Raw genomic sequence first — 57,671 nt, forward strand, 5'->3', positions numbered from 1 at the left:
AGATCGGTGAGCGAAGCAACCTGGTCAATCACCAAACGCAGCCGCGCGTCCTTATCGCTGCTCGCCCACAATTCCGCCAGATGCGGCTCCAACTCATCCGGATTCTCCAAGAGCGCCTCGACGAGGTCGAAAATAATGGCGCGCTGCTCCACGTAATGCGGTTCGTGTTCGCGCGGAGCCATAACATAGGCCACCGCGATCCCTTTGAGAACCGTAATTTCGGCAAAAGTTTCTGGTGGTACGACGACGTTACCGTTGTAGCGCACCAATTTGCCATGCCCGGACTGCGCCCAGGTTGCCTGGCATACGGCGGAAACAAAACGGCCGATGAGGTCGGAAGTGAGGTCCTTCATGCGGGCAAAATCACGGTAATTGCCACCGAAGTGCACCGGCCAGGCTTCTTCGCGCAGCAGGCGGTCGAGGGCATCGGAAAGCTCCCCCGCGCTCGGTTCGCCATACCAGGCCAGGGTATCCTCCACGACTTTCTGGCGCTCCCCCGGGTCGGTCAGGCAGGACGGGTCGAAGAAACCGCGGGCGATCGCATCCTCAACATCGTGGACGCTATAGGCAATATCATCGGCCAAATCCATGATTTGGGCTTCAACACAGCGGTCGTGCCCGTGCTCGCCGTGAATCCACTCGAAAACATCGGCATCATCGCGATAGTAATTGAATTTCGGGGTGCCGCCCGGGCCTTCGTTATTGCCCCACGGGTATTTGATGACGGCATCCAGGGTGGCGCGGGTGAGGTTGAGGCCGGCCGGACGCCCGGTGTGGGTGGTGCGTTTCGGTTCCAGGCGGGTGAGGATCCGCAAGGTCTGGGCATTGCCTTCGAAGCCACCGATCTCCTCCCCCACTTCCGCGAGGGCCCGCTCCCCGTTGTGCCCGAAGGGCGGGTGCCCGAGGTCATGACACAAGCACGCGGTTTCTACGATATCCGGGTCGCAACCGAAGTTTTTTGCCAGCGAGCGCCCGATTTGGGCCACTTCGAGCGAGTGGGTGAGGCGGGTGCGCACAAAATCATCCGATTCGGGCCCGAGCACCTGGGTTTTCGCGCCCAGGCGGCGCAGCGCCGAAGAATGCAGCACCCGCGCGCGGTCGCGTTCAAAATCGGTACGCGAACGAGATTTGGGTGGTTCATGCACCCAGCGCTCGCGGTCATCCGGCCCGTAAACTTCGGCCGCCCCAAATAAATCCGTCACAGCTAGAGGGTACCAAGCCCGCGGGCGGTGCGGTGGCGGCGAGCGGAGCGGTCGTGACGGGCAGGGCACCGGGCCTGAGGCAAGCGCCGCGTCGGGGCTGGGGCAGCCAGCACACCGTGGCCGGCGCGGTCTCCGCGCCGTTGCCCGTTTAGCCGCCGGAAATATCGAGTTCGGCTTCGTGGATCCGGGCGGCCTGCTCCGGGGTAAGCTCGCGCGAATCGAGCCAGCCCTCGGGGAGATGCGGGCGCTTTTCCCCGCCGGCGCGCCCGCGTTTACCTTCCGCGGCCGCCGGATAGGGCTGATCCAAGTCCAGGGCCTGGAGGCGTTCGTGGAGTTCCTCCAGGGTGGAGACCAGCCCTAAGGAGTGGCGGGTTTCCCCGCCCACCGCGAAGCCCTTGAGATACCAGGTGATGTGCTTGCGCAGCTCGCGCATGGCCTTATTTTCGCTTCCGAAATGCTCCACCGAGAGGCGGGCGTGGCGCTCGATCATCGCGGCGACTTCGCGCAGCGTGGGGCGGCGCTGGGCGCTGGCCCCGTGCATGAGGGCAGCCAGATCATAGAAAATCCAGGGCCGGCCCTGGCAGCCGCGCCCGACAGCTACCCCGGCGCAGCCGGTATGGGCGCGCAGCGCGGCGGCATCTGCGGCGTCGAAAACATCACCGTTACCAAAGACGGGCAGGTCCGTGGAGTCTACGAGCTCCGCAATAAAATCCCAGTTCGCGTGGCCGGCGTAATGCTGCGCGGTGGTGCGCGCGTGCAAGGTGAGCCCGGCAACCCCGTAATCTTCGGAGATGCGGGCGACGTCCCGGAAAGTTTCGTGGGCGGCGTCGATGCCGATGCGGAATTTCACGGTGATGGGTACGGCGTGATCGCGCCCGCGGTTCGCGGCACCCGCTGCTGCGGTGGCCTGGCGCACCAGGTCCTCGTACAAATCCAGTTTCCACGGCAGGGCCGAACCGCCGCCTTTGCGGGTAACTTTGGGGGCCGGGCAGCCGAAGTTGATATCGATATGGTCCGCGCGGTTTTCATCGATGAGGAGCCGCACCGCCGCGGCCACCACCTTGGGTTCTACCCCGTAGAGCTGGATGGATCGCACCGGATCGCTCGGATCGGGCTGGATCATGGTCATGGTTTCCGGGGTGCGTTCCAGCAGCGCCCGGGAGGTAATCATTTCGCAGACCCACAGCCCGGCCGGGGCGTAAGATCCGGGCGCGTGGGGTTGCGGGGAGGGCGTATCCGGTGCATTGCTGGCGGTCGCACCCGGAGCATCTTTCGCGGCCGTCGCGTTTTTTGTGCCCGTCGCGTCTTTCGCGCCCATCGCGCGCCGAATTCCCGCTTCGGCTTCTTCACGGCAGAGTTGGCGGAAAGGCGGGTTGGTCACCCCGGCCATCGGCGCGAGCATGACCGGCGTGGCCAGAGTCAGATCGCCTAGCTGAATCGCCGGCCATGCGGCATTCTCCGCCATACGCTTCCCTTCTTCCCGTCCTGCGTCATGGATGAGGGTACCGCACAGCCAGGAGCGAGAGTTATTCCGTGAGCTAAACACCCAGCTATATGACCTGCATCACGGTAGGCTACAAGTGAACTCGCCAGAGTTCCCAGGCAGATTGCGTTCTTCCCGCACCGCCCACGCCGCGTGGGGCCTAGGCTCTTCCGCCGTGGCTGGGAAGAGGTGTCACCACCACACGTGAGCAGTTAGCTTCGGCTACCTGGCCTCGGTTCTACATTTTCTATCAGGAAGGCACACCACATATGGCCGAGAACAAGAATGTTCAGGATCTCCTGAACGCCACCGCATTTGATTCCCATAACGATAAGCTCGGCGGAGTTAAGGAGGTATTCCTTGACGCCGAAACGGGCCAACCCTTCTTCGTGGAAGTGGGCCACGGACTCTTCGGTATGTCCTCCAGCCTCGTTCCGCTGCGCGGTTCGCACCTTGAGGGTGAAGAACTCCACCTGGCTTTCGTCAAGGATGCGATCAAGGATGCCCCTGATTTCGATGTGGAACAGGGCATCACCCCCGAAGAGCAGGACCGCCTGCTCGCCCACTACCATCTCACGGATGCTCACGAAGGCGACCGCTACGCCACCGAGGTTCCGCCGGTAGGTACCGGTGAGCCTCGCACTGCGGCCGAGCATCCCGCCCCGGTAACTGACGCGGATGATAATTCCGTGGTTCGTTCTGAAGAGCGCCTCAATGTTTCTAAGGACAATGTGGCGACCGGTACCGTGCGGCTGCACAAGTACGTTGTGCATGACACCGAAACGGTGGAGGTACCCGTGACCCGCGAAGAAGTACGGGTGGAACGCACCCCTATCAAGGAAGGTGAAGAGTACGTTGGTGAAATTTCTGAAGGGGGCGCCGCTGTCACCCTTCATGAAGAACGCGTCAATGTAGAGAAGGAAACCGTACCCGTTGAGCGGGTATCTCTCCATAAGGATGTCGTGCAGGATACCGAAACGGTCTCCGAAGATGTAGCCAAGGAACAGATCGAAATCGAAGACGAAACGGGCCGCTCTACCAAGTAGTAGGCTCGTGAGAAACCTGACCTGCTAGGCAGAGCCAGGCAGGAACGTGAGCCGCACAGGAACGTGAGCCGCGCGGGCACGTCAGCCGCGCAGCGAAGCTAGGGAAAGAGGAAGAATGGCTGAGGTAACCGTCCGCGACATTATGGATGCCACCGCTTATGACCGCTCCGAGGCGGAGATTGGGCCGGTGCGCGAGGTATTCCTCGATGATGCCAGCGGGCAACCCACCTTCGCTCTCATCGGGCGGGGATTATTCAATCTTCGCTCCGCCCTGGTTCCGCTGCGCGGTTCGCGCCTGGTGGAGGGCAGGCTCATCCTCTCGGTTTCCGCAGAAGCGGTGGCCAGTGCTCCGGCCTGGTCGGTGGAGGACGGCCTGACCGAGGACCAACAGCAGCGTATTTACGAACATTTCGCCCTCACCGATATCGCCGACGGCAAAGAGCACGCCACTAACGCTTAGGCACCGGATCTCCACGGGGAACCTGACCTCCGAGGGGAAGCTGCTCTCCACGGCGAACCCGATCTCCACGGGAACCCGGTCACCAAGGTATCGCCTGTTGTTTAGCCGCCCCGGGGAGCCACAAGCTAGGCGCTCACCCGATCCCGCCCCGGTGCCACAGGGGCGAGGAGCGCGGCTACCGCCGTCGTCAAAGGAATTGCTAATACCAAACCAACGGAAGCAGCCAGGGTGCGGGTGATCTCCTCCGCGATCTGCTCCACCTGCATGAGGTCAAGGAACGACCGCTGGTACATCGAGGCAAGAATGAGAAGGGGCAACGAGGCCCCCACGTAGGCAAAAGCCAGCGTGTAAACGGTTGAGGCAATGTGGTCGCGCCCGATGGCCATCCCGCGGCTGATGAGGCGGCGGCGCGGCGTGCTCGGCGATTCGGCATGCAGCTCCCAAATGGTGGAAACCTGAGTAATAGTGACGTCATTGAGGGCCCCGAGCCCGGCCAGAATAATCCCCGCCAGCAGCAGCGTGCGCATATTGATACCGCCCAGGCTCCAGGACAGCATCGCGGTTTGTTCCCCGCCCGTACCGCTAAGATTTTGGGCGCCCACCGCCCACACCGCCACCGCCGTGGTGATAAGAAGCCCGAGGAAAGTGCCGATAATCGCGGTGGTGGTGCGGATAGAAATACCGTGGGCCAAATAAATCGAGGCGAACATCATCGCCGAGGCCCCGGTGAGCACCACCGCGAAAGCATTTCCGCCGCCGGCCAACGCCGGGATAATAAAGAATCCGACCACCAGGAAGGACACCCCCAGGCCCGCGAGCGCCGCCAGCCCTTTCCAGCGTGCCACCGCCACAATGACCAGCACGTACAGTCCGGCGAGCAGCGCCAGGGGCATCCCACGCTCAAAATCAACGAAAATATGGGCAGTGCCCGAGGTGGCCATGGCCGGGTTGAAACGGGCTTCGATCACGTCGCCCACTTCCAACCCGGAGGCCACCACCTCCGCGGGGACGTGCACGGGAACCGGCACGCCCTCGACCTCCATCTCCACCGGGGTCTGGCCCTGGGGATCCGTCTGCCCCACCGAGGTAATCGGCCCGCTCACCATCTGCACGCCCGGGGAATTCAGCGGAATGGAGCCCACCGGGGACTCCCCGCGCGGCCACAGCACCGCCAGCGCAATCGCGGTAAGCAGCGCTAGGGGAACAACAATAGCGGCAAGCAGGCGCCCGACCTTGCGGCGCACCCGCGCCGGGACCTCAATATCTGAATGATGATGCACGCCTTCAGGCTACCGGCCCGCCGCCGCGCGTGGGAACAGGTGTTTCCTCCCGCGGCACCGCGTGGGAGGTGTTTCCTCCCGCCGCCGCGATACTCACTCGCTAGACTGTATACATGCATTTCACCACCTTGACCGCCGAGGAATACGCTTCCGCAACCCGCCACAGCCCGCGTCTTTTCCTCGCCCAGCTTCCCGAATACGGCCAGTGGCGCACCGAGCAGGGTGACGCCGTTGATTATGTGGGGGTGCGTGATGGCGCACAGCTGCGCGGCGTCGCCCTTATTACCTACCAGCCGTGGAAAAAGCTTTTTACCCGCGCCATTATTACCAATGGCCCCACCCTGGATTGGGAGGACGGCGAGCTGGTGGAGTTCTTTTTCACGCAGCTCGCCGCGTATCTTGCCACCAAGAAACGGGTGATTGCGCTGCGCATCACCCCTAATGTGCCCGCCGCTTTCTATGAGGACACCACGAAAATTGCGGATTCACCCCTGGGGGCGCGGGTGACCGAGCAGCTGCGCGCAGCCAGGTTCCAGCATATTCCCGTCGATCCCAATGACCCGGCCGATATTCATTTTATTTATACGAAAGATATTGCCGGGAAGAATTTCGAGGAGATCGCTGATTCCCTCACGAAAACGATGCGCCGCCAGGTCAAACACGTAGGGCGCTACGGCGTGGAGGTGCATACCGGCGGGGTCGAACTGTGGGGTACCTTCCACCAGCTTTATGAATCCTCGCGCGAGCGCACCGAGATGGCTGAGATCTCGGATTATTCCGCGCAGCTGTATACCGGAATGATGGAGAAGCTGGGCCCTGAGCGGGCTTTCCTCGCGATTGCCTACGCGCATCCGGCCACCTACCTGGAGGAAATCACCGCGAATATCGCTCGCCTCGATGAGCAGATCGCGCAGAATTCCACCGAGCCGCGCACCCGCAAAAAGGAGGGCGCCCTCAAGGAGCTCGGCAGCCAGCGCGCTTCCCTCCTCAAGCAGGAAACCGAGGCCCGCGATTTAGCGCAGCGTTACGGCAATAATGTGCCTTTTGCCGGGGTTCTGGCTTTCCGCTGGGGTGATGAGCTGGTGCAGTTGCTCCGCGGTTTCAATAAGGATTTCACCACCTATAACCGTGATTACCCGGTGGAATCGACCCTGCTGCGCTGGGCGGCCGCCCACGATATTTCCACCTACAACACCCTCGGGATTTCCGGTATTTTCGACGCCACCGGCCCCGATTACCCGGTGCTCGAGTACAAGCGCAAGCTCAACGGGAACGTGGAGGAATTCATCGGCACCTTCGCGCTGGCGCTGCGCCCGGAAGCCAAGCTCACAGGAGCGTTATTCTAGCGGTTCTGGCACGCCACCCCGCCGCACCGGGTACGACGACGGGGCTGCGCCGCCGGCGCAGCCCGGCTAGCTGCCACCAAGCCGATTAGCGGCGGCGTAGGCGGGCCAGGATCCTACCCACGGGGCGGAAGAGCACATCGATTTCTTCCATTTTTGCCAGCTTCATGCCACCCACGTACACGAGCACCATGACGCTTCCTCCCACGATGAGGGCCAGGAGCGCCTGGACGGGGCTCATGGGGCTGAAGACGGGGCCCACCAGGCGGGCCGCCCCGTAGCCGGCAGCGGCTGCCAGCCCGGAAATCCCCAAGAGTTTGAGATGGAAGGAAGCCAGAACTGCGCCGTCGACCCCACCCATCCGCGGTGAGAGGTGCCACAGCATCACGATGACCGCAAAAATATTGGCGAGCGAGCCCACGATACCCACCGCCCACACCACGTGCTGGGGCGGGAGTAGCGCGCAAAAAACCGTGAGCACGCAGGAAGCACCCTGGAACGGCAAGCTGATGAGGAAAGCGCCGCGGGTGTCCTCGAAGGCGTAGTAGACGCGGTCGAGTACGCTCACCGCGCCGATGCCGAAAAGCCCGAGGGCCATGGAGGCCACCACTTTCCCGAGGGTGACGGCCTGCTCCGCGCTCGAAGTAATGGCGAAGAGGCGGGAGACGGGAACCGCGAAAACCATGAGGCCGATGGCGGCCAGGAACATGATGGTGGAGACGATGCGCAGGGTGCGGGAAACGTCGCGGCGCATCCGATCCCGGTCGCCGTCCGCCGCGGCGCGCGAGATGCGGGTGAAGACCGCGGTGGCGATAGAAACCACGAAGAGCGAGGTGGGCAGGGAGTAGATCGTGTAGGCAGTGTCGTAGGCGAAATTGCCCGCCACGTACTCGGAGTTCATCCCCATGCGAATGGCCCGGTCAGAGGCCCCGGCGGCGGCATTGGAGATGAGCGCCGTCGGAATAATGGAGGTGACCATCATGAGGAGCATCCACCACGAAGCCCGGCCAGCCGCTCCCAGCCCGGAATTGCGCCACCGGAAATCGAAACGGAAATGGATGCCCAGGCGGCGCAGCGGCCAGATGAGAATAAGCGCTTGGGCGACGATCCCCAGGGTGGAAATACCGCCGAGCCAGCCCACCCGCGAGGCCGTCCAGCGCCCCGCTTCCAGGGCGTCTTCCGGGGTGGCCGAACCGAACAGAGCGAGGATGGCGAGCATCCCGAGGACCGCCACCACGTTATTGAGAGCCGGCGCCCACATATAGGGCCCGAAGTTTTCGCGGGCGTTGAGGATCTGCCCGATCACGGTGTACATGCCGTAGAAGAAAATTTGGGGCAGGCACCAGTAGGCCCAGGCCACCGTGAGGCGATACCAGTCCTCGGACATGGTGGCGGCCATGACTTTGACCACGGCGGGAGCGGCCAGGGTGATGAGCACGGTCACCGCGCCCAGGCCCACAATCGCCACGGTGAGGAGCTTGTTAATAAAGGCGGCGCCTTCTTTTTCCCCCCGTTTGGTGGCCCGCACAATGGCCGGCACCAGCACCGCGTTGACCAGGCCCCCCACAATAATCATGTAAATAAGATTGGGGAGCTTATTGGCGATCCCGAAAGCGTTGCCGGCCGGCGAGGTCAGGCCCACCACCGCGCCGAGCAGGATCGGGGAGCGCACCAGGCCGAGGATACGCGAAACGAGCGTGCCGAAGAACATAATGATGGAGGCCCGCGCGGCGCTCGCGCTTTTTTCGCTCGCGGTATTCTCGCTCGAGCTGGCGGAGGTAGCGGGCCCCGCGGAGCCGCCGGAGGTAGCGGACTCGAGGCCGGCAGCAGCCGAGGTTTCGGGAGTAGCGGCCGCGGATTCCGCTAGATCCGGGCGGGTATCCGCACGGTCAGCGGCCACAAAATGCCGTCCGCTAGGGCGGCGCGGGGGAAAGAAACGCATGCTTCGAGCTTAGCCTTAGAATCCAGATTCGGTGGGATGCGGGTAGAAGCGCCGCATTTTCTGTACCGCGCGAATATCGGAGAGCATCCGGAAGAGGGTGCGCTTGGGGTGGCGGTCCTTGCTGTAGGCGATCGGGTTGACCACCGGGCCGCGCCTCCGCACCCGCCGCACCTGCTCGGCCAGCTGCGGATCGCGCAGGTAGTGGCGCCCCGCCAGCCAGGCGGGAATAATCGCGAAAATCCCGGCGCGATTGACCCGCTGAAGCGGCGCGGTTTCCCCGGCCATATCCGCCACCAGGGCGCGCGCCAGATTCACCCCGCCCACTTTGAGGTAGTAGTGCCCGCGCCCGGCCCGTGGATTGAGATCTAGCCAATAGGCCCGACCGGTACGCGGATCAATTTTCACGTCCATGGAGAAGAAGCCGCGCAGGCCCACCTCGCGCACAATCCGCTCGGCGCGGTCGGTAAGGAACCCCTCCGGATCGGTGAGGATAATCCCGGCATTGCCGATGAGCGAAGGCTCATGCAGCCCGAGGAGCACCCTCCCCGAGCCAATAGCGCTCAGGTGCCCGCGCGAATCGATATACCCATTGACAACCCACTGGGTGGTGTCATCCCCCGGGATGAGTTCCTGGGCGATGAGGTCAATATCGACCTGGCGGCCGGCAAGCGTGGCAAATTTCGCGCGGGCCGGCGCGGCGTCGTCGAATACCTCCACCTTTTTCAGGCCCGTCGCGTACAGCGAGGTGGGGTTATCCGCACGCGCGGGTTTGACGACGATGGGGAAGGGCAGCGTAGCGAGCGCCGCGTCCCAGGTATCGGGTTGGGAGAGATGTACGACGGCGCGCCGCGGGGCCGCCTCCCCCACCTTTTCGTACACCTGCGCCATCGCCTCTTTCGAATTCGCCAGGTCCACCACATCCGGCGCGGCGAAAGGGAAGAACCAGTTGGAGGCGAGGCGGTGCCGGTTGCGCACAATAACGTCCACGCCCTCATCAACATTGACGAGACAGATGAGGCGGCGATCCGCGAACTCCGCGGCCAGGGAATTGAGCAGCGCCACGAATTTTTCTTCGTCCTCCATAATATGGCGTTCGCAGTAGCGCACCGAGAGGATGGAGGAATTATTAATATGCCCCCGCGGGTATTCGGCGACGACGAGCGAATTCACCCCGTAGGTCTCGTGGAACAGCCGCGCGAAACTATAGGCTTCCACCTCATTACCGAAGATCACCGGCAGTGCATCCATACGTGTTCTCCCTCCGCGCCCGGCCGCGGGCATGGTCATTATGCTAGCAGCGCCGCACTAAAGTAGAAGGCAGCACTCCGCCCGCGTGAAAGGACCATCGTGACCGAAGCCGATATCCCCAGCATTGAGGTTCGTTTGCCGATTAAGCTCGGCCAGTTCGTGAAATTAGCATCGCTGGCCGCCTCGGGCGCCGAAGCCCGCGAACTTATTGAAGCGGGCGATATTAGCGTGAACGGCCAGGTGGAAACCCGGCGCGGCAGCGCGCTGAGCGACGGCGATGTGGTTGCCCTCGCCCAGCCGCGCGGTGCCTTGCGCGTGCGGGTAGCTAGCCTCTAGTAGCTAGTCTCTAGCAGCCCGGCGGCCGGCGGCCGCACACAGCGAAACGCCAGCCGCGGGCCGCACCCACAGCCCTAGCAGCCCACCAGTTTCTGGGCCAGGAAGCCCTCCACCTTCTCCAGCGGGATCCGGACCTGCTCCATGGTGTCACGGTCGCGGACCGTCACCGCCTGGTCTTCGAGGGTGTCGAAGTCCACGGTCACGCAGTACGGGGTGCCAATTTCATCCTGGCGGCGGTAGCGGCGCCCGACCGCTCCTGCGTCGTCGAAATCAACATTCCACGAGGCCCGCAAGCGCGCAGCAAGATCCGCCGCCAGGGGCGTGAGCTTCTCATTACGCGAGAGCGGGAGCACCGCGGCCTTGACGGGCGCCAGGCGCGGATCCAGGCGCAGCACGGTGCGCTTATCCACCCCGCCCTTGGTATTGGGGGCTTCGTCCTCCACGTAGGCGTCCACGAGGAAGGCCATAAGCGAGCGAGTCAGCCCGGCCGAAGGCTCAATCACGTAGGGAACGTAGCGCTCCCCGCTGGCCTGGTCGAAGTAGGACAGGTCCTTGCCCGAATGCTTGATATGGGTGGTGAGGTCGAAATCGGTACGGTTGGCAATGCCTTCCAGCTCGCCCCAATCCGAACCTTGGAAACCGAATTTGTACTCGATATCCACGGTGCGCTTGGAGTAGTGGGAGAGCTTTTCCTTGGGGTGTTCGTACAGGCGCAGGTGCTCCGGGTTGATGCCCAGGTCCTTGTACCAGTCCAGGCGCTGATCAATCCAGTACTGGTGCCATTCTTCGTCCTCCCCCGGCTTGACGAAGAATTCCAGTTCCATCTGCTCGAATTCGCGGGTGCGGAAAATGAAGTTTCCGGGGGTGATTTCGTTGCGGAACGACTTGCCGATCTGACCGATGCCGAAAGGCGGCTTCTTACGCGAGGTGGTTTGCACATTCGCGAAATTCACGAAAATACCCTGCGCGGTTTCCGGACGCAGGTAGTGCAGGCCGGATTCGTCTTCCACCGGGCCGAGGGTGGTTTTCAGCATCATATTAAAATCGCGCGGCTCGGTCCACTGGCCCTTCACCCCGCAATGCGGGCAGCCCAGCTCCGCGGTGGGAATGGAATCCGGGTCGTCAATATGTTTCTTGGCGGCCAGCGCTTCCTGGAGCTGGTCCATGCGCAGGCGCTTGTGGCAGTTGAGGCATTCGATAAGCGGGTCGTTGAACACGCCGACGTGCCCGGAGGCAACCCACACTTCCCGCGGCAAAATAATGGAGGAGTCGATACCCACAACGTTATCGCGACTTTGCACCATGTAACGCCACCACTGGCGCTTAATATTTTCTTTCAGCTCGGTTCCCAGCGGGCCGTAATCCCAGGCCGAGCGGGTACCGCCGTATATTTCCCCGGCGGGGAAGACGAAACCGCGGCGCTTGGCCAAAGAAATAACGTTATCGAGACGGGAGGGAGCAGGCTTAGCCAACGTTGTTCCTTTCTATTGCGCGCATCCGGATGATGCGTGGCCCGTCTAGTCTACCGCCGCGCCCGTTTCCGCGCGGTCCCGGCCGGTGCGGAAAACGAAAAGGAAATATGCGACGACGACGCCCAGTACCACCACTGCGGCAATTCCCCACGGGTTGCCGAAAATAGCGGCCCAGACCGCTCGCAGGGCGAGCATGCCAACCGTGGAGTAGATCGCCGCCCAGCCCAGCCAGCCGGGCAGCGCGGCCAGGGTGAAACGCCAGCCGCTCATGCGGGTGAGCCCGGCACCGATGAGGATGACGGTTTGCACCCCGATGGTGAAGAAGCAGAGAGTAACGAGGGGCCAGCCGCGCCGCGCCACCCGCTGCGAGGCCGCGATCACGCGCTCGTCATGCGCCCAGGCCCAGGCCCGGTGGGCAAGGCGGTTGCGCGGTTCGCGCTGCCGGGCTACCAGGTAGGCGGCATAGCGGCCCAGCCAGAAAGTAGCGCTGGAACGCAAGGACACCACGAGGAAAAAGAAAAGGTAAACAAAGGCGAAGGAACGCCCGGCCAGGAAGGAGAAGGAATCCATGCTTAGCGGCCCGCGCTTTCTCCGGTACGGCCCGGGTTGTCGCCGCGCTGCCCGGCGCGACCAGTGTGCTGCGCAGTGCGGGCGGTTTGCTGCCCGGCGCAATCGGCGCAGACCCCGATGAGCTCGAGGGTGTGGTCCACATCCGAGAAGCCGTTGGCGGTGGCGATGGAACGCACCCAATCTTCAGCCCCTTCAAGCGCGATTTCCACGGTTTTCCCGCAGCGCCGGCACATGAGGTGATGGTGGTGCTCTTCGGTTTCGCAATAACGGTAGAGGGTCTCGGTGCCCTCCTGCATGGTGTCAAGAATCCCTTCGTCCGCCATCGCCTGCAAGGTGCGGTACACGGTGGCCAGGCCGATGCGCTGGCCTTCCCGAGAAAGCTTTTCGTGGAGCTCCTGGGCGGAAACGAATTCCGGGATCGTCTCCACCATCTTCGAAATGGCGATCCGCTGGGCAGTTACCCGCGGTTTAGACGCGTTCATGAACCCTCCTGTGGTTGCGCCGTACCAGTGTGGACATGATTGCCACAACTGCGTACCCGGCAATGAGAATCACCGCGATCATAGCCCCGGGAGAGGCAGAAACATAGCGGGTAATGACCAATCCGACAAGTGCGGCCCCGCATCCGAGCCCCATGGCCAGGCGCTGGGTGTGCGCCAGGGAGGAGCACACCAGCTGGGCGGTGGCCACCGGAACGATCATCATGGCCGAGACCAGCAGAATTCCCACCACCCGCATGGAGACCGCCACCGTGAGGGCTGCCGTAACCGCGATGAGAATATTAAAAGCCCGTACCGGCAGGCCCGAGGCCCGCGCGAAGTCTTCATCATTGGTTACGGAGAAGAGCGGGCCGCGCAGCCCGATACCCACCGCGAGGATGACCACGGTGAGGGCCACGGTGTACCACACGTCCTGCCCCGTGACCGTGGTAACCGAGCCAAAGAGGTAGTAGTTGAGGTTCGCCGTCGTACCACCCGCGAGGGAAATAAGTAGTACCCCGCACGCAATACCGCCGTAAAACAGAATCGCGAGCGCAGTATCGCCCGAGGTGATTCCCGAGGAGCGCACCCATTCGATAATGAGCGCGCCGAGCACCGCGATGATGAGGGCGCCGGGTACTGCGAACCGTTCGGGTTGCCCGTGCAACCAGGTGCCGGTCAGCCAGCCGAGGGCCACCCCGGTGAGGGCTACGTGGCCGATGCCGTCGCCCATGAGGGCCATGCCGCGCTGGACGAGGTAGCTGCCCACGATTGGTGCGGCCAGCCCCACGAGCACCGCCACCAGCAGCGAGCGCATCATAAGCGGCGAGGAAAGAATATCTGCGATCATTGCGCCACTCCCCCGTGCACGTAGCCATCGGATACCTGAATATCGCGGCCCACCAGGTGGGCGAGTTCCCCGCGTTCGTGGAGCACCATGACGAGGGTGAGGCCCGAGCCGTGCAGGCGGGTGAGGATCTCGGCAAGATCGGCGCGGGCGCGGGCATCGATGCCGGCCAGCGGTTCGTCGAGCACCAGCAGATCGGGGCGGCGCACCAGCGCGCGGGCAATCATGACGCGGTGCTGCTGCCCGCCGGAAAAGACCCGCACCGGTTCCTGGGCGCGGCTTTCCAAACCCACCGCCGCGAGGGCCTCATAGGCGGCGGCGCGGGCCGCTTTCCCTTTATCCGCGAAGAGATGGCGCCCGGAAAGCAAACCGGAACGCACCACTTCCAGTGCGGTGGCGGGCAGGTTGCCGGCATGCACCATCGACTGGGGCACGTAGCCCACCCGATGCCAGGGTACCTGGCGGGGCCGGGCCGTATCCGCCCCGAATATCTGCGCGGTTCCGGTATGGGGTACGACGCCGAGAAGCCCTTTGACAAGGGTGGATTTTCCCGAGCCATTGGGCCCGAAAATCCCCACCGATTCCCCGGCTGCGATCTCCAGGTGAGCCGAATGCACGATTTCGCGCCCGCCCAAGGTAATGCACAGATCGCGGGCGAGGAGGGCCGGGGCCGGGCTTACTGGCACTGCAATCCCTCACGCAGGTGGGCGAGGTTGCTGTCCATAATGGCCAGGTAGCCCGCGCCCTCCGGATCGGCTTCCGCGGTGCTCAGCGTGGAGAGTTGCGCGCCGGTTTCCGCGGCGATGGCCTCCGCGGTTTTCGCCGGGCTATTGGCTTCCGCGAAGATGGTGCGGGTCCCGGTTTCCGCCATAATGCGTTTTACTTCGGAAATATCGAGCGGGGAGGGATCTTGATCCGGGTCAATGCCGGCGATCCCCACCTGGACGAGGTTGTAGCGGTCGGTCAGGTAGCCGAAGGCCGCGTGGGAGGAGACCACCGTGGTGGTGGCGCACTGGGCCAGGCCGGTGGTGTAGCGCGAATTCAGATCGGTGAGCTCTTGCTTGAGTCGCGCGAAATTCGCCTCGAAATCAGCGCGGTGCTCCGGATCCATGGAGGAGAGCGACGCCGTGATCGCTTCGGCTACATCTTGCATGCGCACCGGGTCGAGCCAGAAATGCGGGTCGAGAACGCGCCCGGCTTCGGTAGCTTCATCCCCGTGATTATCGGCCAGGCCGCGGTGGTGGACCAGCTTCGCGGCATCGGCCAGGTTCACAGCGTTACCGGCCCCAATAGTGGAAATAGCCGCATCGAGGGAGGGCTGGAATCCGGAAACGTAGAAGATAACATCCGTGCTTTCCAGCTCCGCGACCTGCTTAGGGGAAAACTCGTAATCGTGGGGTTCCACATTGGTGGGGGTGGCGGAGGTGACCGTCACGTAGTCCCCGCCGATCTGTTCGGCAAGCCACCGGATCGGGGTGAAGGATGCCGTCACGCCAATGCGCGCGGCATCCGCGCTTGATGCGGCTGCGGAGCTTGAAGCACTATCCGCGGGTGAGGTTGAGGAGGGCTGGCACCCGGCCAGCAGGGCGGTGGATCCTAGCAGCGCCGTGCAGCTCAGCAGCGCCACCATACGAGTCAAAGTTTTCTTCACCCGCCCAGTCTACCCAACGCGCCCGGCCGCGCGGCGCGGCGGCCCGCGCCAGTAGCGCGTAGCCGCGCCGTCACCACCCCGTAGCTACCGTGCCCACCGGCCGCGCCGGTGGCGCGTAGTCGCTGCGCCCCGCCTCGCAACGCCGTCGCGCCGCTACGACACCACGCAGTTACGCCCGAGGAGCACCTTGAGATCGGAGAAGAAACGCGCTTCGGGTTTGACGTAAAACTCCTGACCCACCTGCACCACCGAGGTGCGCCCGGGGCGCTGGATATGGAGGCGTACCGGGGCGCTACCCGGGTAGGTGCGCAGCAAGTCACTCAGCTGCCCGAGCAGATCGCGGGTGCAGATACGTTCAGCCAGCTGCACATCCACGGGCGAATCCGGAAGCAGGTCACCGCTCGGGATTTTCATATCCTGGGCGGAAAGCTGGATATTGCCATCCCGATCCGAGACGCGCGCGGTAATAATCGCCACCTGGTCCGGGGCGAGCAGCCCGGCCACGGTCTGATAGGTAGCCGGGAAGAAGTTAATTTCGGTACTGCCCGTCATATCTTCCAGGACGATGGTCGCCCACATCTTCCCGTTTTTCTTGGAGATGCGCGGTTGGACAGCTGTCACGAGTCCGGCCAATGTCACAGTCCGCCCGTCCGTTGCGGCGTCGTCGTCCAAAAGACGCACCACCGTGGTATCCGCCGCACGGTCCAAAATATGTTCCATACCCGAAAGCGGATGGTCGGATACATACAGGCCGAGCATATCGCGCTCGAGGTTGAGCTTTTCGCGTTTATCCCATTCGGGAAGCTCGGGGATATCGACTTCCACCCCGCCGGCGATTTCCGAACCGCCGAACAAATCGAATTGCCCCACCGCTTCATTTTTCTTTAGGGCGACGACGGCATCTACCGCCTCGGCGACTTTGGAGAGCAAGGCGCGGCGGGTATAACCCATGGAGTCGAAAGCCCCGGCACGCACGAGGCATTCCACGCTGCGCTTATTGAGGACCTCGAGGGGGACCTTGTCGAGGAAGTCCTGGAAGGAGGTGAAAGCGCCCTTCTCTTCGCGGGCGCTAATAATGCCGTCCACAACTTTCGTGCCGACGTTACGCACCGCGGAGAGGCCGAAGCGGATCTCCTCCCCCACGGCGGAGAAATTCGCCAGGGATTCGTTGACGTCGGGCACGAGTACTTTGATGCCCATGCGGCGGGCTTCCCCGAGGTAGACCGCCATTTTGTCTTTATTGTCTTTGCGGGAGGTGAGGAGGGCCGCCATGTATTCCACCGGGTAGTGGGCTTTCAGGTAGGCCGTCCAGTAGGAAATCACGCCGTAGCAGGCCGAATGGGATTTATTGAACGCGTAGGACGCGAAGGGCTCCATGGTGCCCCACAGGGTTTTCACCGCGTCCTTGCTAAAGCCCTGGGCCACCATCCCGGCTTCGAAATCGACGTACATCTTGTCCATGACGTCTTTTTTCTTCTTGCCCATGGCTTTACGCAGCGAATCTGCCTGGCCCATCGTGAACCCGGCCACCGTCCGGGCGATCTGCATGATCTGTTCTTGATAGACGATCAGGCCGTAGGTGGGGGCCAGAATCGGTTCGAGGATCTCCTCCAGCTCGGGGTGGATCGCCTCGATTTTCTGCAGCCCGTTCTTCCGCAGCGCGTAATTGGTGTGGGAATTCATCCCCATGGGGCCGGGGCGATAGAGCGCGGAAACCGCGGAAATGTCCTCAAATTCCGTGGGTTTCATCTGCTTGAGCAGGGTGCGCATTCCCGAACCATCCAGCTGGAAAATACCGAGGGTATCGGCATGCTGGAGCAACTCGAAGGTGCGCTCATCATCGAGGGGAACATTATCAATATCGAGCGGCTCTTTATTATTCGCCACGATATTTTCCAGGGCGTCCTCAATGGTGGTGAGGTTGGAGAGCCCCAGGAAGTCCATTTTGAGGATGCCGAGGTCCTCGCATTCGGGGTATTCGAATTGGGTGATGACCGCGCCGTCGGCCGGGCGTTTCATCACCGGGATCACGTCCGTGAGCGGCACGGAGGACATGAGGATGGCGCAGGCGTGTACGCCCCACTGGCGGGTGAGGCCTTCAATGCCCTGGGCCAGGTCGAAAACGCGTTTGGCATCCACGTCGGTGGAGACCATATCGCGGAATTCCCCGGCTTCCATATAGCGGGAATTCTTTTCATCGAAAACGCCGGAAAGCGGGATGTCTTTGCCCATAACCGAGGGTGGGAGGGCCTTGGTGAGGCGTTCGCCCATTTCGAAGGGGTAGCCGAGCACTCGGGAGGCGTCCTTGAGGGCCTGCTTCGTTTTAATGGTGCCGAATGTGACCACCTGGGAGACTTTGTCATGCCCGTATTTATCTTCCACGTAGGCGATGACTTCCCCGCGGCGGCGTTCATCGAAGTCCACGTCAATATCGGGCATGGACACGCGTTCCGGGTTGAGGAAACGTTCGAAGAGGAGGCCGTGCTCGATGGGGTCAAGTTCGGTGATATGTAGCGCGTAGGCCACCATGGAGCCGGCTCCGGAGCCACGCCCCGGCCCCACCCGGATGCCGTTACGTTTGGCCCACAGGATGTAATCGGAGACCACGAGGAAGTATCCGGGGAAGCCCATCTGCACAATGACTTCCACTTCGTAATTGGCGCGCTGGCGCACGTGATCGGGAATATGCTCCCCGTAGCGCGAATGCAGACCGCGTTCTACTTCCTTAATGAACCAGGAGGTGATGTCCTCCCCGTCGGGCACCGGGAACACCGGCATGTAATTGGCGCCTTCGGCGGCGGTAGTGAAGGAAATATTGCAGCGTTCGGCCACCATCAGGGTGTTTTCCATCGCCCCGGGCAGATCCCCGAAGAGCTTGTACATTTCCTCGGTGGAACGCAGGTGGTAGCCGTGCCCGTCGAATTTGAAACGGTTGGGATCCTGGAGGGTGGAGCCGGAGTTAATGCAGAGCATGGCGTCCTGGACGGAGTGATCCTCCGCGCGCACGTAATGCGAATCATTGGTGGCCAGCAGCGGCGCATTGATTTTCTTCGCGAGTTCGAGCAGGTCGTTGCGGGTGCGCCGCTCGATCTCATTATCGTGGTCCATGATTTCCACGAAGTAGTTCTCTTTACCGAAGATCTCCTGCATGCGCCCGGCGGCCTCGAGAGCTTCGGCGTGCTGGCCCAGCCGCAACCTGGTTTGTACTTCCCCGGAGGGACAGCCGGCGGTGCCGATAAGGCCTTCGTGCAGTTCCTCAAGGAGCTCGATATCCATGCGGGGCCATTTGCCCATTTGGCCTTCCAGCGAGGCGCGCGAATCGAGCCGGAAGAGGTTATGCATCCCGGTGTTATTGGTGGCGAGCAAGGTCATATGGGTATAGGCCCCGCGCGCGGACACATCATCGCTGCGCTGTGATTCATCCCCCCACAGCACCCGGTTGCTCGAGTACCGCGAGGTCCCCGGGGTCATATAGGCTTCCACCCCGATAATCGGTTTGATACCGGCATCCTTGCAGGCCCGGTAAAACTCGTAGGCACCAAAACAGTAACCGTGGTCGGTGATGGCCAGGGCGCTTTGGTTTTGGGCGACAGCCTGCGCCACCAGCGGCTTGATTTTCGCCGCCCCGTCCAGCAGGGAGTATTCGGTATGGGTGTGGAGGTGAACGAAATCTGAGGGAGCGGCCATGGGGCCTAGTCTATCCAGCGCTCACTACCCGCGCCATTTCCCGGTGCCAGATGCGCGCGTCCAGGAAGGGTGCGCGAGCGGTGAGTTCGTAGCCGAGGGCCCGGTAGAAGCCGATTTTCTCCTCCTGGGCGTCGAGGACGATCCGCACCTGCCCGGCGTGTCCAAATTCGCGCAGCGCTACCTGGGCCGCGGCCTCACACAGGAAGCGCCCGACGCCTAGCCCGCGGGCGGCGCTGGTCACGCACACCCGCCCCAGATGTACGACGCCTTCGGTGGTTGCGTAGACTCGCGCGGCACCTAATGCTTCACCAGCATTATTTTCGACGACGACGTGGTGGGCGCGTTCGTCGATATCGTCAAGTTCTTCTTCTAGCAGTACGCCCTGTTCCCCGCAGAAAACCTCGATACGAAGGGCGCGGGCCCGCTCCAGGTCTCCCTCCAGCCAGCGCAGCTGGGTGGCGCCGCGCTGCGGCACAGTGGTATCTGGCGCGGCAGGCGGCGGGACGGCGGGGCGCGGCGCGCCGTGCAGCGGTGCGCCGTCGTGCGCCGTCGTCATGAAAAAACTCCCGCACGCATGCGCTCAAGAGCGGTGGCGAGGTCCTCCGGGTAGGGTGCCTCGAATTCGCGCCAGCTGCCATCGGGGTGCTCAAAGCCGAGGCGGGTGGCGTGCAGCCACTGGCGGGTGAGCCCCAGGGTTTCGCTCAGGCCCGGGTCGGCTCCGTAGGTGGCGTCCCCCACGCAGGGGTGGCCGAGGGCGGACATATGCACCCGGATCTGGTGGGTGCGCCCGGTTTCCAAGTGAACCTGGAGAAGACTGCCGCCGGCCATGGCTTCGAGGGTGTCGTAGTGGGTGATGGAATGGCGCCCATCCGCCCGCACCCCCATTTTCCACTGGTGGCGCGGATCGCGCCCGATGGGGGCGTCCACGGTGCCGGAGAGCGGGTCGGGATGCCCCTGCACGAGGGCGTGATAGATCTTTTCGGGAACGCGGTTGCGGAACTCATCCTTGAGTAGCACGTAGGCGCGTTCTGATTTTGCCACCACCATGCACCCTGAGGTTCCCACGTCTAGCCGGTGCACAATACCCTTGCGTTCGGCCGGTCCGTAGGCGGAGAGCTGCACCCCGGCGTTCATGAGGGCGCCCAGCACATCCGGGCCGGTGAAATTGAGGGAGGGGTGGGCCGCCAGGCCGGCCGGTTTATCCACCACCACCAGATCGGCATCTTCGTAGAGGATGGGGATGGTGACATCTCCCCCGCGCGGGGCAACGGTGCGCGGGGTAGGAATATTGATTTCCAGGATGCTCGGCGCGCGCAGCCGGAGGGATTTCGCTACCGGGTTGCCGTCCAGGAGGACATCCCCGGCATCGATGAGGCGTTGCACTTCCGCGCGCGAGAGGCCGGTCAGGCGTGCGATGGCCGCATCGATACGAGCTTCGTTAAATTCTTCCGTGACCGGGTAGGTCCGCCACATGCTACTCGCCTCGCTCCGGCTTTCCGGGTGTGGGCATGGAGGCTGATGCGGATACGGAGCCGGAGTCCGCGCTGGCTCGAGCTGCGCCGTCGTTCATAAAGAACGCGACAGCGATCATGATCACGGCCCCGGCCACCAGCGCAATATCGGCCACGTTTCCCACGAACCAGTCGAAGTAGGCGATGAAATCGACCACGTGCCCGGCGAAACCGCCCGGCTCGAAGAAGATCCGGTCGATGAGGTTGCCGGCCGCGCCGCCCCACATGAGGGCCAGGCCCACGCCGATCCAGCGGTGCCGTACCCGTGCTGCGAGGACGGGGAAAACCGCGAGCACCACGACAAGCGCGATGGCGGTAATGACGCGGGTGGAATTTGCCCCCAGTGAGAATGCTGCACCCGGGTTGAAGACCAGGTGCAGCCCGAGGGCATCCCCCACAATGGCGATGCGCTCCGTTTGGCTGAGGTTAGCGATGGCCCACTGCTTCGTGAGTTGGTCGATGGCCACCACGGCCAGCGCCCCCACGAGGATGAGGAACCACGAGGTGCTTCGCCTCACCATACGCACTAGTTACGAGCTTCGGGTTCCTGCGCGCCAGAATCGACGTTGGCGAGCAGCGTCTCCAGGTAGCTGTGCAGGCGCGTGCGATAGTCACGCTCGAAGTCACGCAGCTCGGAGATCTTGCGCTCCACCAGGCCGCGTTCCTGCTCCAGCTGGGCCAGGGTGCGGTTCGACTGGGCTTCGGCATCCTCGATGATCTTGGCGCTGCGGGTTTCCGCATCCTGGATCTTCTGGGCCTTCTCGGTTTCACCGCGGGCCACGAGTTCTTCGTAGGTCTGCTGCGCCATCTGAAGCACGGCGGCGGCCTGTTCCCCAACGGTGCCGGTGGGCTGAGCGAAGGACGCGGTGGTTGTGGCCTGGTCCGGCGCTGCGGGTTCTTCACCCGAACCGTTCTGGAGTTCGGTCACGCGCGCTTCGGCGACGGTGGCGCGATTCTCCGCTTCCTGGAGCTGCTTCGACAAATCGACGATGGTTTCGTAGATCGCGTCAAGGAATTCGTCGACCTGTACCTCGTCGTAACCGGTCTCCGCGGTTTCCGGGCGCTTAAAGCGGACATCCATGACATCCTGTGCCGTGAGCATTGCCATTTCTCACCTCAAGTAGTGTAACGAAACTGTGTTAAGAGCACGTGGCTGTGTTATGAGCACACGGCTCTCGGATAAAGCCTACCTCATCTGGGCGAACTACGAGACAAAGATACGTAAAATTATCCCATTGAGGATTTGAAGCACGATAAAAACAACGATGAAACCGATGTCAATCGCGATGCCTCCCAGCCGCAGGGGCGGGATGATTTTGCGCACCAGATTGAGAATCGGGTCCGTGAGTGCGTAGACGATATTAACGATAACGAGAAGGGCGCCACTGGGGCGCCAATCACGCGCCGCAATGGTCACCAGATCAATAATCACCCGCGCGAGCAGCACCAGAAGATAGATGCTGATGAGGGTGGAAAGAATGATTCCAAGTACTGCCATTAGAACGAATCACGCGACTCCGGGCGCTGGTTTTCCATGCGGACGGTGCGCGGGGTCATGAGCAGGACGTCCGCGGAAATCTTATTGAGATCCCCGTGTAGCCCGAAGCAGATCCCGGTGGCGAAATCGACAATGCGATTGCGTGCAACGTCGTCGGCTTCCGCCAGGTTGATAATGACGGGCAGGCCGTCGCGGAATTGTTCGGCGAAGCCCCGCACCTCGGTGAAAGAACGCGGCTTGGCGGTGATGATGCGGGCGATGTCCACGGGCTGCTCCACAGCGTGAATTTCGCTGACGGGGCTTTCCACTTCGGCCTCGTAATCATCTTCGTAGTAATCGGCGTCGTCCTGGTAATCCAGGTACTCGTCGTCGTTAAGCGTTGCCTTGGAGACAAAACGCTGGAACATTCCCATAGCAGCCAACCCTTCTCGCTGTTCTCGTTTTACGTTAGGCGACGCGCCCGGCCTTGTCAGCACGGCGCGCCGCGGGGGCGTTGCCGGCGGTTTCGATGCACGGCGCTTCGGTACCCACCGGTGCCGTGCCCGTTAGTGCCGTTCCCACTAGCTCAGTGCCCACCGGCGCCGTGCCCGCAGGTCGCGGAGTGACGTCCACCGCGATGACGCCGGCGAAGCGGCCGGTGCGCGATGCACGTCGGTAAGAATAAAAATCTGGATCTTCGCGGGTGCACTGAGGACTGACGTGGATCTCACGCACACCGACGGCGCGCAGCTGGGCGGTGAGCCCGGCCGCGATATCGAGGGAGGGCGTGCCCCAGGCGGTGCGCCCGGCAGCTTCGGGGATGCGCGCCGCGACGCTGGCACGGAGCTCCTCGGGCACTTCGTAGCAGCGCCCGCAGATGGACGGGCCAAGGTAGGCGATGAGGTGCTCCGGCCCGAGGGCGCGCGCCGCGGCCGGCCCGATACCGGCCTCCAGCCCGCGCCGGCCCACGTGGACGGCGGCCCCGGCGGGGCGATCCTGCGCCACGAGGAGCAACGGGAGGCAATCGGCCACCATGACCACCGCGGCAGCACCCCTCGGTACCGGTGCGGCGCCCGAGCTAAGCGGGATGTCAATGAGGAGGCCGTCGGTGCCGGGGGCCACGAAGGTGCCGGCGGAAGTCAGAACGCCGGCATCTTCAAGGTGGTCCCCGTGCACCTGGTCCATATAGACGGGGCGCTGCCCGATGTGCTCTGCGAGGAGAGCTCGGTTGTGCTCCACGGTGGCGGGGTCATCTCCGACGTGGTGGGCCACATTGAGGCCCGCAAAAGGAGCGCGGGATACCCCACCGGCGCGGGATGTGAATCCCGCCCGGATGCGGCCACCGGGCACGGAGATATCCGCCACCCACTCCACCAGCGCGCTACGAGTCATTGATGCCTGAGTTTCCTATGCCCTGTGTTTCCCTTAGTTTTCGAGCTTTTCCGGGGTTTCCCGCAGTTTTCCTAGTTTTCCTCGAAGAGGAAGGAGGGGATATCCAGATCGGAGCGCTGGGGTTCCTCCACCCGCGGCGGGATGGCGCGGTGAGTTCCCGGGCGCTGCGCAGCCGGCTGCGCTTCGGGCTGGGCAGCCGGATAAGCCGGGCTGGCCACCGGGTGGGCCGGGCTCGCCACGGCTTCGACTTCCGGTTCGGATTCGACCGGGGCGAGGTCCTCGATAGGTTCCACGGTATCGTGCCCGGCGGGCACGCCATCCATCTGCAAAAGGTGGTCACGTGCCTCATCGAAGCCCGCGGCAATCACCGTCACGCGCACCTCGTCGCCAAGGGATTCATCGATAATCTGGCCAACGATAATATTCGCGTTCGGATCCACCGCTTCCTTGACCATCTTGGAGGCGGAGGCGAGCTCCTTCATACCGAAGTCCGCACCGGCCAGGAAGGAAATAAGCACGCCGTGTGCACCGTCGATGGAGGCTTCCAGCAACGGGGAGGAGATGGCGCTCTCGGTAGCGCGCACCGCCCGATCTTCCCCGGAGGCCGAGCCGATACCCATGAGGGCGGTGCCCGCGTCCTTCATAATGGCCTTGACGTCCGCGAAGTCGAGATTGACCAGACCCGGAATGGTAATAAGATCCGAAATTCCCTTGACGCCCGAGCGCAGCACCTCATCGGCGAGGTGGTAGGCCTCAATAATGGTGAGGTCTTCTTCGGCGATCTCCAGCAGGCGATCATTGGGGATAACAATGAGGGTATCCACCGCTTGGCGCAGTTCCGCGATACCCATGGAGGCGTTATTGGCGCGCTGGGCGCCTTCAAATTCAAAGGGGCGGGTCACGACACCGACAGTCAGCGCTCCCAGATCCCGAGCCACCTTGGCAACCACGGGGGCGGCACCGGTGCCGGTCCCCCCGCCTTCACCAGCAGTGACGAACACCATATCCGCGCCTTCGAGGGCGCTTTGGATAACTTCCACGTTTTCTTCCGCGGCGCGCTTACCCACCGAGGGATCCGCGCCCGCTCCCAGGCCCTTGGAAACCTCGCGGCCAATATCGAGTTTGGTTTCCGCTTCGGATTTCACCAGGGACTGCCCGTCGGTGTTAACGGCAATAAATTCCACACCGGCAAGTCCGTCTTGAATCATACGGTCAACAGCGTTGACACCGCCCCCGCCGACCCCGATGACTTTGATATTGGCGGCGTTATTGACTACGGCCATGAGTTTTCCTCCCGAACCTCAAGTAAAACTTGAGGTTTTTCGTTCCTGACTTCGCGGAAAAGATAGTAGGTGAATGACAACGGTGCAATTCCCCGCGCTGGTGTGTTGCGAAGTAGTTTGCTCTGCTGGATCGAAATCGAGTGGAACGATGCTGCAGCGGGGCGTAACGGTGCGGGAATTGCGTGGAACGGTGCGCGAATCGTATGGAACGGTGCGATGGCGCCGTGGAACGGTGCGGTAGCCGAGTGGTTCAGGATCAATGAACGACGACGGCAGTGGGCTCTGACACGTCGTACACCTGGCCAGGAACGCTAATCACGGTGGCCAGTGCTGCCGCTTTCAGATCGGAGCGCTGAGCATCCCCCCAGATCACCTTCTGCCCGGAGTTGAGATCGAGTCCGACCCGCCCGCTATCGCTCACCGATACCCCGGCTACCTGAGCCCGCACATCGTCCTTGAGGCTGGCCAGCACATCAAGGGCGATGCGAATACCCGGGCCGTCGCTACCGTCCTCGGAGCGAGTGGCCGGCCCGGGGCTCAGGCTCACGCGCGGGAGGCTGGCTTCCACCTCGGGGAGGACCGGGAAGCTCACGCCGTCCCGATCCATGGCGGAGCATGCTCCTTTGCCCACCAGGCAGGCCACCGGTTCACGCACGGTGAGGGTGACCTCGAGTCCGTGGAGGTAGCTGCGGCGCAGCTGCGCTTCTTTAATGGGTGGGAATTGGGTGCTCAGGTCAGTGGCGAGAGCTTCGGTATCCAGGCGTGGGAGCGGGATTCCCGAGCGTTCGGCGAGGGCGGCGGTGACGTCTTCCGCCGTCACCGCCGCGTTCGCGGGGATACCCGAGACGGTAATATCGCTGGCCCGCAAAGCCAGCAGCGGGCTAAAGAAAATCACCCAGGCCAGTGCGGCAAGCGCGGCGAGTACCGCACCAACCACCCCGAGGCGCCGCCAGCGTACCCGGCGTTTCTCGGAAGCTTTTTCTTCGAGGCGCTCGTCCAGGGATACCGTGGTGGTGCTCCCTAGGTCGGCTAGCGGGGCGTCGCCGTCGTCGTACACCACCGGGGCGGTGGCTGCGGTGGGAACGTAGGTGATCTCCGCGTGCGGATTGATATCGCGCGCGGAGCGGCGCCGGGATGGTTCTTTCACCGCGCCGTCCCCTCCCCCAGTGCCGCCAGGATCTCGGGCCCCAGCGCGGTCACATCACCAGCCCCCATGGTGAGAAGCAGATCTCCCGGCTTCGCGCTTTTTGCGAGCACCCGCGCGGCCTCGTGTTTATCGGCAATAAAATGCCCGGCGTTTCCCATGCGGGAGGTGATCATATCGCCTTCGATACCGTCGAAGGGCGTTTCGCGGGCCCCGTATACGGCGGTAACAATGGCGGTATCGGCCAGTTCGAGAGCGGTGGCGAAACGATCCGCGAAATTGCGGGTGCGCGAATACAGGTGCGGTTGGAAGAGAACTCGCACGCTGCCCTGCCCGGCCTCGGCGCGGGCGGCGCGCAAGGTGGCTTCCACTTCGGTGGGATGGTGGGCGTAATCATCGAAGAGTCGCACTCCCCCAGCCTCGCCGCGCAGCTCAAAACGCCGCCCCGTTCCGGTAAAAGCCGCCAGGCCGCGCGCCATATCCGCCAGGCTCACGCCCAGTTCCAGACCGGCGGCGGCCGCCCCGGCCGCATTGAGTTCGTTATGGGATCCGGGAACCTGAAGGGAAAGCGGGGCGCGGCTTTCCCCGCACCGTAGCGCCCCGTCCTCGAGGGCCACGTGGAATTCCACGCCAGGGAGCGGGGCGCCACGCCCGTAGCTGACCACCCGGATACCTTCGCTCACCGCTTGAGCGCCCAGGCGGGCCGCACCTGCGTCGTCGCCGCACACGATGAGGAGCCCGCCGGGCACGATGCAGCGCGCGAATTCCGCGAAGGCTTCTTCGAAAGCTTCCCGGCTGCCGTAATGGTCGAGGTGATCGGGTTCGACGTTGGTGACCAGGGCGATACGGGGCCGGTAGTTGAGGAAGGAAGCATCGGATTCATCGGCTTCGGCAACGAGAACCTTCCCGGTGCCCAGGTGGCCTCCGGAGCCGTGCCCGCGCACGCTCCCGCCAATCGCCCAGGACGGTGCCTGACCGGCTTCCTCCAGTGCCACCGCCAGCATTGCCGACGTGGTGGTTTTCCCGTGCGCTCCGGCGACCGCCACGAAATCGCGATCCCCGCTCGCGAGGGCGAGGGCTTGGGAACGGTGGATGACGCGGGCACCGAGCTGGCGGGCCCGCGCGAGCTCGGGGTTATCTTCCCGGATGGCGGAAGAGACCGCCACGAGGGTGTCGGCGCTGAGGCGTTCCGGTTCCGTTCCGATCCACAGGGTGATGCCGGAATCTGCCAGGCGCTCCGTGGTGGCCGAGGCGCGGGCGTCGGATCCGGTCACGGTCCAGCCTTCGGCGTGGAGCAGATCGGCGATTACGCTCATGCCTGCCCCGCCGATGCCGATGAGATGGATATGTGTCACCTGAGAACCTCCTCGATAAGATCGGCGAGCCGGGCCGCGCCGTCGGCCGGGCAGATGGCACGCGAAGCCTGGGCCATGCGGGTGCGGGTGGACGCATCGGTGACGATGCCCAGTACGGTGCTCACCGAATCGGCAGTGAACTGGGAATTGGGGATGAGCAGCGCCCCGCCGGCAGCCACGACGTCCGCGGCGTTGCGCGCCTGTTCGCCGTTGCCGATAGGAAGCGGAACGAAGACCGCGGGGATACCCAAGGCCGAAACTTCCGCGACGGTGCCGGCCCCGGCGCGGCACACCACGGTGTCGGCCACCGCGTAAGCGAGTTCCATTTCTTCCAGGTAGTCGAGCACGTGGTACCTGGGGATAGTGGCGGCGGTGCGCTGGGCCGCGGCGGCTTTACCCCGCCCGGTCAGATGGAGTACCTGCACGCCGGCGGCGGCGCAGCGGGGGGCGGCTGCGGTCATCACGTCATTGAGGTGGGCAGCCCCCAGGGAGCCCCCGGTGACCACAAGGGTAGGTAACCCCGGATCCAGGCCGAGGCGCGCCGCGGCGGCGGTGCGTGCTGCTGCCCTATCGGCGCTGGCTAGAGCCGCGATGGCGGGGCGTAGCGGCAGCCCGACGGTGCGGGTGATGCCGCGCGCGGCACGCAGCGGTGTGGAGGGGAAGGTGAGGGCGACGGCGGCCGCGCCCCGTGCCCCGAGTTTATTGGCCAGACCCGGTAGCGCGTTTTGTTCGTGCACCACTACCGGGATGTCGGCCCGGCGTGCCGCGGCGTAGACGGGGGTGGAGGCGAAACCTCCGAAACCGACAGCCAGCTCGGCTCCGGCCGCGGTGAGGATACGGCGGGCTTGGCGCACTGCCCTCGGGAAAGCCACGGGGAAACGTAGCGCGTCCCTATCGGGACGGCGCGGGAACGGTGCGCGTTCCACGGTGGCGAAATCGAAGCCGCTGGCGGGAACGAGGTCTTTTTCCATACCGGTGGCGGTGCCGACCACGAGGATACGGTGCCCGCGCCCGGCGAGTTCGTGGGCGGTGGCCAGTAGTGGATTGACGTGCCCGGCGGTTCCCCCGCCGGCGAGCACTAGTGTCACGAAGTCCTCCTGATAACTGCGCGCACCCGGCCCGCGAGTGAGCTGGAGCGCCGGAACGATTCTTTCACGCCCGGGACCGCCAGGGCTGCCGCCACGCAAACTCCCACCGCCATGAGGCAGGAGATGACAGAGGAGCCGCCCTGACTCATAAAGGGCAGCGGCACTCCGAAAACGGGCAGCAGGCCGGTGACGACGAACATATTTGCCACGGCCTGTCCGCATAGCCACAGGGTGGCTCCCCCGGCAACGAAACGGCCGAAACGGTGCGGGTGGTACATGCAAATGGTAAGAAGGGCGTAGCCGATGGTGCCGAGCAGCACGATGACGACGGCGCATCCGAAGAAGCCGAGTTCTTCTCCCACCACCGCGAAGATGAAGTCGGTATGTGCTTCGGCGAGGTTCCCGGGCCATTTTTCAATTCCGGTGCCCAGGCCGGAGCCGCCCGGCCCCCCGGAGCCGAAAGCCCAGAGCGCGTAATCAGCCTGGGAGGGTGTTTGCCCGGTGGGAAGCGTGAAGAGATTTTGGAAGAAGTCTTGGATGCGGGTGATGCGCGACCGGCTGGAGAAAATAAGCACGACGACGAGGAAGAAACCCAGCGCCCCGCTGATAAGGAAATAGCGGCCCGGGAAACCGGCCATCCAGAACATTCCCACGCCGATGAGGAGGAAGATGAGGGCGGTTCCCATATCGCCGCCCACGAGCACCGCGCCGATGGACGCGCCGGTGATGGCAATGGGGCCGCTCCAATCGGAGAGTTGGAAGTGGGCGCCTTGCACCATGCGCCCGAGCACCGCGGCCAGGGCCACCACCATGGCGAGTTTGAGGAATTCGGAGGGCTGGAGCCGGATGGGGCCGAAGGCAATCCAGTTGCGGTTACCGGCAACGGAGGCACCCATCGGGCTGAGCACGAGGAGCTGCAAAAGGATCCCGAAGCCGAGGGCCAGGCCCCACAGGCGCTGGAAAACAGCGAGGGGAATACGCGCGCAGATCACCGCCAAAACGGTGCCGATAGCGGCGTAGGCCATCTGGAGGTAGGCGGAGCGGAACAGGTTGGGGCCGTCTTCGTATTCGGCCCGTACCGCCCCGGGGGTGATGGCGGAAAACACCATGAGGAGCCCGAGGAGGGTGAGAATCGCGGTGGCCACCACGAGAAGGAGGATGGAACGGTGCATGACGTTGCGCACGCGTTCCTCCGGGATACTCGGTGCCTGCGGCTTCTCGGTCCGCTCACGCATGACGTGCCTCCGTGGCGCTATCCGGTGCACCGTTATCCTGCACCGTCGCCTCCGTCGGGGCACCGGCGCCCGCCGAAGTGCTGCCCGCTTCCGGGGCAGCGTCCCCCGTTACAGCACTACCTTCCGACGGGGCGGGCAGGGCGCGCACCGCCGCGGCGAAGCGGTCACCGCGATCCGCGTAGGAGGTGAATTGGTCCATGGAGGCACTGGCGGGAGCCAGCATCACGGTATCCCCCGCCTGTGCGTAGCGCGAGGCAGCCAGCACCGCGCGCGCCATGGGTTCGGAAGCCGCCGGATCGATATAGGTGACGGGGAGGTTTGCTCCGTCCAGCGCCGCGTGCCAGGGTTCTTGGTTCACGCCAATAACGACGACGGCGCGCAGCTTGTCCCGCACCTGTGCCACGAGGGATTCAAAGCGGGCGCCCTTGGGTTGCCCGCCCACGATCCACACGCAGGTTCCCTCCGCCAGCGCGGAGACGGAAGCGAGGGCGGCGTGGGCATTGGTGGCTTTGGAATCGTCCACGTAGCGCACCCCGGCACGTTCAGTCACCGTCTCAATACGGTGGTGGCCCGGGCGCATATGCTGGAGGCCGGCGCGCACCACCTCCGCGGGAATATCAATGGCCCGAGTGAGCGCCACGGCAGCCAGGGCATCCCAGATAAGGTGGCGCGGCAGCGCCGCAGTCGTGGGAGCCAGCTGGGCGACGTCGTGCAACGAAGCGATCTCCACGGCGCTAGTCCACCGTTGCTTCCCGTAGGCACGGTCCACAATGAGGCCGTCCACGATGCCGATCTGCCCGACGGCGGGAATGCCGGTGGTGATGCCGATGGCGCGCGCGCCTTCGCGCACGTCCGCGTTATCGACCATGCTCTGGACGGTGCTATCACCCACCGGGTATACCGCGGCGGTGCGCACATGTTCGTAAATACGGGCTTTCGCGGCGGCGTAGGCGGCGCGGCTGCCGTGCCATTCGAGGTGGTCGTCGGCGATATTGAGGCAGATACTGGCGGCCGGCTCCATGGTGTGGGTGGTGCGCAGCTGGAAGGAAGAAAGCTCCAGGGCGAAGGCACGCGGGGCATCCGGGCCGGTGGCGCTCACGGCGGTGACGGCGGGATTGCCGACGTTCCCGATGGGTTCGGCCCCCAGGTGCGCGGCGCGCAAAATATGCGCCGCCATGGTCACCGTGGTGGTTTTGCCATTGGTGCCGGTGACGGCGAGCCACGGGGCGGCGTGCCCCGCACCGTCATGGGTGCGCAGGCGCCAGGCCAGTTCGATTTCAGACCACAATTCGATACCGTGGTCGGCGGCCGTCGTAAAAAGCGGGCCGATTTCGGGTATGGCGGGTGCGGGGATAATAACGTCGGGCCGCCACGCCAGCACTTTGCGTGCCAGTTCGGCAGGGGTCGGGTCACTGCCGCCAGTATCCACGGGGAGCGCGGTGACCGCCCCGAGCTTAGTGATATCGGCGTCCCATACGCTCACGCGTGCCTCGGTGAGCTCGGTCAGTGCCCGCGCGCAGGCCCGCCCTGATTTCCCTAAACCGACGACGGCGATGCGGCGCCCTGCCAGTTCCGCCCCGCCCGGATGTTGCCACTCACTCATCTTTGCATCAACCACTCAGCGTAAAAAATACCCAGGGCAATAAAGCCGCACAGGGCTTGGATCACCCAGAAGCGCACCACAACCGTGACTTCGTTCCACCCTTTGAGTTCGAAATGGTGGTGGATGGGCGCCATGCGGAATACCCGTTTTCGTGTCATTTTGAAGACGCCCACTTGGACTACGTCGGAGATGACTTCTAGCAGGTAGAGCCCGCCGATGAGCACGGCGAGGAATTCGGTGTGGGTGTAGATGGACATCCCCGCGAAGACGCCGCCCAGGGCGAGGGAGCCGGTATCCCCCATGAAGATTTGGGCCGGCGAGGTGTTCCACCAGAGGAATCCGATCAGTGCCCCGACGAGGGCCACCGCGATGATATTGAGATCGCGCGGGTCACGGATGGGGTAGCACCCGGGGGCGGCGTCCACGAGCCCGTAGCAGGGGTGGTTGCTTTGCCACATAGTGATGAGAGTGTAGACCCCGAAAGCGATGATGGAGGCACCGGTGGATAGGCCGTCGAGACCATCGGTGAGATTGACGGCATTGGACCAGGCGGTGATAAGGAAATTCGCCCAGATAATGAAAAGGATAATGCCGACGGCGGTACCGGCGAAGGCGAGACTCAGGCCGGTATCGCGCACGTGGGAAATGCGCATCGATGCCGGGGTTCGGTTGTTTTCATCCGCGAACATGAGGGAAAGCACCGCGAAGGCGACACCGACAATCCCCAGGCCGGCGATTTTCGCCCAGGGGGTGAGCCCCAGGCTTTGTTTGCGGGAAATCTTGGTGAAATCATCGGCGAAGCCTACGCCCGCCATGCCGATCATGAGGCCGAGGAGGAGTATCCCGGACATGCCCGGGCTGCGCCCCGCCCCGATATTGCCCACCAGGTAACCGATAACAACCGCTGCCACGATGGCCAGGCCTCCCATGGTGGGGGTGCCGCGCTTGACGAGGTGGGAGGTGGGGCCGTCCTGGCGGATGAATTGGCCGAATTGTTTGCGCACGAGGAAACGGATGAGAAGCGGGGTCCCGAATAGGGTGACGAGAAGCGAGACCGCAAAAGCGATAATAAGCGCGAGCACTATTCCCCCTTGAGGCGGGTGGCGATATGCCACACGCCCGAACCGTGCGAACCTTTGATGAGGAGTGCCCCATCCTCATTGAGCATATCGGAGAGCTCCGCCTCGGCTTCTTCCCACGCGCCGACGGCGCGGGCGGTGATACCGGCGTCACGGGCTGCCTCGGCGAGCGCCGCCATCTGGGGGCCCACCGCGATGAGGAGGCTCACCCCGGCGGCTTCCAGGGCCGGAAGGAGAGCGAGGTGTTCTTCCCGCGAGGCAGCTCCGAGTTCGAGCATATCTCCGAGAATTGCGGCTTTGCGCCCGCTTCCGAGCTGTCCGAGCGCGGCGATGCCGGCGCGCATGGAATCCGGGTTGGCATTGTAGGAGTCGTCGATGATGAGGGTGGAGCCGCGGCGGAATACATCCATACGGTGGGCGCTGGCGGGTCCGCTGGATAGCCCCGCCACGATGGCGGGCAGGCTGACTCCGGCGGCGGCCGCGGCGGTGGCCGCCGCGAGCGCGTTCATGACCTGGTGTTCTCCCACGAGTCCGAGGTTGACAGTAGCTGCGCCATCGTTCATATGGAGCGTGAAACTGGCCCGACCGTCGCTTCCGAGGGTGATGTCGCTTGCCGTCACGTCCGCCGGATGCACGCGCCCGAAGGTGCGTACCCGGCCGCTCGCGACCTGCCCGGCCATGGCCGCCACTCGCGGATCATCGGCGTTGAGGATGGCGATGCCGTCCTCGCGCAGGCCTTCCACGAGTTCTGCCTTGGCGCGCGCCACGTTCTCAATGCCGCCAAATTCGCCCAGGTGCGCGCGGGCCACCACCAGCACCACGGCGATATCCGGGGGCGCGATAGAGGTGAGGTAGGCGAGGTTGCCAATATGGTCGGCGCCCATTTCCGCCACCAGGGTGGCGGTGTTCGCGCCCACACGGAGCACCGTGAGTGGTAAGCCGATTTCGTTATTGAGCGATCCGGGTGGGGCAACCACATCCCCCCGTTCCCGGCATATGGCGGCGAGAAGATCCTTGGTGGTGGTTTTCCCAACGCTGCCGGTCACCGCGATAACCCGCAAGTCGGGGTTGACGTGGCGGGCCAGCTCAAGGTTGTGCCGGGCCAGGCGTCCGAGCGCAGCGGGAATATCATCGACCACGATAATGCGTTCAGCTTCGGCACCGCCGGCGCGGGCGGCCTGGCCATCTTCGGTGAGAATGAGGCTGGCCCCTGCCGCGCGCGCCTGGCCGCTCAGGGTATTCGCGTCCACGCGCGCGCCTTTCACGGCGGCAAAAAGCGCACCGGGCGTGATGGCGCGGGTATCGATAACCGCCGCGGTGACCTCGGTATCGCACAACGGTGCGAGCGCGGTCCCGCCGACGGCGGCGATAACCTCCGCGGAGGACATGGAAATCATTGCGTGTCTTTCTCTTCTTGCGTGTTTTTGTCGAGGACGATCCGGTTAGTACGGTCAGAACAATCGCCCCGGTCAGCGCGGTCAGTCCAGCCAGCACTGTCGGCACGGCCACCCCGGCCAACGGAGCTAGCGCGCTCAGCGAGCGCCGCCCGCGCTACCTCGCGGTCGTCCAGCGGAATGTTACGCCCCCCGGCCACCGGTTGATAAGTTTCGTGCCCGCGCCCGGCCAGCAGCACGGTATCCTGCGGTGCCGCCTCCCGGATGGCAGTGCGCATGGCGGTGGCGCGATCAGCGATGTCCACGATGCGGGCGGGGCTGTGCGCGCTGCGGGCCCCGTCCAGGAGTGCGGCGCGGATCGGTGCGGGATCTTCTTCGTGCGGATCGTCGTCCGTGATGTAAACGACGTCGGCCAGTTCGGCGACCGCCCGGCCCATCTCGGGGCGCTTGTCCACATCGCGCTCCCCGGCGCTTCCGGTCACCACGATGAGCTGACCGCTGGTGGTGGGGCGCAGAGCATTGATCGCTAGGCGCAGCGCCGCGGTATTATGCGCAAAATCAACGACGACGCGCGGCGCGCTACCCACCACTTCCATACGACCGGGGACTTGCGGTGTGAGCCCGGCGCCTACTACGGCGCCAACCGCACCGCGATCCGCCCCGCTTTCCAGCACCATGGCCACGGCGAGCGCCGTATTGGCGATATTGAAATCTCCGGGCAGGCCGGTGCGCACCGTCAGCTCCCAGCCGTTGCTATGAGCCAGGGTGAAGGAGGTGACGGGGCCGCGCTCGATATCGCGCACCTGGTACCCACTCCTGCCCTCAAGTTGAGAGAACACGGCGAGGGCCACAGTGGGCACCTCGGTTTCCCTAGCCAGGCGCCTGCCCCACTCATCATCAACGGTGATAACCGCCCGCCGTGAGCATTCCGGGGTGAAGAGGCTGCGTTTGGCCTGGTAGTAGTTCTCCATGGTGCGGTGGTAATCGAGGTGATCCCGGGTGAGATTAGTAAATCCAGCCACGCTGAAGACCACGGGGCTGGTACGGTGCTGGGCCAGCGCGTGGGAGGAGACTTCCATGGATACATCCGTCCCGCCCCGTTCCACCAGGAGGGCGAGCAGTGCTTGCAGATCCGCGGGCATGGGCGTGGTTAGATGCGCCGGGGCACACAGGTCCGCAATTTTTGTTTCCACGGTTCCCACCAGCCCGGTGGTGCGATCCAGCGCGGTAAGCAGGCCGTCCAGGAGGTACGTCGTCGTCGTTTTTCCATTGGTGCCGGTCACCGCGAAACTCCGCAGGTGCTCGGCCGGTTCCCCATAAATGCGGGCCGCAATGGCGCCCAGGTGCGCGGCCGGATCCTCCACCACGAGGAGCGGAAGCTCCACCCCGGCCTGCGCAATAAGAGCGGCCCCGGCCGCGTCGGTGAGGATAGCGCGTGCGCCCCGTTGCACCGCCTGGGGGGCAAAGCGCGCCCCGTGGGCGTGAGCGCCGGGCAGCGCGGCGAAAAGCGCCCCCTCATGCACCGCGCGCGAATCTGCGGTCACGGAAGTCACGGTGGTCTGCGAGGCCTCGCAACCGGCACCGTCCACCTCGGGAAGCGCGAGAAGCTCGCGCAGCGCCACCGGACGCACCTGCGGAAGAGGGAATTCGTCACTCACTAGTTGCCTACCTCCGATGAGAACCACGGATATTTGAAGAGGGGGACGGTGCTGGGCGGGACACCCAGGTGCCGCATCGCGAAGGGCGCGAAGTTCGCGAAAACGGGCACCGCCGTATCCCCACCGTACCCGGCCCCAGCCCCGCCGTAGACCGCTATCGCCACCGCAATCTGCGGGTCTTCAGCCGGGATGGCCGCAATAAAGGTACCCACGCGGCGGGTGAGGTTTCCGTTAGCGTCCGGAACCTGGGCGGTGCCGGTTTTTCCGGCCACGTTGTAGCCGGGGACTTTCCCGCGCCATCCGGTGGATTGGTTATTGGTGACCGCCTGCATCATATTCATCATGGTGCGTGAGGATTCCTCGCTCATGACGCGGTGGCTTTCCCCGGGAACGGTGGGAGTGGTGCGCCCGCTGGCGTCGGTGGTGGAGTCCACTACATGGAGCGGGATATAGACTCCCCCGTTGGCGATGGTGGCCCCGATCTGCGCGAGTTGCACGGTAGTGGCCGCCCAGCCCTGCCCGAACATGGTGGTGTAGCGGTCACGCTGGCCCCACTGCTCCGGCGGGCGCAAAATTCCGCTCGATTCGGCCGGTAATTCAATCCCCGTGGGGCTTCCCAGCCCGTAACTGCGCATATAGTCATAGCGCACGTTATCGTCCACGGTGTCACCGATCTGGACGAGCCCGGTGTTATAGGACTGGGCGAGAATCCCCGCCACCGTCATCCCCTGGGTAGGATGCGGGTCGTTATCGGAAATGCTTTCACCGTTGGGCATGGTGATAGTGTCCGGCACCGTGAACTGAGTGAGCGGGGTGACGGTGCCGGTATCGATAGCCGCCGTGAAGGTGGGGAGCTTACCGGAGGAGCCCGGCTCGACCGGCGCCTGCACGGCGCGCGAACCCCAGGAATCCGGATTCGCTTCCTGGAGACGCGAAGGGTCAGGGGCGTGGGAATCGGCCAGGGCAAGCACCCGCCCCGTCCCCACTTCGATAACAACGGCGGCGCCCCAATCCGCGGCATTGGCGTCCACCGAAGCATCAAGAGACTCCATGAGGGCGTTTTGCAGATCGCGGTCGATGGTGAGTTTCACGCTCGCACCATTGACCGGATCCACGCGTTCGGTTTTCCCATTCGGTACGACGGCGCCGCCTCCGGCGGTTTGCACCGTCAGGCGCCCATCGGTGCCAGAAAGCGCATCATTGAAAGTGCGCTCAATCCCCGCCTGGCCGGTGGGCACCGGATTATCCGCAGTTTCCCCCACGTAGCCGAGCACATTTCCGGCCACCGAACCATTGGGGTACTCGCGTTTCATGAACTGCTCGGGTTCGATTCCCGGAATTCCCAGCGCGTTGATTTCCCGCCATTTTTCGGGGGAAATATCCCGGGCAATATACACGAAAGTGGATTTCTTCTCACCGCCCAGGAGGGTGCCTCCCAGTTCCGCCCGATCCACGCCGAGCAGGGGCGCGAGTACTTTCGCGGCTTCTGCCGCCCCGGTGCCTTCCACGATGAGCTGGTCATTGGCATCCAGGACGTAGTCCCCGTTGTCATCGGTTTGGTAGTGCCGATAGGAGCCGATGAGATTCTGATTGACGCCCACGTTATAGCGCTCCACGGAGGTGGCGAGAACCGCCCCGTTAGCATCCACAATATCGCCCCGTTTGGCCTGCAGGGTGTAAGTACGGGTGCGGAAAGCATCCGCCGAGGCAGCCAGGGCATCGGCGCGAATAAATTGCAGGTCGATGAGCCGTACCCCGAGGATCCCCAGCGCGAAGAAGAAGATAATCGCCATGGTGCGCACGCGCCGTACGTGCGGCTGCGCGGCCTTCCAGCGGCGGGCTAATTCCTTCATGCGCTTGTCCTTCGTGTCACTCCCCCGGAATCGGAGCAAGAATTGTAGCGGACCCCAGGTCCATGTGCTGAACGTCCGTGGCGGGGACGAGGCCGAGGGCCTGCGCGCGTTCCTTGAGGCCTTGCGGAGTGGAGGCCCCCACCACTTCATCCGTGAGGGTGGACTCCACCGATTGCGCGACCGCCAGCTCCTGCTTGACGGAGCGGATTTCGTACGCCGTGCCTACCATACGCGTATTAAGCGCGAAAACTGTGGCAAACGCGCCGAAGAAGAGGGCCAGGCAGATGATCACGGTGCCGAGGAAGCCACGGTGCGCCGCCGGAGTGGGGATAAGCGTCAGCTCGGGACGCCCCGAGATGACGGGACGGGTACGCGGCGCTGCAACAACGTGGGGCTGTGCGCTCATAGCTGACCTCCGGGGCGAATTTTCTCGGCCGCGCGTAAGCGAACGGAGGCGGAACGAGAATTGCGGGTGATTTCTTCTTCATCGGCTTGAATAGCTCCTCGGGTGAGGAGTTCCAGCCAGGGTTTATGTTCTTCAAGTTCAACGGGTAAGCCCCTGGGGGCTCGGGAGGTGGCGCCGGCGGCAAAGGCCCGTTTCACCAAGCGGTCCTCGAGGGATTGGTACGCTTCGACGACGATGCGCCCACCCACCCGCAACGTGGCGAGGGCTGCCGGCAGGGCCCGTTCAAGCGTTCCAAGTTCGTCATTCACCGCGATACGCAGGGCCTGGAAGGTGCGCTTGGCGGGATTCCCACCGGTGCGCCGCGCCGGAGCGGGAATCGAGGAGCGCACGATCTCCACCAGTTCTCCGGTACGGGTGAGCGGGGCACTGGCGCGCCGTTCCACAATGGCGGTGGCGATGCGATGGGCGAATTTTTCCTCCCCGTACTCGCGCAGAATCCGGGTGAGTTCCCGCACCGATGCGCCCGCGAGGATATCCGCGGCGGTGCGCCCGACCTGGGCGTTCATACGCATATCGAGCGGAGCGTCATGGGAGTAGGAGAACCCGCGCTCGGTTTCATCCAATTGCAGGGAGGACACTCCCAAATCCATGAGGATTCCATCCACGGGGCGATTGCCAGCTGCCGCGGTTACGTCGTCGTACGTGGTTTGGACGGGGCGGAACCGCTGCCCGAAACGGGCCAGGCGCTCCCCCGCCAAGGCGATGGCGGCCGGGTCGCGGTCGATTCCGATGACGGTGAGGTTCTCGAAACGCTCGAGGAAAGCTTCGGTGTGCCCGCCCATCCCGAGGGTGCAGTCAATGAGGACGGGAGTGGGAACCTGGAAGGCGGGAGCGAGGAGCTCAATGCAGGTGTCCACGAGCACCGGGGCGTGCAGCGCGTTCCCAGCGGCGCGCGGCGCGCCCGGGGTGCGTGCTGTCTCCATCCTGTGCCCTTCTCATTGCGGCGCCCGCGATAGTGATCCCCCGCGAGCGATCTGAAGCTGGGGAAGTGCCTCAGAGCTCTCGCGAAAGACCGCCACCGCGATCACGCGATTCCTAGAAGAGGCCGGGAATGACCTCTTCCTCCCTATCGGCGAAAGCCGATTCTTGATCCTCTAGGTAGGCCGCCCACGCGGCGCTATCCCAGATTTCGACCCGGTTGCCCGTGCCGATAACCGCGAGGTTGCGATCCAGGTTCGCGTAGCTACGCAACATTGCCGGGATGGTGATCCGCCCCTGCTTATCAGGGATGTCATCCACGGCGCCGGAGAGCAGTACGCGGGTATACGACCGCGCCTCTTTGGACGTCAAGGGGGCTTTAGCCAGGGTCTGCTGCAATTCCACAAAATCCGCGAGTGGGAAAACGTAGATGCAGTGTTCCTGACCGCGCGTCATCACCAGCCCGCCCTGGAGCTGGTCACGAAATTTGGCGGGCAGGATGATTCGGCCTTTGTCGTCCAATTTGGGCTCATACGTGCCGAGGAACATCTACCGCACCCCCTCTCGTGGCGCTTGCCTCCACTTTACTCCACTTTCCTCCACCAGTTTGCCACGGCGGGGGTATGTCGCGCTAGTGATTCCTAGAAAAGCGCGCCAGAACACGGAAAAACGAGTGGAGGGCTGGTGGAGTGTGGTGGGGTGATCAGTGGTGAGTAATTCGTGGTGTAGGGCGCAGGAACGGTGGAACCTGGAGGGCGCGGGGCGGTTGGCTCGCTTCGTGGAGCACCGTGGATGGCCCGGCGCGCCCCTGCCCGGCGGCGCCGTCGTACCTAAAAAAGAAAAAGAAAAACGGTGAGAGGATCGATATCCTCTCACCGTTATGGGTGCTGAGTTTGAGCTACCAGCCGAGCCGGCGCTACCGCAGTTTCTAGTGTTCGCCGCGGCGGCGCTTTTCCCAGATTTCCTGCTGGCGCCGCATAAAGGACGATACGCCACCCGGCCCGGACGACGTTGGCGCCCCGCCACCGCCGGCAGGCACCGCCACTTTCTCCGTGTGCACGCCCGCGAGCGCGTACCACACCGAGGCGAACATAATAATGACGCCGAGCAAACCGAGCCACCACATCTTAGGTGCGGAAATCCCACCGATAAGAATGGCGATGCCCGCGACCAGCCCGAGAATCCCCAGTACGAGATTGCGCACGGACAGTTGCCGACTGATGGCTTCCACTTCCGGCGCAGCGGGCTTCATATTACGTGCGAAGCTGGGATCCTCGTTGGTGAGCTGCGCTTCCAGCTCCGCGAGCATCTTCTTCTCGTAGTCCGATAGGGCCACTGTGCCTCCTTGTTAATGTACTGCTGCCAGTCTACCGTGCGCGGCGCGCCAGCGTCACGATATGTTGTGTCACGATACACCGTCCCGGTGCCCCGTGCGTCCGCCCGGTGCGGAGCTTCCCGGCGCCGCGCCAGCCGCGCCGTCGCGCCCCGTTCCGGCACGTTCAGCCCCGCCGCCGCGCACCGTCCCCGGCGATTGTAAGAGACTTGCCGGGCCGAGCGCCCCGGCCCCGAAGCGCGAGCGCACTGCATCCATGGCGCTCTCAGCTTCCCCGCGGCGTGGATCGTCATCGAAAGCGAGCTGCTGGTAGCCGCCTTGCTCGCTCAGGTTCTCCACGCGCAAGCCCAGGAGCCGCAAGCCGGCGGCGGTCATCTCCACCCCGTCCAGGAGCTCGCGAGCGCGTTCGTAGATCTCGGCGGCAACCTGAGTGGCTTGCGGCAATGTTGCCGAGCGGGTGATGGTGGTGAAATCCGGGAAGCGTACTTTAATGGCGACGGTGCGCCCCACCAGGCCTTTTGCACGCAGCCGGGCGGCGGTGTCATGCGCCTGGAAAAGCAGAATACGGTGCAATTCGTCCCGGTTAGCCAGAGGATCGAAAAAGGTTTCTTCGCGTCCGATGGATTTTTCCTCGCGGCTCGGGGTGACGGGGCGCGGGTCGACGCCGCTGGCCAGCTGGAAAAGGTGATCCCCGGCAGCGGTGCCCAGGAGGCGGCGGAGTTGCTCCGGGCCGGCAGCGGCGACGTCGCCCACCGTTTCGATCCCGTGCAAACGAAGCCGTTCTTCGGTGCGCCCGCCCACGCCCCAGAGCGCTCCGGCGGGTAAGTCGTGCAAAAATTCGAGGGTGGCCGCGGCGGGAATGAGGAGAAGCCCATCCGGTTTGGCGTGCGCGGAGGCAATTTTGGCTACGTGTTTGGTGGCGGCGATCCCCACGGAGGCCGGCACCCCAACCTCGGCGCGGATGCGGGCACGCAGCTGCTGGCCGATATGCACAGGTGAGCCGAAAAGCCGGCGCGCTCCCCCGACGTCCAGAAAAGCTTCGTCCACGGAGAGCTGCTCCACCAGCGGGGTGACCTCCCGCAAAATCGCCATGATTTTTTCCGAAACATCCCGGTAAAGCCCCAGGCGCGGGGTGAGCATAATGAGATTCGGGCAGCGCCGCCGCGCCTGCCCCACCGGCATCGCGGAATTCACCCCGAAGGCACGCGCCTCGTAGGATGCCGCCGCCACGACGCCCCGTTCCTGACCACCCACCGCGACGGGACGCCCGCGCAGCTCCGGGTGGTCGAGGAGCTCCACGGATACGAAAAAGGCATCCATATCAATATGGAGGATGGGGGTGCCCGAATCGTCATCACCCCAGGAATGGCGGGCGGCGCGTGATCGCGGTGCACGTGACATGAGCCCTCCGTTCCCTCTCGCTCCAATTTTGCGCGTGGTTTCGTTTTCCGAGTTCCCCTCGCGAAGGCGCGCTCTCCATTAGGCTGGAGCTGTGAGTGTGCCTACAGAACCCGTGCGAACTGATTATGCCCTCGCCGAACTGGATCGGCGCTCGGATCGCCCCTCCCTCGTGACGCTCTACCTGGACGGGGTGGAATCTTCCGCCCTGGACCTTGACGATCCCACGTATCTGGAATTCGAGTATATGCAACAGTTTAGGTGCATTCTCGAGGCCATGTACCCCAAGCGCGAGCCGCTGCGCGTGCTCCACCTGGGTGCGGCCGGATGTGCTTTCCCGCGCGCCCTGGATGCCGCCCGCCCCGGCTCGCGCCAGCTCGCGGCGGAAATTGACGGCAAACTCGCCACCTACGTGCGTGAATGGTTCGATCTGCCCCCGTCCCCGCGTTTGCGCATCCGGGTGCAGGATGCGCGCGTCACCTTGGATACCACGGCGGCACGGTGGGATGTGGTGGTGCGGGATGCTTTCGCTGACCGCGACGTCCCGTCCCATTTACGTACCGGCGACGCCGCTGCGCGGGTCGCCCAGGTTTTGCAACCGGAGGGCGTGTATCTCCTCAACTCGGTGGCATCCACCGGCCTGACCCGCTTCGCGAATGAATCACGGGCTCTCCTCGAGAATTTCGAGCACGTGCTGGCGATTATGGATCCGGCGGTGCTACGCGGGCGCCGTTTCGGCAATATTGTGTTGGCTGCCTCCCAGCGGGAATTTGCTTTCGCGCAGATCGAGAGGCTGGTGCGCCGGCTCCCGCTCCCGGCGCGCATGGTGGGGCGGGCGGATTTACGGCGCCGGGCCCGCGGCGCCATCCTCGAGAGCGATGCCGATATTGGCTACGTGCCCGCGGGGGCTTCCGCGCCCGGGACCGCGATCGACAGCTAATCCGGGCCCAAAGACTAATCCGAGCCTGCGAAACTAATCCGCGGCGTGCCGGCCGCGCGGGCGCTGCGGCGCCTCTCCCCCGCCGTCCTCGCCGTAGGCGTCCCGCTCGCCTACGCTACGCGTCTCACCCTCAGTCTGCGCCTCGGCTCCTGTTTGAGCCTCGCCTCCACCGCTCGCCTCGGTGCCGGGCTGGTGCCCGCTGCTAGCGTGCTGCCAGGCGGCCCGCATATTTTCCAGGCGCTCCGTCAGCTGCGCCTGCTCGTTATCTGCATGCTCCTTACGCTTGACCATCGAGGCATCCACCCGGGCGAGGAAACTTTCCGCGGCCCGCCCAATTTCATCAGCGCTAGGAACGGTGAGGGTATGCTGCGGGGCCTGGATAAGCCCGGGGTGCCCTTCCGCGCGATCATATTCGTGTTCCAAGGCCGCCACAATCTCCGCGAGCTGCTCATTCTGCTCGGTGAGCTGGGCAAGCTGCTCGGATTCTTCGGCGGCGCTGGCCTCCAGATCTCCCAGTGGCAAGCTCAGCCCGGCCGTTTTCGCGAGCATGGACAGCGCGCTAGCCGCCCCGGCCGCGTAATGGTGCCCGGCAATATACATGGGCACCCGCACCGTCACCGAGAACGTCGCCACGCCCATTTGCCCGAGGCTGTATTCCAAAAAATCAGAGAAAGAAGCCGGGTACCATACATCGGCTTCCAGGGCGGGAGCCACCGGATCGGCATTGCGCGTGCGGATGAGCATATCCGGCTGGCGGGTATGGGGCAGCGCACCGGCAACCGATCCGGCCCGGTAGAGCCGTTTCACCCCCAGTTGCGCGAATACCGCCATGAGCTCCGAATTGAGACCCTGCCAGCAAAAATCAGGTTCGGTACCGAGCAGAAGCAAAAAAGAGGTACCTTCAATATCTTTGGCGTGGAAGAGCCCGAGCGCGGGGATAGCAATATCTTCCAGAGCACCGTTGAGGTAGTGCACCCGCGGGCGCTGCGCCCGGTAATCGACCAGCCCGTCCACATTAATATCGGCCACCGGGCTGAGATCCAGGGTGTAGAGCTGGGAGGCAATAAGTTCGGAAACCGAACCGATGTCATTGATGGGATCGGTGAGATGAACGACGACGCTCTCGAAACGCTCCCCGTTCGCCCAGGAATCTTCATGTTTCCCCTCGCAGGGGTAAACGAAATAGTTCACCGTAATCCTCCTCCCTCTCCAGCTCGCTAGCTTCCCCTCCAGCCTAGACTACCGGCCTGGCCAAGTACCCTGGGCGCCGTCGTACCTCCATAACGGCAATCTCTACAACGAGACGCAAGCACACACGGTTCCGGTATTCGCCACCGGCTGATCACTGTCGTTCCCGTCACCGCACTATAGCGCGCTCCGGTGTTTTCCGTAATAATTGATTGTTACTTTTTTGCAGGACGCCACCCGATAATTTTCGGTCATCAGGAGGAGCCGCTCGTGGTTAACGATCCTCACAGCGCGCGCGAGGACGCGATACGGGAAGAACAGCTTTTCGTGGACACTGCGTACCGTGCCCTTGACCGCCAGCGCGAGGCTTACGCCCAGCGCCTGGCCGCGGTTCGCAGTCAGAGCGGTCAGGAAAGCGCCGGTGAAATGACCGAGCGCGATTCCTTCGCCACCCATTACGAAGATAATCTCACCCGATTGCGGCGGGTGGAAAACCGCTTGGTTCTTGGGCGGCTCGATACCCGCGAGGGGGAAACGGACCATATCGGGCGTATTGGCTTGAAGGACGAAGCCGGTGACATCCTGCTTCTGGATTGGCGCGCCCCGCAATCCGAACCGTTTTATCGAGCCACCGCGGCACACCCCGGGAAGGTGCGGCGCCGGCGCCATATTCAGACGCGCCTGCGCACCGTGACCGGCGTGGAAGATGAGCTTCTCGATTCCTCGCAGGCCTCCTCGGATCTCAATTTGACGGGTGAGGGCGCCCTCATGGCGGCGATGAACGCGGCGCGCGACGGGAAAATGAACGATATCGTCGCGACGATTCAGGCCGAACAGGACCGTATTATTCGCGCCGATTCCAATAATGTGCTCGTGGTTCAGGGCGGGCCGGGCACCGGGAAAACGGCGGTGGCCCTCCACCGCGCGGCCTATCTTCTCTACACCCACCGCGAGCGCCTGGCGCGTTCCGGCGTGCTCATTGTGGGCCCCTCGCCGGTCTTTTTGCGCTATATCGACCAAGTGTTGCCTTCGCTGGGCGAATCAGATGTGGTGTCGACGACGATCGCCGGACTGGTGCCCGGGGTGACGGTCAGCGCCGTCGACACTGCCCCGGCTGCGGAGATCAAAGGGCGCCTGGTGTGGCGCACCATTGCCCCGCGGGCGGTGCGCACCCTCCTGGAGCGCCCGCTACGCCGCCCCGTACGCATGCGCATCAGCGGGGTTGACGTGCGGTTGACCCCGCAGGATGTGGAGAATGCGCAGCGGCGGGCCCGCCGCACCGGTAAGCGCCATAATGAGGCTCGCGATACCTACGCGAAATACCTCGTGGATGTATTAGCCCGCCAGGTAGCCGAGGGCCAGGACGTTGAGCTTTCGGAAAATCCGTGGATTATTGCGGACGTGGCGGAGAATATTGACGCGCGCCGTGAGATTAATTTGCGCTGGATGCCGTCCTCCGCGGTAGCGCTGCTCGAGCGCCTGCTCACTAAGCCGCATCTCCTTGCCGAGGTAGCCCCCGAGCTGAGCGCGGTCGAGCGGGCCGCGCTCGCGCGCCCGGCCGGCCACGGTATTACTATCGCGGATATTGCCCTCATTGATGAATTCGCTGAGGTTCTCGGGCCTTTTGCCACCGACGCGGAGCGCCACGCGCGGGCGGCTCGCGATGCGGCCGAGCGCAATCGGCTCAGCTACGCCGGGGAAACGATGGAGGCCCTGGGCGTGGGCGGCGGAATCGTGAGCGCGGAGCTGCTGGCCGAACGCATGGGCGGGCGCGGGGACGGAAGTTCGCTGGCCGAACGGGCCGCCGCGGATCGCACCTGGACTTACGGGCACGTGGTGGTTGATGAGGCGCAGGAGCTCTCCCCCATGCAGTGGGAGATGCTCATTCGGCGCAATCCCTCGCGTTCCATGACGGTGGTCGGTGACTTGGACCAGCGCCCCGATGGTTCCCCGCGCGCCGGTTGGGAAGGGCTGCTGGGCCGCCTGGCTGATCGGGTGCGGGTGGAAGAACTCACGGTTTCCTACCGAACACCGGCCGTTATTTTGGATACTGCCGGTGCGGTGCAGCGCGCCGCCGGGGTGAAGGTGCGTCCCGTACGTGCGGCGCGTACCGAGGGTGGTGCCGTGGAGATCGCTGAACGTTGCGCGCCGGGAACTCTTGGTGCGGGCGCTATTGCGGCGACGGCGCAGGTGTGCCAGCGCTTGGATGCCCGCTACGGGCAGGCCGGTACCCTCGGGGTTATTGTGCCGGAAGCTCGGGTCGCGCAGGTGGCGGCGGCTATCGGCGCGGCTCCGGAGCTAGGTGAATGGACTGTGGATGTGACGGGGCGCGATGTCACAGCGCGTATCCAGGTTCTCACGGCGGTCCAATCCAAGGGCTTGGAATTTGACGCTGTTGTTCTGCTGGAACCGGCTGAGATTTTAGCCGAAGGGCCGGGCAATATTTACGTGGCGATGACGCGCCCCACCCAGCTTCTCTCCGTGGTTTCTGAAGGGGAGCTCCCGGCCGGACTCACCGCGAGCGCGGCGGATACAGGAGTCTAACGGTACCGTGGAACGCCGGCGGGCTTAGGTTCGCCGGACGTGAGCTCGTCGGACGTGGGCTCGTAGGGCAGGTCGTAGTGCGTAGGCTCGCCGGGCGTAAGCGGCCGTTCGTCAGACGTGGGCCGTGGTTCCCAATTATTACCACTATGATTGATTAGTCAATGCTGTGAGGCTGCCGTTCGGGTGGGTGAAGGAGTAGGAATGACCGTGAAACCTTGGCTGGATATTTACCCGGAGTGGGTGCCTTCCGATATCACGGTGGATGAGGAGACTTTAGAAGAGTCACTCCTGCGCGCTGCCGAGCGGTATCCCAATCGGGTGGCCTTGGATTTCCTCGGTGCGACGACGAGTTATCGCGAACTTGTTGAGCGTGCCCGCAAGGTTGCTACGCTGCTGCGTAATTTAGGGGTGCAGCGCGGGGATACCGTAGCCCTGGCTTTACCGAATTGCCCGCAACATATGTATGCCCTGTGGGGTGCGATCCTGACGGGGGCAACCGTGGCGGAGATGAATCCGCTGGCCCCGCAACCCGAATTGCACCGCCAGATCGCTATGGTCGATGCGCGGGTTGTTATCGCGTGGGAGAAAACCATTGCCACGATGGCACCGGCCGCTGATGACCCGCGCCACTACTTCGCAGTTGATCTTTCCCGTGATTTGCCGCTGACGTCGCGGATGCTTCTCAAGCTTCCGGTGGCTCAGGCCCGCACCCAGCGCTCTCGTTTGCGCGGGGAGGTTCCCCCTCATGTGGCTTCTTTTGATCGGGAGTGGCGGAAGGCGGCCCCGATGGATCTTGCAACGTTCCGTAAACCGCAAGCGGACGACGTCGCTGTCTATATGTTCACCGGGGGTACAACGGGAAAGCCGAAAGCGGTTATGCTCACCCACCGGAATTTGGTGTCCAACCGTAAGCAGATCATTGCCTGGGTGCCCTTTGAAGCCGATCATCACGAGGTGATTGCCGGGGTGCTTCCCCTCTTCCACGCCTTCGGTTTCACCCTCATGATGATGTGCGCCCTGGATCTGGCGGCTACCGCTATTTTCTTGCCGAATTTTGATATTTCGTCTCTCTTGGCTGCTCAGAAGCGCCGGCCCATAACGGTACTGCCCGGGGTGACTCCCATGTTTTCTCGTATCCTTGCCGAGGTAGAAAAGCGGGAAGCCGCCGGGGAGACTATTGACCTGTCCTCGATTCGTTTCGGGGTGTCCGGCGCAATGGCGCTGCCGGATGAGGTGGCGCGCCGCTGGGAGGAACGCACCGGGGGCTTCCTCATTGAGGGATACGGGATGACGGAATCTTCTCCGGTGGTTTCCGGGTCTCCGATGAGTCCGGATCGGCGCCCGTCCACTTTGGGGGTTCCGTTCCCCGGCACCGAGGTGCGTATCGCAAATCCCGATAATTTGGCGGAGGACGCCGAAGATGTGGGTGAGATTTTGGTGCGCGGCCCGCAGGTTTTCGCTGGTTACCTGGGTGAGCCGGAGGAAACGGCGCAGGCGATGTTCGAGGATTGGCTGCGCACCGGTGACCTGGGGCGCTGGGATGGGCCTTTCGTTGTTATGGCGGATCGCGCAAAGGAAATGATTAATTCTTCCGGCTTCAATATTTATCCTTCCGAGGTGGAGGAGGTTCTGCGCGGGATGCCGGAGGTGCGCGATGTTGCTGTTGTGGGGATTCCCGCCGCTGAGCGTGGCGAATCGGTGGTAGCGGCTCTTGTTTTGGAGCCGGGATCAACTGTTGATTTGGCGACGGTGCGCCGCTGGGCGGAGGGTAAGCTCGCCCATTACGCGATGCCCTCTTCCATTGCTCTTTTTGATGCGCTTCCCACGTCTCAGTTGGGGAAGGTGATGCGCCGTTCGGTGCGCGAACAGCTGGATACTTTCGAGCTGAAAGCCGGCGTATGGGTGAAGAAAGCCGGTGCGGTTGCGGGTAGTGCTACTGCCGCGGTGAGCGATATGACCCGTGAGACTTTCGAGCGGGTCTTGGCCGGGTTGGAGACCACCTATAACCTGACTGTTGATCAGATTCAAAGCTGGGCGTCTAGTGTCACGAAGTCCGCTGCGGAAAGTGGCGATGTGGTACGCCAGTGGGTTGATAAAGCTGCCCCCAGTAGTGAAACGATTGCTGCTTTTGTACGCTCCGCGGGAGCCACGATGGAATCTTTTGCCACGTGGGTGGTGCGTTCTGGTCACGAGCTGGTTGCTGGCGCTACACGATCCGGCACACCCACAGCGGAAGACAAGGGTGCCACTGGAGACGACGCGACCGATCAGAAAAACCGCGCCAAGCCCGAAGAAACCGCATAGCCCCGACCACCGGAGCAGCCAGGATCACCGGGAGAACCGATAGCACCGGTGGCACCCAGCGCTGACGCTGCTTCTGCGCGCTTGGAACCGAGGTTGTGTATGAGGGCCGGGGGAAGCTCCAGCTGACGCTGCTTCTGCGCGGGTGGGCCCCTCAGGATTGGGGTTTCGAGAAATCCGGCGATTCGGATGCAACTGGGACATCCGGATCCTGGCGTAGATCTGCGATGGCTCGCTCGAAGTCGTCAATGGAATCGTAATTCGAGTAGACCGACGCGAAACGCAGGTACGCGACCAGGTCAAGAGCCTTGAGCGGTTCGAGAATGGCAAGACCAATATCATGCGCATCAATCTGCGAGCTTCCCGAGGAGCGGACTTTTTCTTCCACTTGGGCTCCCAGCAGCGCAAGTTGATCTTCGGTAACCGGGCGCCCCTGACAGGCTTTCCCCACCCCGCTAATGATTTTCTGACGCGAGAAGGGTTCAGTAGCACCCGAGCGTTTGACAACCACGAGGCTGGCTGTTTCCAGCGTGGAGAAGCGCCGGTGGCAGTTCGGACATTCACGACGACGGCGAATGGACAGACCGTCATCAGCGGTACGAGAATCAATCACCCGTGAATCAGGGTTGCGACAAAATGGGCAATGCACATTAATCATTCTAAATGTCTCAGCTATAATACGCCAACCGCGTAACTATGACAGATCCACTAGTGCTACCCGTGGTACTACCCGCACCGGCCGTACTGCCTAGACCTAGCCAGTAACGCGGGACTAATAGCCTGGAATCTCCAGGACCTGGCCGGGAACCAGGTCATGAGAAGCGAGTCCATTGAGGTTCACAATATCCGCCACCCCGGTGGGAATATCCGGAACACCCGGGATGCTGGCAGCAATACTGGCCAGAGTATCCCCGCCTTGCACGGTTACCGTGGCCATTCCCGTTTCCAGGAAAGTGGTACCCACGATCATGGCAAAGCTAGCCAGCAGGAGGGTGACTGCGATGGTGAGCGCCACCCGCACACCCAGGCGAACAATGGCATCCAGCGAAGCTGGAGCGGTACGCGAACGGACTGCCGCTGGCGCTGGCACGTGACTAGCGGATCGTTCGACCCCTAGGGCGAGCGATGACGCCACTGACCCTGTGTATTGAGCGGCTGGCCGGGCAACCGGCTGCGGCGCAAAAGCCACCGGACGGCGCACCGCACCCAAGGCCGGAGTATTCCAGCGCCGACGCGCCTGCGCTACTCGCAGCGCGGTGACTGAAGCTTCCCCGCGGACACTTCCGCGGGCACCGCCACGATCATCCCCGCAGCGCACTTCTCCCCCGCGCAGCTCACGGTGTACAGCAGCCGGGTGCTCACCCACCACCCGCAGTTTCGGGTGCCGCCGGCTGGTGTGAGCACGGCTAGTTTCCCGCGGAATCTCCTGGTATGCGACACTCATTTTCCACTCCTCGAACATTCGTTCGCCGAACATCTGTATGTTAGACTAGTACGACAGTGAGGGTTTGTCTAGAACGTTCGTTCGATTCCGTTCGCTTCGGTAACGTTCCGGGCCTCGCCCTCATAGAACTATTCAAACCCGCCCTTACGACATAAAAATCGGCACGAACTCTCGGGAGTGCATATGGATCGTCCTCAGCTCACAGCTCGCCAGGCAGAGATACTGGACGTTGTTATTAACGGGATCATCACCCACCGCGTCCCCCCAACGGTGCGGGAAATCGGTGAGGAAGTAGGAATGTCCTCCCCTTCCTCGGTGAAATACCAGCTTGATGCACTGGAAGAAAAGGGCTATATCTCCCGTAACCCGCGCCGGCCACGCATGATTGAGCTCACGGAGGCGGGGCTCGCCCATGCCCGTAGTTCTCGCAGCGATTCGGCATGGGAAAGCACACTACTCCCCGTGGGTGAACCCGCTCAGAGCAGCCTGGAATCCGATGTGCCGGTTGATATTAGCGAGGCGATTAATGTTCCCGTCGTCGGGAAGATCGCGGCTGGGGCCCCGATTCTGGCTGAAGAACTCATAGAAGATGTTTTCCCGCTCCCGCGCCAATTGACCGGAACCGGTGAGCTTTTCACGCTCAAGGTGCAGGGCGAATCAATGATTGATGCCGCGATTTGCGATGGGGACTGGGTGGTGGTGCGCCGCCAGCCCACTGCGGAAAACGGGGAAATTGTTGCCGCCATGATCGATGGCGAAGCCACGGTCAAAGTCCTCCAACGCCGCGATGGCCACGTCACGCTACTCCCGTGCAACTCCGCCTACTCCCCCATACCCGCCGATGATAGTGAAGTGCTCGGCCGCGTCGTCATGGTACTGCGCACCCTCTAAGCAGCCTAAGGCTGAGCCGGCTGAGCGCTAAGTCCCAGGGTTGAGCTGTCTCCGGGCTGAGGCCCCGGGCCCAGCTATTGCCAAGTCCACACTTATGGCAGGTCAGCCTCCCGCCGGGAGGCGGCGTCGTCGTACTACTTCCCGTTACCCCAGCTGTTCCGCGAGCCGGCCCAGGGCCGCACGCACCACGGCACCGTCGGCCGTACCCCACATACGCGGAAGGGAAGCACGCAAGAACCCGCCGTAACGCGCCGTCACAAGCCGCGGATCCAGAATCGCCACCACACCCCGATCAGCTTCGCTGCGGATCAGGCGCCCGGTTCCCTGCGCTAGCAGCAAAGCAGCATGCGCGGCGGAGACATCCATGAAGCCGTTAAATCCACGCTCGTTAGCTCGCCGCGAACGTGCCTGCACCAATGCGTCATTGGGGCGCGGGAAGGGAATCCGATCAATCGTCACCAGGCGGCACGTCAGGCCGGGCACATCCACGCCCTGCCACAGCGAAAGCGTGCCAAAAAGCGAGGCATGCGGATCCACCGCGAAATCCTTAACAAGCGTGGGCAACTGGTCTTCGCCCTGCACGAAAATCGGCAGGTCAAGGTGATCACGAGCGAAAGCCGCGGCCTCATTCGCAGCCTTACGGGAAGTGAAAAGGCACAGCGCCCCGCCCCGGGAAGCCTCAATCAACTCCACGAGCTCGCGTAGCGTTTCCTCCCCGTACCCGTCCTTTCCCGGCACGGGCAGGTGGCGCGCAATATAGAGAATGCCCTGCTGGTGGTAGGTAAAAGGAGAACCGACGTCGATTCCCCGCCACGGCCCCTGGCTCGGATACGAAAAACCAATCTGCCGAGCGGCCAGGTCGAAACGCCCACCAATGGCGAGCGTGGCGGAGGTGAGAATCGCGGGGCGCGCCTCAAAAAGAGTATCCGCCAGCGGCGCGGACACGTCGAGCGGCGCCGCGCACAAGCTCGACCGCCCCTCCAGATCACGGGATACCCACACGACGAGAGAGCCGTTCGTCACCTCGTCACTGACCATCGCACTCACCATATCGACGCAGGTAGAAAGCCGGTGACGCACCACCGCTTTCGTTGCAGCATCCGATTCGGTACTACCGGGCAGAGCTGCGACGTCGTTTTCCACCAGCTGCAATTCACGCAACAGCAACATAAGAGCATCCTGCAGTGGCGCCGGAAGGGAGGTGAGGCGCCCTTCCTCCAGCTCATCAAGAATATCGACGACGCCGTTACGGGCCCGTTCGATCCCATCAGCCAAGATTTTTTCGCGGCGCAGTAGGCGCGCCAATCCCGTGATCTCGCCGTGGGAGAGCGCGAAGGTGAGTTGGCTGGTGACCCGGTCAGCCAGATCATGGGCTTCGTCCACAACGAAAGCATCCACGTCCGGGAGCACCGGGGTGCCCGAGCTATGCACGCCCAACATCGCATGATTGGTAATGACGATATCTGCCTCGGCAGCCTCGGTGCGGGCGCGCACCGGGAAGCACACCTCGCGCAGCGGGCACTTCACGCCCACGCATTCGGGTTTACTCAAGGAGACTTGGCGCCAGGCACGCTCCGAGACACCAGGAACAAGATCATCACGGTCCCCGGTCTCGGTTTCCGCGGCCCATTCGCGCAAGCGCATCACTTCTTCGCCGGTTGCGCTGGCGCCGTATTCCCCTTCGGCGCGGCTGACTAGGGCATCATCCTCCGGGTAGCCGCCGTGGACTTTACGCAAACATACGTAATTATTCCAGCCTTTGAGCAGGGCAATATGCGGTTCGTGGCCGGTCACGGCGCTGACGGCCCGCGCCACCCGCGGCGCGTCCTGCCCCACGATCTGGCGCTGCAAGGCAAGGGTGGCGGTGGAAACAGCCGCGCGCTGGCCGGTGCGCACCGACCATTCCATGAGCGGGACCAGGTAGCCGATGGATTTCCCGGTGCCTGTCCCGGCCTGAATCAGCAGGTGGGAGGAGTCCTCGAGTGCGGTGGCGGTCTCCTCGACCATGCGATTCTGCCCCTCGCGGACCGCTCCCCCGAGATCCGCGACCACCAGCTCGAGGATCTCGGTTAGTTCTTTCCTCATGCCCGTATCCTGGTGGGCACGTCTGTTTGGGCACCCCAGCGGGACTCAATCTGGCCCGCAATATTTGCCCGCACCCGCGCGTGGATGCGAGTTCCGGTGGGCAGATACTCAAGTTCCTCCAGAAGTTCCCCCTCTTCCAGGATCCGTGAAACAAGATCGCCGCGCTCGAAGGGAATGACCGCGTCGATTTCAATATTGGGGTGGGGCAGTTCTTCTTCGATGCGCGCGAGGAGCTCATCAATACCCGCCCCGGTGTGGGAAGACACCGCGATAGCGGACGGGTAGCGCGAACGCAGCGCGGTCAGATCCACCGGATCAGCAATATCGGCTTTGGAGAGCACAATAATCTCCGGGATATCGCGGGCCCCGGGCACATCGGCGAGCACCTCGTGTACGGCGGTGACCTGTGCAACCGGATCAGCGTTGGAGGCATCCACGACGTGGAGGAGGACATCCGCACCGTCCACTTCCTCGAGGGTGGAGCGGAAAGCTTCCACCAGCTGGGTGGGCAGATTCCGCACGAATCCCACGGTATCCGAGAGGGTGAATTCGCGACCTTCCGGGGTGATGGCTTTGCGGACCGTGGGATCGAGAGTAGCAAAAAGCGCGTTTTCCACCAGAACATTCGCACCGGTGAGCCGGTTGAGCAGCGAGGATTTCCCAGCGTTGGTGTAGCCAACCACCACCACGGAGGGAATCCCGGTACGGCGCCGTTCGGCACGCCGAGTGGAGCGGGCCGGTGCCATCTTTTTGATATCGCGGCGGAGTTTTGCCATGCGTTGGCGGATGCGGCGTCGATCCAATTCGAGCTGGGTTTCACCCGGGCCGCGCGATCCAATGCCGGCACCACCAGCCACCTGCCCGCCGGCCTGCCGCGACATCGATTCACCCCAACCGCGCAGGCGCGGGAGGAGATATTCGAGCTGCGCGAGCTCGACCTGGGCTTTGCCTTCTTTCGATTGGGCATGCCGCGCGAAAATATCGAGGATGAGCGCGGTGCGGTCGATCACTTTGACATTGACGATATCTTCGAGGGCGCGCCGCTGGGAGGGCGCGAGCTCGGTATCGACAATGACAGTATCGGCTTCCTGGGCTTCGACCATCGCGGCGAGTTCGCGTGCTTTGCCGGCGCCCAGGTAGGTGGCGCGGTCGGGTAGCGCGCGGCGCTGGATAACCCCGGCCAGTACCGTTGAGCCGGCGGTATCCGCCAGTGCGGCGAGCTCACGCAGGGATTCTTCGGCGCGGGGGCGGTCCTCAGAAAAGACTCCCACGAGGATGACTCTTTCGAGGCGAACCTGGCGGTATTCAACATCGATGCCTTGTTCGCGTTCGATACCGCGCGCCAGGCCTTCCACTTCCTGAAGGCCGGTGTGGTCACGGTGGATGCTATCGGTATTGGCCTGCCAGGCGGTATCGACTTGGAGTACCGTGCCGCGGCGGGTGGAGATATCGACATCACCGACGTGGTGCTTGTGTTCATGTACTTCGTTGCTAATGGCCACGTTCTCCTTTGTATTCGCTTTTATTTTCTCACGTTGCGCCGGAGTTTCCTACCGGGAAGTGGCGCGCGTGCTTCGGATATGTGCGCGGGATCTTTCGCGAGAGTTTTCGCTGGAGTTTGCGCGACAGTTTCCGCGCCGCTGCACGCTCCTTTAAGCTGGTGTTATGACTTCGCACTACTTTTCAGAGCATCCGGATACCGCGAGTAATGCGCGCACCCTCGAGGTAACGATCCGCGGGCGGGACTATTTCGTTACGGTCGACGACGGCGTCTTTTCCGGCGGTGGCCTCGATAAAGGCACCGCGGTGCTCTTACGAAAAGTGCCCGAGCCGGAGCTGGAGCCGGGCGATATCGCGGTGGATCTCGGGTGTGGCTGGGGGCCGATCACCTTGGCTTTGGCCGCCGAGGCACCTCAGGTTATCGCGGTGGATGTGAATGAGCGGGCGCGCGAGCTGACCCGCGTCAATCTTGAAGCGAATGGCTTGCGAGGCGAGGTGTTGGCTCCGGATGCGGCTCTAGAACGTTTGGGCGAGAAGTCGATTCGGTTGCTGTGGTCGAATCCTCCTATCCGTATCGGGAAAGCTGCCCTGCATGAGCTGCTTACCACGTGGTTGGGCCGTCTGAGTGAGGACGGGGAAGCGTATCTGGTTGTGCAGAAGAATCTAGGTGCTGATTCCCTTGCTTCCTGGCTGGTAAACGAGGGGTATCAGTGCGAGAAGATCGGTTCCTCTAAGGGATTCCGGGTCTTGTACGTTCGCCGGTAGTGATACGGATGTTCCTCCCCCCCCGGTAGTGTGCGAGGAAACACTCCGGTAGTGCCAGAAAGGCTCCTTCAATAACGGCAGTGCCATTCCTCGGACTCACCGGGCGAGCTTCGTGAGGATCCGCGCGGCTAGCTGGGCTGGCGTGTCCGCACCGGCGTCCAGCCAGGTGATGCGCGGATCGGCCCGGAACCACGAGCGTTGCCGGCGCGCGAGCTTCCGGGTGGCGATACGGATCTCTTCGGTTCCTTCAGCGAGGCTAAGGGTGCCCTCCAAGATCGCCATGGCTTGGGGGTAGCCGGTTGCACGTGATGCGGTGGGGGCTTCCCGCAAGCCGCGGGGTAGCAAGCCGGCGGTTTCTTCCAGGAGCCCCTCCCGCATCATCTCATCAACCCGCTCGTTAATTGCAGCATGAAGATCGGCTAATTCCCGGTGGATCGCGAAGATATTCACATCCTGGTAGTGGGAGGTATGGCGCGGGAAACGCGGGGTGTAGGGCTTTCCCGTCAGTCGAATAACTTCCAGGGCACGAATGACGCGGCGTTCATTACGCGTATCGATGGTGGCGTATGCCTGCGGATCGTGTTCCTCTAGCTCCCGCAGGAGCCGGGGATAATCACGGCGGGCTTCCTCCGTGATCGCGGCACGCAATCCGGGATCAGTTCCAGGGAACTGCAATTCGTCAAGAAGCGCAGATACATAGAGCCCCGAGCCTCCCACCACCAGGGGAATTTTCCCCGCTTTGGTAATAGCGGCGAGATCCTGCCGGGCATGCTTTTGGTAGGCCGCAACCGAGGCTTCTTCCGCGATATCTAACTCATCAATCTGATGGTGGCGGATTCCGCGCCGCTGGGAAACCGGGAGCTTGGCGGTACCAATATCTAAGCCGCGGTAGAGCTGCATGGCATCGGCGGAGATGATCTCCACTTTTTGCGGCCCGCCCAGAAGCTCCGCCAGCTCCAGCGAGACGGATGTTTTTCCGCTCGCGGTGGGGCCCACCACTGCGATAATCACTCGGCCACCGCCTCATCTGCCGCGTAACCGTACTGATCATCATCAGTTAGCTCCGCGGCAAGTTCTTCCGCGGCGCGTTCCTCCGCAGCGCGTTCCTCCACAGCGCGTTCTTCTAGGAGCACCGCGCGGGCTTGGCGGAGCGCCTGGGCGCATTGTTCGGCGGTGAAGCCGCGCCGAGCCAGCATGGCGTAGGTGCGTTGGGCGAGCGTTTCCGGTTTCCCGGAGGCGCTGCGTAGCTTCTTGAGAGCAAGCTCCACCGCCGAATCGAGTTCCGCTTCCGGTTTGATATCAGCAAGCACTTCCTCGATGATATTTGCGTCTACGCCTTTGCGGCGCAGTTCTGCTGCGATAGCACGCCGGGAAGCGTTTTTATCACGCCGGCGAGCCGCCGTGAGCGTGCGCGCAAACTTGGCATCGTCAATATAGCCGGCCGCCTCGAATTCGTGGAGTACCCGCTCAGCCACGGCCTCCGGCACCTGGCGGGTGTGGAGCGCCTGGCTGAGTTGATAGCGGGAACGATCCACCATGCCGAGCTGGCGATAAACAATATCCCGAGCCCGGTGCAGGTGTTCCTCTTCACTCAAGGATTCGAGGTCAGGCCCTCTCCGAGCGCCGCGCCCATCTCTACTAGCACCGCGCTGTGAACGGCCGCCGCGCCGCGTATAGCCAGCACCGTACGATCGACCGCCGCCGGTATCGGTATCTATATCGGTATCCGAGTAGTGTGCCACCGCAACCACCTACTTAGAAATCAACGGTTTCCGCGGCATTACCGGTGCTTTTCGCCGATGCGGCCTGCTTAGCACCGCCAGCTCCTGCAGTAGCGCTATCTGCTCCGGCCTTAGCTTCAGTTTCACTTGCTTCAGCTTCCTCCGGGTCTTCCCGCAGGCCGGCCTTGCGGAGAATTTTATCCTCAATTTCATCACGCAAATCCGGATTATCCATGAGGAATTGGCGGGCCTTTTCTTTACCCTGGCCTAATTGGTCACTCTCGTACGTGAACCAGGCACCGGCCTTGCGGATGATATTCAGTTCCACACCAACATCGAGGAGGCTTCCCTCCCGGGAAATCCCTTCACCGTAGATGAGGTCAAATTCTGCCTGCTTGAAAGGCGGTGCCATCTTGTTCTTGACGATCTTGACTCGGCAGCGGTTCCCCACAGGTTCACTACCGTTTTTGAGGGTCTCAATGCGCCGCACGTCCATACGGACGGAGGCGTAGAACTTGAGAGCCTTTCCGCCGGTGGTAGTTTCCGGGTTGCCGAACATCACCCCGATTTTTTCACGCAGCTGGTTAATGAAAATGGCGGTGGTGCCCGAGGCCGAGAGTGCACCGGTCATTTTCCGCAGTGCTTGACTCATGAGGCGTGCCTGCAAGCCAACGTGGGAATCACCCATATCGCCTTCAATTTCGGCCTTGGGAACGAGGGCTGCCACGGAATCGATGACGATGATGTCAATCGCGCCGGAGCGGATGAGCATATCGGCAATTTCCAAACCCTGTTCCCCGGTATCCGGCTGGGAGACAATCAGCGAATCAGTATCAACGCCCAGAGCCCGCGCATAGATTGGGTCAAGCGCGTGTTCTGCGTCGATAAACGCGGCGATCCCGCCATTGCGCTGCGCGCTAGCAACAGCGTGGAGCGCAACCGTGGTTTTACCCGAAGATTCCGGACCGTAAATTTCCACCACGCGCCCGCGCGGCAAGCCACCAATGCCAAGGGCAATATCCAGAGCAATAGATCCGGTAGGAATGACTTCCACCCGCG

51 protein-coding genes (1 of these 51 running past the window's edge) are annotated in these 57,671 nt (G+C 63.3%); 9 read left to right on the forward strand and 42 right to left on the reverse strand.

What is annotated here, in order from left to right:
- Both ACRQFC_RS02640 and dusB read right to left on the reverse strand, forming a co-directional pair.
- Positions 1-1,202: deoxyguanosinetriphosphate triphosphohydrolase (locus tag ACRQFC_RS02640; protein ID WP_435734189.1), on the reverse strand; the 1,202-nt coding region annotated here is incomplete at its 3' end.
- A gap of 148 nt (positions 1,203-1,350) precedes the next feature.
- Entirely contained in the window at positions 1,351-2,667 is a 1,317-nt protein-coding gene (gene dusB / locus ACRQFC_RS02645) for a tRNA dihydrouridine synthase DusB (RefSeq protein WP_410374495.1), read from the reverse strand.
- Between the two features lie 287 nt (positions 2,668-2,954).
- On the opposite strand from dusB, the gene ACRQFC_RS02650 reads away from it, so the two are divergent.
- Positions 2,955-3,731, forward strand: a complete 777-nt coding sequence (locus tag ACRQFC_RS02650) for a YsnF/AvaK domain-containing protein (RefSeq protein WP_284889595.1) — start codon at positions 2,955-2,957, stop codon at positions 3,729-3,731.
- A 115-nt stretch (positions 3,732-3,846) separates the two neighbouring features.
- Positions 3,847-4,191, forward strand: coding sequence for a PRC-barrel domain-containing protein (locus tag ACRQFC_RS02655; RefSeq protein ID WP_320753742.1), 345 nt, complete (start codon positions 3,847-3,849; stop codon positions 4,189-4,191).
- A 125-nt stretch (positions 4,192-4,316) separates the two neighbouring features.
- Here ACRQFC_RS02655 and ACRQFC_RS02660 read toward each other — a convergent pair whose 3' ends face one another.
- A complete protein-coding gene (locus ACRQFC_RS02660) occupies positions 4,317-5,471 on the reverse strand; it encodes a YibE/F family protein (protein ID WP_284901226.1) in 1,155 nt (384 codons plus the stop codon).
- 113 nt (positions 5,472-5,584) lie between these two features.
- Between ACRQFC_RS02660 and ACRQFC_RS02665 the strand changes: the two genes are divergently transcribed.
- The gene (locus ACRQFC_RS02665; RefSeq protein WP_284901227.1) at positions 5,585-6,817 is read left to right on the forward strand and encodes a lipid II:glycine glycyltransferase FemX; all 1,233 of its coding nucleotides are present in this window, start codon (positions 5,585-5,587) and stop codon (positions 6,815-6,817) included.
- Positions 6,818-6,902: 85 nt separating this feature from the next.
- Here ACRQFC_RS02665 and murJ read toward each other — a convergent pair whose 3' ends face one another.
- A complete protein-coding gene (gene murJ / locus ACRQFC_RS02670; protein WP_284896779.1) occupies positions 6,903-8,756 on the reverse strand; it encodes a murein biosynthesis integral membrane protein MurJ in 1,854 nt (617 codons plus the stop codon).
- Between the two features lie 15 nt (positions 8,757-8,771).
- Entirely contained in the window at positions 8,772-10,004 is a 1,233-nt protein-coding gene (locus ACRQFC_RS02675) for a carboxylate--amine ligase (protein WP_284896778.1), read from the reverse strand.
- A gap of 99 nt (positions 10,005-10,103) precedes the next feature.
- Between ACRQFC_RS02675 and ACRQFC_RS02680 the strand changes: the two genes are divergently transcribed.
- On the forward strand, positions 10,104-10,340 hold the full coding sequence (locus ACRQFC_RS02680) for an RNA-binding S4 domain-containing protein (RefSeq protein WP_087070929.1): 237 nt from the start codon (positions 10,104-10,106) through the stop codon (positions 10,338-10,340).
- Between the two features lie 74 nt (positions 10,341-10,414).
- Here ACRQFC_RS02680 and ACRQFC_RS02685 read toward each other — a convergent pair whose 3' ends face one another.
- The 29 genes from ACRQFC_RS02685 to ACRQFC_RS02825 all read right to left on the reverse strand — a co-directional run bounded on the left by ACRQFC_RS02685 (position 10,415) and on the right by ACRQFC_RS02825 (position 41,236).
- Positions 10,415-11,812: a glycine--tRNA ligase gene (locus ACRQFC_RS02685; RefSeq protein ID WP_087070930.1), complete on the reverse strand. Its 1,398-nt coding sequence runs from the start codon at positions 11,810-11,812 to the stop codon at positions 10,415-10,417.
- Between the two features lie 45 nt (positions 11,813-11,857).
- Complete coding sequence (locus ACRQFC_RS02690; RefSeq protein WP_284889601.1) at positions 11,858-12,382, reverse strand: VTT domain-containing protein; 525 nt, start codon at positions 12,380-12,382, stop codon at positions 11,858-11,860.
- A gap of 2 nt (positions 12,383-12,384) precedes the next feature.
- Positions 12,385-12,864, reverse strand: a complete 480-nt coding sequence (locus tag ACRQFC_RS02695) for a Fur family transcriptional regulator (protein ID WP_284889602.1) — start codon at positions 12,862-12,864, stop codon at positions 12,385-12,387.
- The gene (locus ACRQFC_RS02700; RefSeq protein ID WP_087070932.1) at positions 12,851-13,711 is read right to left on the reverse strand and encodes a metal ABC transporter permease; all 861 of its coding nucleotides are present in this window, start codon (positions 13,709-13,711) and stop codon (positions 12,851-12,853) included. The genes ACRQFC_RS02695 and ACRQFC_RS02700 overlap by 14 nt, the downstream gene beginning before the upstream one ends.
- Positions 13,708-14,394 carry a metal ABC transporter ATP-binding protein gene (locus tag ACRQFC_RS02705; RefSeq protein WP_284889603.1) on the reverse strand — a complete coding sequence of 229 codons (687 nt, stop codon included), beginning with the start codon at positions 14,392-14,394 and terminating at the stop codon, positions 13,708-13,710. Before ACRQFC_RS02705 ends, ACRQFC_RS02700 begins: the two co-directional genes overlap by 4 nt.
- Positions 14,385-15,359 (reverse strand): metal ABC transporter substrate-binding protein, encoded by a 975-nt coding sequence (locus ACRQFC_RS02710; protein WP_284889604.1) that lies wholly within the window; start codon positions 15,357-15,359, stop codon positions 14,385-14,387. Before ACRQFC_RS02710 ends, ACRQFC_RS02705 begins: the two co-directional genes overlap by 10 nt.
- Positions 15,360-15,512: 153 nt before the next feature.
- Positions 15,513-19,046: a DNA polymerase III subunit alpha gene (dnaE, locus tag ACRQFC_RS02715; protein WP_435734641.1), complete on the reverse strand. Its 3,534-nt coding sequence runs from the start codon at positions 19,044-19,046 to the stop codon at positions 15,513-15,515.
- Between the two features lie 10 nt (positions 19,047-19,056).
- Positions 19,057-19,602 carry a GNAT family N-acetyltransferase gene (locus ACRQFC_RS02720; protein WP_284896772.1) on the reverse strand — a complete coding sequence of 182 codons (546 nt, stop codon included), beginning with the start codon at positions 19,600-19,602 and terminating at the stop codon, positions 19,057-19,059.
- On the reverse strand, positions 19,599-20,519 hold the full coding sequence (locus ACRQFC_RS02725) for an RluA family pseudouridine synthase (protein WP_087070936.1): 921 nt from the start codon (positions 20,517-20,519) through the stop codon (positions 19,599-19,601). The genes ACRQFC_RS02720 and ACRQFC_RS02725 overlap by 4 nt, the downstream gene beginning before the upstream one ends.
- 1 nt (position 20,520) lies before the next feature.
- Positions 20,521-21,078 carry a signal peptidase II gene (gene lspA, locus ACRQFC_RS02730; protein WP_284896771.1) on the reverse strand — a complete coding sequence of 186 codons (558 nt, stop codon included), beginning with the start codon at positions 21,076-21,078 and terminating at the stop codon, positions 20,521-20,523.
- Positions 21,079-21,083: 5 nt separating this feature from the next.
- Positions 21,084-21,665 (reverse strand): DivIVA domain-containing protein, encoded by a 582-nt coding sequence (locus ACRQFC_RS02735; protein ID WP_016442554.1) that lies wholly within the window; start codon positions 21,663-21,665, stop codon positions 21,084-21,086.
- Positions 21,666-21,761: 96 nt separating this feature from the next.
- A complete protein-coding gene (locus ACRQFC_RS02740; RefSeq protein ID WP_016442553.1) occupies positions 21,762-22,055 on the reverse strand; it encodes a YggT family protein in 294 nt (97 codons plus the stop codon).
- Positions 22,055-22,462, reverse strand: a complete 408-nt coding sequence (locus ACRQFC_RS02745; protein WP_284901209.1) for a cell division protein SepF — start codon at positions 22,460-22,462, stop codon at positions 22,055-22,057. The genes ACRQFC_RS02740 and ACRQFC_RS02745 overlap by 1 nt, the downstream gene beginning before the upstream one ends.
- A 40-nt stretch (positions 22,463-22,502) precedes the next feature.
- Positions 22,503-23,426, reverse strand: a complete 924-nt coding sequence (locus ACRQFC_RS02750) for a purine nucleoside phosphorylase YfiH/LACC1 family protein (RefSeq protein WP_284896769.1) — start codon at positions 23,424-23,426, stop codon at positions 22,503-22,505.
- 71 nt (positions 23,427-23,497) lie between these two features.
- Positions 23,498-24,709: a cell division protein FtsZ gene (ftsZ, locus tag ACRQFC_RS02755; RefSeq protein WP_284896768.1), complete on the reverse strand. Its 1,212-nt coding sequence runs from the start codon at positions 24,707-24,709 to the stop codon at positions 23,498-23,500.
- Positions 24,710-24,965: 256 nt separating this feature from the next.
- Entirely contained in the window at positions 24,966-25,856 is an 891-nt protein-coding gene (locus ACRQFC_RS02760; protein WP_284896767.1) for a cell division protein FtsQ/DivIB, read from the reverse strand.
- The gene (murC, locus tag ACRQFC_RS02765) at positions 25,853-27,169 is read right to left on the reverse strand and encodes a UDP-N-acetylmuramate--L-alanine ligase (protein WP_407933838.1); all 1,317 of its coding nucleotides are present in this window, start codon (positions 27,167-27,169) and stop codon (positions 25,853-25,855) included. Before murC ends, ACRQFC_RS02760 begins: the two co-directional genes overlap by 4 nt.
- 35 nt (positions 27,170-27,204) lie before the next feature.
- A complete protein-coding gene (murG, locus tag ACRQFC_RS02770) occupies positions 27,205-28,296 on the reverse strand; it encodes an undecaprenyldiphospho-muramoylpentapeptide beta-N-acetylglucosaminyltransferase (RefSeq protein WP_284896765.1) in 1,092 nt (363 codons plus the stop codon).
- Positions 28,293-29,531 carry an FtsW/RodA/SpoVE family cell cycle protein gene (locus tag ACRQFC_RS02775; protein ID WP_284896764.1) on the reverse strand — a complete coding sequence of 413 codons (1,239 nt, stop codon included), beginning with the start codon at positions 29,529-29,531 and terminating at the stop codon, positions 28,293-28,295. Before ACRQFC_RS02775 ends, murG begins: the two co-directional genes overlap by 4 nt.
- On the reverse strand, positions 29,524-31,134 hold the full coding sequence (gene murD, locus ACRQFC_RS02780) for a UDP-N-acetylmuramoyl-L-alanine--D-glutamate ligase (protein ID WP_284896763.1): 1,611 nt from the start codon (positions 31,132-31,134) through the stop codon (positions 29,524-29,526). Before murD ends, ACRQFC_RS02775 begins: the two co-directional genes overlap by 8 nt.
- Positions 31,131-32,216 (reverse strand): phospho-N-acetylmuramoyl-pentapeptide-transferase, encoded by a 1,086-nt coding sequence (mraY, locus tag ACRQFC_RS02785; protein WP_016442544.1) that lies wholly within the window; start codon positions 32,214-32,216, stop codon positions 31,131-31,133. Before mraY ends, murD begins: the two co-directional genes overlap by 4 nt.
- Positions 32,216-33,610, reverse strand: a complete 1,395-nt coding sequence (locus ACRQFC_RS02790; protein ID WP_284896762.1) for a UDP-N-acetylmuramoyl-tripeptide--D-alanyl-D-alanine ligase — start codon at positions 33,608-33,610, stop codon at positions 32,216-32,218. The genes mraY and ACRQFC_RS02790 overlap by 1 nt, the downstream gene beginning before the upstream one ends.
- On the reverse strand, positions 33,607-35,265 hold the full coding sequence (locus ACRQFC_RS02795; RefSeq protein ID WP_284896761.1) for a UDP-N-acetylmuramoyl-L-alanyl-D-glutamate--2,6-diaminopimelate ligase: 1,659 nt from the start codon (positions 35,263-35,265) through the stop codon (positions 33,607-33,609). The genes ACRQFC_RS02790 and ACRQFC_RS02795 overlap by 4 nt, the downstream gene beginning before the upstream one ends.
- A complete protein-coding gene (locus ACRQFC_RS02800) occupies positions 35,265-37,118 on the reverse strand; it encodes a peptidoglycan D,D-transpeptidase FtsI family protein (protein WP_284896760.1) in 1,854 nt (617 codons plus the stop codon). Before ACRQFC_RS02800 ends, ACRQFC_RS02795 begins: the two co-directional genes overlap by 1 nt.
- A 16-nt stretch (positions 37,119-37,134) precedes the next feature.
- Positions 37,135-37,524, reverse strand: a complete 390-nt coding sequence (ftsL, locus tag ACRQFC_RS02805; RefSeq protein WP_026428577.1) for a cell division protein FtsL — start codon at positions 37,522-37,524, stop codon at positions 37,135-37,137.
- Entirely contained in the window at positions 37,521-38,507 is a 987-nt protein-coding gene (gene rsmH / locus ACRQFC_RS02810) for a 16S rRNA (cytosine(1402)-N(4))-methyltransferase RsmH (RefSeq protein WP_284896759.1), read from the reverse strand. The genes ftsL and rsmH overlap by 4 nt, the downstream gene beginning before the upstream one ends.
- A 112-nt stretch (positions 38,508-38,619) precedes the next feature.
- Positions 38,620-39,051: a division/cell wall cluster transcriptional repressor MraZ gene (mraZ, locus tag ACRQFC_RS02815; RefSeq protein ID WP_026428575.1), complete on the reverse strand. Its 432-nt coding sequence runs from the start codon at positions 39,049-39,051 to the stop codon at positions 38,620-38,622.
- A gap of 379 nt (positions 39,052-39,430) precedes the next feature.
- The gene (locus ACRQFC_RS02820; RefSeq protein ID WP_087070950.1) at positions 39,431-39,838 is read right to left on the reverse strand and encodes a DUF3040 domain-containing protein; all 408 of its coding nucleotides are present in this window, start codon (positions 39,836-39,838) and stop codon (positions 39,431-39,433) included.
- A gap of 69 nt (positions 39,839-39,907) precedes the next feature.
- Positions 39,908-41,236: a DNA polymerase IV gene (locus ACRQFC_RS02825; protein WP_284896758.1), complete on the reverse strand. Its 1,329-nt coding sequence runs from the start codon at positions 41,234-41,236 to the stop codon at positions 39,908-39,910.
- 91 nt (positions 41,237-41,327) lie between these two features.
- Here ACRQFC_RS02825 and ACRQFC_RS02830 point away from each other — a divergent pair, with 91 nt between their 5' ends.
- Positions 41,328-42,173 carry a spermidine synthase gene (locus ACRQFC_RS02830; protein WP_320754453.1) on the forward strand — a complete coding sequence of 282 codons (846 nt, stop codon included), beginning with the start codon at positions 41,328-41,330 and terminating at the stop codon, positions 42,171-42,173.
- A gap of 33 nt (positions 42,174-42,206) precedes the next feature.
- Here ACRQFC_RS02830 and ACRQFC_RS02835 read toward each other — a convergent pair whose 3' ends face one another.
- Positions 42,207-43,364, reverse strand: coding sequence for a PAC2 family protein (locus tag ACRQFC_RS02835; protein ID WP_284896757.1), 1,158 nt, complete (start codon positions 43,362-43,364; stop codon positions 42,207-42,209).
- 267 nt (positions 43,365-43,631) lie between these two features.
- Between ACRQFC_RS02835 and ACRQFC_RS02840 the strand changes: the two genes are divergently transcribed.
- Together ACRQFC_RS02840 and ACRQFC_RS02845 are read left to right on the forward strand one after the other, a co-directional pair.
- Complete coding sequence (locus tag ACRQFC_RS02840) at positions 43,632-45,905, forward strand: HelD family protein (protein ID WP_284896756.1); 2,274 nt, start codon at positions 43,632-43,634, stop codon at positions 45,903-45,905.
- Positions 45,906-46,106: 201 nt separating this feature from the next.
- Complete coding sequence (locus ACRQFC_RS02845; RefSeq protein ID WP_284896755.1) at positions 46,107-48,209, forward strand: AMP-binding protein; 2,103 nt, start codon at positions 46,107-46,109, stop codon at positions 48,207-48,209.
- A 151-nt stretch (positions 48,210-48,360) separates the two neighbouring features.
- Here ACRQFC_RS02845 and nrdR read toward each other — a convergent pair whose 3' ends face one another.
- Together nrdR and ACRQFC_RS02855 are read right to left on the reverse strand one after the other, a co-directional pair.
- Complete coding sequence (nrdR, locus tag ACRQFC_RS02850) at positions 48,361-48,864, reverse strand: transcriptional regulator NrdR (protein ID WP_026428570.1); 504 nt, start codon at positions 48,862-48,864, stop codon at positions 48,361-48,363.
- Positions 48,865-48,978: 114 nt separating this feature from the next.
- The gene (locus ACRQFC_RS02855) at positions 48,979-49,650 is read right to left on the reverse strand and encodes a LysM peptidoglycan-binding domain-containing protein (RefSeq protein ID WP_284896754.1); all 672 of its coding nucleotides are present in this window, start codon (positions 49,648-49,650) and stop codon (positions 48,979-48,981) included.
- A gap of 183 nt (positions 49,651-49,833) precedes the next feature.
- Between ACRQFC_RS02855 and lexA the strand changes: the two genes are divergently transcribed.
- On the forward strand, positions 49,834-50,541 hold the full coding sequence (gene lexA, locus ACRQFC_RS02860; RefSeq protein WP_284896753.1) for a transcriptional repressor LexA: 708 nt from the start codon (positions 49,834-49,836) through the stop codon (positions 50,539-50,541).
- Positions 50,542-50,685: 144 nt separating this feature from the next.
- Here the strand turns inward: lexA and ACRQFC_RS02865 are convergent, their stop codons facing one another.
- Entirely contained in the window at positions 50,686-52,626 is a 1,941-nt protein-coding gene (locus ACRQFC_RS02865; RefSeq protein ID WP_284896752.1) for an ATP-dependent DNA helicase, read from the reverse strand.
- The gene (gene hflX, locus ACRQFC_RS02870) at positions 52,623-54,128 is read right to left on the reverse strand and encodes a GTPase HflX (protein ID WP_284901367.1); all 1,506 of its coding nucleotides are present in this window, start codon (positions 54,126-54,128) and stop codon (positions 52,623-52,625) included. The genes ACRQFC_RS02865 and hflX overlap by 4 nt, the downstream gene beginning before the upstream one ends.
- A gap of 163 nt (positions 54,129-54,291) precedes the next feature.
- On the opposite strand from hflX, the gene ACRQFC_RS02875 reads away from it, so the two are divergent.
- Positions 54,292-54,891 carry a class I SAM-dependent methyltransferase gene (locus ACRQFC_RS02875; protein ID WP_284896750.1) on the forward strand — a complete coding sequence of 200 codons (600 nt, stop codon included), beginning with the start codon at positions 54,292-54,294 and terminating at the stop codon, positions 54,889-54,891.
- Positions 54,892-54,987: 96 nt separating this feature from the next.
- Here ACRQFC_RS02875 and miaA read toward each other — a convergent pair whose 3' ends face one another.
- The 3 genes from miaA to recA form a co-directional block, all read right to left on the reverse strand.
- A complete protein-coding gene (gene miaA, locus ACRQFC_RS02880) occupies positions 54,988-55,902 on the reverse strand; it encodes a tRNA (adenosine(37)-N6)-dimethylallyltransferase MiaA (protein ID WP_284896749.1) in 915 nt (304 codons plus the stop codon).
- Positions 55,899-56,486, reverse strand: a complete 588-nt coding sequence (locus ACRQFC_RS02885) for a regulatory protein RecX (protein WP_284896748.1) — start codon at positions 56,484-56,486, stop codon at positions 55,899-55,901. The genes miaA and ACRQFC_RS02885 overlap by 4 nt, the downstream gene beginning before the upstream one ends.
- 160 nt (positions 56,487-56,646) lie before the next feature.
- A protein-coding gene (gene recA, locus ACRQFC_RS02890; RefSeq protein WP_284896747.1) for a recombinase RecA crosses the window boundary here: on the reverse strand, positions 56,647-57,671 show its 3' portion. The gene runs 148 nt beyond the window's last position; only the last 1,025 of its 1,173 coding nucleotides appear in the window; the start codon falls outside the window, past its right edge; the stop codon is at positions 56,647-56,649.

It is taken from the genome of Actinotignum inguinis (assembly GCF_051265835.1).
Taxonomy (GTDB): domain Bacteria; phylum Actinomycetota; class Actinomycetes; order Actinomycetales; family Actinomycetaceae; genus Actinotignum; species Actinotignum timonense.

Excerpts from the sequence above, each read along its gene's own strand:
- ACRQFC_RS02675 (WP_284896778.1), bottom strand. The coding sequence starts at position 10,004 with ATGGATGCACTGCCGGTGATCTTCGGTAATGAGGTGGAAGCCTATAGT.
- ACRQFC_RS02690 (WP_284889601.1), bottom strand. The coding sequence starts at position 12,382 with ATGGATTCCTTCTCCTTCCTGGCCGGGCGTTCCTTCGCCTTTGTTTAC.
- ACRQFC_RS02695 (WP_284889602.1), bottom strand. The coding sequence starts at position 12,864 with ATGAACGCGTCTAAACCGCGGGTAACTGCCCAGCGGATCGCCATTTCG.
- ACRQFC_RS02735 (WP_016442554.1), bottom strand. The coding sequence starts at position 21,665 with ATGGCAATGCTCACGGCACAGGATGTCATGGATGTCCGCTTTAAGCGC.
- ACRQFC_RS02775 (WP_284896764.1), bottom strand. The coding sequence starts at position 29,531 with ATGCGTGAGCGGACCGAGAAGCCGCAGGCACCGAGTATCCCGGAGGAA.
- lspA (WP_284896771.1), bottom strand. The coding sequence starts at position 21,078 with ATGGTGAGGCGAAGCACCTCGTGGTTCCTCATCCTCGTGGGGGCGCTG.
- ACRQFC_RS02745 (WP_284901209.1), bottom strand. The coding sequence starts at position 22,462 with ATGTTCCAGCGTTTTGTCTCCAAGGCAACGCTTAACGACGACGAGTAC.
- ACRQFC_RS02725 (WP_087070936.1), bottom strand. The coding sequence starts at position 20,519 with ATGTGGCGGACCTACCCGGTCACGGAAGAATTTAACGAAGCTCGTATC.
- ACRQFC_RS02655 (WP_320753742.1), top strand. The coding sequence starts at position 3,847 with ATGGCTGAGGTAACCGTCCGCGACATTATGGATGCCACCGCTTATGAC.
- ACRQFC_RS02875 (WP_284896750.1), top strand. The coding sequence starts at position 54,292 with ATGACTTCGCACTACTTTTCAGAGCATCCGGATACCGCGAGTAATGCG.
- ACRQFC_RS02750 (WP_284896769.1), bottom strand. The coding sequence starts at position 23,426 with ATGACTCGTAGCGCGCTGGTGGAGTGGGTGGCGGATATCTCCGTGCCC.
- ACRQFC_RS02865 (WP_284896752.1), bottom strand. The coding sequence starts at position 52,626 with ATGAGGAAAGAACTAACCGAGATCCTCGAGCTGGTGGTCGCGGATCTC.
- nrdR (WP_026428570.1), bottom strand. The coding sequence starts at position 48,864 with ATGATTAATGTGCATTGCCCATTTTGTCGCAACCCTGATTCACGGGTG.
- ftsZ (WP_284896768.1), bottom strand. The coding sequence starts at position 24,709 with ATGGCCGTAGTCAATAACGCCGCCAATATCAAAGTCATCGGGGTCGGC.
- rsmH (WP_284896759.1), bottom strand. The coding sequence starts at position 38,507 with ATGGAGACAGCACGCACCCCGGGCGCGCCGCGCGCCGCTGGGAACGCG.
- ACRQFC_RS02845 (WP_284896755.1), top strand. The coding sequence starts at position 46,107 with ATGACCGTGAAACCTTGGCTGGATATTTACCCGGAGTGGGTGCCTTCC.
- ACRQFC_RS02790 (WP_284896762.1), bottom strand. The coding sequence starts at position 33,610 with ATGATTTCCATGTCCTCCGCGGAGGTTATCGCCGCCGTCGGCGGGACC.
- ACRQFC_RS02855 (WP_284896754.1), bottom strand. The coding sequence starts at position 49,650 with ATGAGTGTCGCATACCAGGAGATTCCGCGGGAAACTAGCCGTGCTCAC.
- murC (WP_407933838.1), bottom strand. The coding sequence starts at position 27,169 with ATGAGCGTAATCGCCGATCTGCTCCACGCCGAAGGCTGGACCGTGACC.
- ACRQFC_RS02740 (WP_016442553.1), bottom strand. The coding sequence starts at position 22,055 with ATGGCAGTACTTGGAATCATTCTTTCCACCCTCATCAGCATCTATCTT.
- dnaE (WP_435734641.1), bottom strand. The coding sequence starts at position 19,046 with ATGGCCGCTCCCTCAGATTTCGTTCACCTCCACACCCATACCGAATAC.
- murJ (WP_284896779.1), bottom strand. The coding sequence starts at position 8,756 with ATGCGTTTCTTTCCCCCGCGCCGCCCTAGCGGACGGCATTTTGTGGCC.
- mraZ (WP_026428575.1), bottom strand. The coding sequence starts at position 39,051 with ATGTTCCTCGGCACGTATGAGCCCAAATTGGACGACAAAGGCCGAATC.
- lexA (WP_284896753.1), top strand. The coding sequence starts at position 49,834 with ATGGATCGTCCTCAGCTCACAGCTCGCCAGGCAGAGATACTGGACGTT.
- ACRQFC_RS02700 (WP_087070932.1), bottom strand. The coding sequence starts at position 13,711 with ATGATCGCAGATATTCTTTCCTCGCCGCTTATGATGCGCTCGCTGCTG.
- ACRQFC_RS02800 (WP_284896760.1), bottom strand. The coding sequence starts at position 37,118 with ATGAAGGAATTAGCCCGCCGCTGGAAGGCCGCGCAGCCGCACGTACGG.
- ACRQFC_RS02825 (WP_284896758.1), bottom strand. The coding sequence starts at position 41,236 with ATGTCACGTGCACCGCGATCACGCGCCGCCCGCCATTCCTGGGGTGAT.
- murD (WP_284896763.1), bottom strand. The coding sequence starts at position 31,134 with ATGAGTGAGTGGCAACATCCGGGCGGGGCGGAACTGGCAGGGCGCCGC.
- ftsL (WP_026428577.1), bottom strand. The coding sequence starts at position 37,524 with ATGAGCGCACAGCCCCACGTTGTTGCAGCGCCGCGTACCCGTCCCGTC.
- ACRQFC_RS02650 (WP_284889595.1), top strand. The coding sequence starts at position 2,955 with ATGGCCGAGAACAAGAATGTTCAGGATCTCCTGAACGCCACCGCATTT.
- ACRQFC_RS02665 (WP_284901227.1), top strand. The coding sequence starts at position 5,585 with ATGCATTTCACCACCTTGACCGCCGAGGAATACGCTTCCGCAACCCGC.
- dusB (WP_410374495.1), bottom strand. The coding sequence starts at position 2,667 with ATGGCGGAGAATGCCGCATGGCCGGCGATTCAGCTAGGCGATCTGACT.
- ACRQFC_RS02720 (WP_284896772.1), bottom strand. The coding sequence starts at position 19,602 with ATGACGACGGCGCACGACGGCGCACCGCTGCACGGCGCGCCGCGCCCC.